A 56,958-nucleotide genomic window follows, 5' to 3' on the forward strand; every position below is an offset into this window, starting at 1 on the left:
CGAAGGCGCCGGGGGCGGTGCTGGCGTGGCGGAACGCGTGGGAGGACTTCATCCCGTTCCTGGCGTTCACGCCCGAGATTCGGAAGGTCATCTACACGACCAACCAGATCGAGTCGATCAACTACCAGCTCCGGAAGATCACCAAGACGAGGGGCTCATTCCCCTCGGACGAAGCGGCGATCAAGCTGGTCTATCTGGGGATCCGGAACATCGAGACTCACCGCGGTGGAGAGCTCGGCACCGGGACCCAGGGATGGCATCAAGCCCTCAACGCTTTCGCCGTCCAGTTCCCCAACAGACTCCCTCTCTGACCATCCGGCAGAGAGGCCGATCGACCGGTCCCTTACACAGAAAACTTGACACCTCCTCGGACGCAGGACCAGCCCCAGGATGCACCGTGAGTACAGGTCCATCGCCACCGTCAGCTCCGTATTGATCCACCGGCCCGTGACCGGCTCCATCGCGAACACGTCCAACGGAGTGGAATCGAGGACGACGAACTGGCCCGGCCGATCGGCTCGCAGTCGGCCGAGCACCCCCTGGGGCCGCTCAGCCACCGAGCGCCGCTGCTTCGCTGCGCCGAAGGTGTACCGACCCTTGTCCAACTCGCGAAGGCGTTCGTAGGCGACCGTCTGCGACGGGATAGGAGACCCGGGGTGACGCTCGAGGTAGAGCGCGTTCGTCCTGCGAAGCACGGTGCGCATGGTGGGGTTCGAACGGTTCGTGAATGAGTCGAGTATCTCACGGCAGGTCTGGTCCCATTCCGGGGCGACCGCGCGACGGGATGGCTGGAACAAGCGGGAATCGGCCAGACCAGCCAGGCCTCGCTCGGCGTACCGGCTCGCGCGACGCCTGGCGGAACGCGCCGAGATCGCCAGTTTCACCGCTGCCTCCTCGTAGCGGTGCTCCAGCGGCACGTCACTGACGGTCAGGACGAGCTCGCTGTAGACCGCGGCTTCGGACTCGATACGAGCTCGTTGAGCGCCGGTCAAACTGGCGAGGATGACCGCGTCAAGTTCGGCGTGCGGGCTGTCATCATGGAAGGGCTCGTCCAGCGGTCGAGCAACGCCCACCAGCGCCGGCGCGTGAACGCGCACGTAGCGGTCGGCCGACTGCAACAGCACTGTGGACCCATCGATCTGCACGACAGTCCAGGCCGCGCCCTCGTACCAGAGGCGTGCCCCTACCGATGTATCCAGGCTCTCCGTAGTCACACCATCACCCCAGCCGTGCGTCTAAGGATCGTCTCGGCGTTCGCGGGACGATGCAGATCGATCGCGACTTCGCCGGACCACACCAGTGCGAAAACCGCCACGCGCCACATGCTCTCGTCGCAGGTCACAGGCCAGCGGGCAAGAACCTTGCCCAGAGTGGTCTCTGCCCCATCCAGTCTTGCCCTCGCTTCCGTCAGGCACTCGTCGGGCACTCGTCTGGGCCGTCGACCGACGGCGAGAAGCTTGATGTTTCGCAGCACGATGGGGTCGCCGCCAGTGAAGACCTCGTAACGCCAACCCTTTTCGCGACAGAGTCGACGCGTCCACTCGAACTGGGCTCGGACCCGCGGCTTCTCGAGGAACGCAGCGGGCTTCACGTCGACGACCGTCGGTGTGCCGTCATCATTGATCAGCAGCAGGTCAGGCACGTGCTTACGGAGGCCACCACCGTCGCGGCCCGTGACCTGGAATGGCTGCGTACAGATGCTGGTCACGGCCGGATTGAAGTCCGCGAGCCATAGCCGATCCAGCTCCAGCAAGCTCTCGTAGACCAGCGTCTGATCGTTGGTAGCGGTCCAGAACAGGCCTGGGTAGCTTCGTTGGCCCCGGTAGGTCGGTGGCACGCGCACGGGTAGGCCCTCAACAATCAGATCGGCACGTGCTTCCTCCCACGTCGTCGCGACCTCGTCGCCGGCGACGGTGCAGTACCGGAGGAACACCTCGCGTCCGCCCACAGGTCCATCGTGCCCGTCTGACAGATGCGCCGGAAATCTGACACGCGCTGGCCAAGAAACCCGGAACTGGCCAACTTGTCCCGGAACCTACAGAAGTGTCTTGCATCACATTCCCCACTCTCGGGAATGAACCTGGCCAGGTCGAAGTTGAGTCTGATGTGCTCAAGTTCAGTGACACTCGGATTGACAACGTCGATCCGGAGTTTTCTACTTGAGTGCGTACAGCTCAAGTCTTGCCGCCGGCCCCGACGGTCGGCAGTGCACGAACCCGTTGCGGCGCATCCGTCGCAGAAAGGCAGGCACCCATGTCCCGTGTCGTCGGAATCGACCTCGGTACCACCAACTCCGCCGTTGCCGTCCTCGAGGGTGGCCAGCCCACCATCATCGCGAACGCCGAGGGCTCCCGCACCACCCCGTCGGTCGTGGCCTTCTCCAAGCAGGGTGATGTCCTCGTCGGCGAGGTCGCCAAGCGCCAGGCCGTCACCAACGTCGACCGCACCATCGCCTCCGTCAAGCGCCACATGGGCACCGACTGGAGCCAGGAGATCGACGAGAAGAAGTACACCGCGCAGGAGATCTCCGCCCGAATCCTCGGCAAGCTGAAGAAGGACGCCGAGTCCTACCTGGGCGAGGCCGTGACCGATGCGGTCATCACCGTCCCCGCCTACTTCTCGGACTCCGAGCGTCAGGCCACCAAGGACGCCGGCACCATCGCGGGCCTGAACGTCCTGCGCATCATCAACGAGCCCACCGCAGCGGCACTCGCCTACGGCCTGGAGAAGGGCAAGGACGACGAGCAGATCCTGGTCTTCGACCTCGGCGGCGGCACCTTCGACGTGTCCCTGCTCGAGGTGAGCAAGGACGAGGAGGGCTCGACCATCCAGGTCCAGGCCACCGCCGGCGACAACCGCCTCGGCGGCGACGACTGGGACCAGAAGGTCGTGGACTGGCTGGTCTCGCAGGTCAAGAACAAGGACGGGGTGGACCTGTCCAAGGACAAGATCGCCCTGCAGCGCCTGAAGGAAGCCGCTGAGCAGGCCAAGAAGGAGCTCAGCGCCTCGACCTCCACCAGCATCTCGCTGCAGTACCTGTCGATGACCGAGAACGGTCCGCTGCACCTGGACGAGAAGCTCACCCGGGCCCAGTTCGAGGACATGACCTCGGACCTGCTCGAGCGCACCAAGGCACCCTTCCACCAGGTCATCAAGGATGCGGGCGTCTCCGTCTCCGACATCGACCACGTGGTCCTCGTCGGCGGCTCCACCCGCATGCCGGCCGTCACCGAGGTCGTCAAGGCCCTCACCGGTGGCAAGGAGCCCAACAAGTCCGTGAACCCCGACGAGGTCGTCGCCGTCGGCGCCGCGCTCCAGGCCGCGGTCATCAAGGGTGAGCGCAAGGACGTCCTGCTCATGGACGTCACCCCGCTCTCCCTCGGCATCGAGACCAAGGGCGGCGTGATGACCAAGCTCATCGAGCGCAACGCGGCCATCCCCACCAAGACCTCCGAGGTCTTCTCCACCGCCGAGGACAACCAGCCCTCCGTGGCGATCCAGGTGTTCCAGGGCGAGCGTCAGTTCACCCGGGACAACAAGCTGCTCGGCACCTTCGAGCTGACCGGCATCGCCCCCGCGCCGCGCGGCATCCCGCAGGTCGAGGTCACCTTCGACATCGACTCCAACGGCATCGTGCATGTGACCGCCAAGGATCGCGGCACCGGCAATGAGCAGTCCATCCAGATCACCGGCGGCTCCGCCCTGTCCGATGAGGACATCGACCGCATGGTGAAGGACGCCGAGGAGCACGCCGCCGAGGACGAGGAGCGCCGCAAGAACGCCGACGCCCGCAACACCCTCGAGCAGCTCGTCTACCAGGGCGAGAAGCTGCTCAAGGACAACGCGGACAAGATCCAGGACGGCGACAAGACAAAGGCCGAGGACGCCATCAAGGAGTCCAAGGACGTGCTGGCCAAGGAGGACTCCTCGACCGAGGACCTCGAGGCCAAGCGCGACTCCCTCAACGAGGCGCTGCAGGCCGTCGGCACCGCGATCTACTCGCAGGCCGAGGGTGCGGAAGGTGCCGAGGGCGCTTCCGAGGACGCTGCCGGTGCTGACGATGACGACGTGGTCGACGCCGAGATCGTGGACGAGGACGAGGAGAAGAAGTGATGACCGAGGGCCAGAGCACTCCTGAGGACCGCGAGCGGCCTGAGGGCGAGCCGAGGTTCTCCTTCACCGACAAGCGCAAGGTGAACCCCGAGGACGGCTCCGTCCGTCCCTCGGGGTCCACCCCCGCGGCGGAGGGGCAGGGCGGCACCGACCCGGTCGACCCCTTCGACGCCGAGGCTGCGGCGCTGTTCGATCAGGCCGCCCAGGGCGGGGAGGACTCCTCGCTCCCGGCCGACGCCGGACGCGTCGCCGAGCTCGAGGGCAGGGTCACCGAGCTCTCCGAGCAGCTCAAGCGCGAGCAGGCGGAATACGTCAACTCGCGGCGGCGCATCGAGGGTGCGGCGGAGGTGAGCAAGGACGCGGCAGTGGCTCGCGTCCTCGGCTCGCTGATCGGCGTGCTGGACGACGTGGAGCTGGGCCGCCAGCACGGCGACATCGTCGAAGGCACCCCGTTCCACTCGATCGCGCAGAAGCTCGAGGAAGTCCTCGGTTCGCATGGCCTCACGCGCTTCGGCGCCGTGGGGGAGCCGTTCGACCCTAACCTCCACGAAGCCCTGCTGCACGAGGACGCCGACGACGTCGAGACCAACACCATCTCGATCGTCATGCAGCCCGGCTACGCGATGAACGAGCGGATCCTGCGTCCGGCCCGGGTCGGTACCCGGGGCCCCGCCTGACCCTCGTCACCCCCTGAGGCGGTGCGGTGCCCGCTGGTCGTCACGACCGGCGGGCCCGCCCCCTCTCTGCACTTCACACAGCACCAGCATCACCCACGCTCCCGGAAGGAGACGCACATGTCCCAACAGGACTGGCTCGACAAGGACTTCTACGCGGTCCTCGGCGTCTCCAAGGACGCGAGCGCCCAGGACATCAAGAAGGCCTACCGCACCCTGGCCCGCAAGTACCACCCCGACCACCACCCCGACGACGCGAAGGCCGAGGAGAAGTTCAAGAGCATCGGCGAGGCCTACTCGGTCCTCAATGATGAGGAGCAGCGCCAGCAGTACGACGCGATCCGGGCCATGGGCTCCGGTGGTGCGCGCTTCTCCGCCGGCCAGGGCGGAGCCGGCGGGGCCGGATTCGAGGACATCTTCTCCTCGATGTTCGGCGGCGGTCACCCGGGCGCTCGGCCCGCCCCCGGCGGCGGTGCCGGGAACCCCGACATCGACGACCTGCTGAAGATGTTCGGCGGCCAGGGCGGTGGCTTCGGTGGTGGCGGTTTCGGCGGCGGGGCCCCCGCTGGCTTCGCGCCGAACCGCGCCCCCGCGAAGGGCTCCGACACCTCCGCCCGCACCCGGGTCAGCTTCCGCGACGCGGCACTGGGCACCGATCTGCGCCTGACCGTCGACGGCCGCACCATCACCACCCGCATCCCCGCCGGGGTGCACGACGGGCAGAAGATCCGCCTGCGCGGCAAGGGCCGCCCCGGACCCGGCGGCGCACCCGCCGGTGACCTGCTGCTGACCCTCGACGTCGAGGAGCACCCCGTGTGGAGCGCCGACGGTGCGAACCTGCGCATCACGGTGCCGATCTCCTTCGACGAGGCGGTGCTCGGCACCACGCTGGCGGTCCCGCTGCTCGACGGGGAGTCCGTCTCCGTGAAGGTCCCGCCCGGCACGCCGTCCGGTCGTACCCTGAGGGTGCGGGGCAAGGGACTGGTCACCACCAAGAAGACCGGCGATCTCCACGTCACCGTGCAGGTCGCGGTCCCCACCCACGTCGACGGCGCGGCGAAGCAGGCGATCGAGGACCTGCGCGCGGCATTGGCCGACGAGGACCCTCGCGCCGGCCTCGCCGAGGCCGCGGCCCGCTGAGTTCCCGACCGCTCAGCAACCGCCGGCTGCGCACCCGAGCCGGTCGAGCAGCCGCTCTGAGAACGCCGACCTGAGAACGCACCCGCCCGCTGCATCGCTTCGGAAGGAGCATCCCGATGGCTTCCTCGCACCGCCTCGATGACCGCGCCCCGGTCTTCGTGATCTCGGTCGCGGCGGAGCTGTCCGGGATGCACCCGCAGACCCTGCGCCAGTACGACCGGCTGGGGCTGGTCGTGCCGCAGCGCACCCGGGGACGCGGCCGCCGCTACAGCCCCCGTGACGTCGTCCGCCTCCGGGAGGTCCAGACGCTCTCCCAGGATCAGGGCATCAACCTCGCCGGCATCAAACGCATCCTCGAGCTGCAGGACGAGGTCAGCGAGCTCGAGGGCACGCTCGAGAGCGTCCGCGAGAAGCTCGGCGCGATGACCCCCGCCCAGCGGCGCGTGTTCTCCGCCGACCGGGATGGCGAGATCAGCGCCCTGCGCCGTGGTGAGCGTCCCCGGCGGCGCAGCAGCGGCAGCGCGCTGGTGGTCTGGCGACCTACGCGTCGGTCCTGACCTCAGAAGCGCCGCGCTGCGGCAGCATGCCGGCGAGGCGGTAGATCTCCTGCAGCTGCAGCGCCACCTGCGCCAGGTCCACCCCTTCCGCGGCCTGCCGCCCGGCAGCGGTGAGATCGTCGAGCTCGCCGGCGAGCAGCGCGGAGAGCTTCCGGGCGACCCGGCCCGCGAACTCGGGCCCGTCCCCGGCGACCTGGTGCGTGAGCACCCCATCGGGCATCGCGTCGCGGTACAGCGGGATCCCGCGCACCAGGGTCGGGATCTCGGCGGCCAGCGCCTCCCAGAGCACGATCCCCTCGGTCTCCTCCTTGGTGAGGAAGACGAAGACGTCGGCCCCGGCATAGGCCTCCCGCAGCCGTTCCGCGTTCACATATCCGGGGAACAGCGCATTGGCCGGGGCGCTCGTCAGCGCCCGCTGGACCTCCGCGGTCAGCAGCCGAGGGTCCGTGCGCCCGTACCAGACGAAGCTCACCTCGGGCAGCTGCCGGGCGACCTCCACCCAGTCCAGGATCCCCTTGCGCACCAGGTGCATGCCGACGCTGATCACCACGGGAGCATCGGCGGAGAGCCCGAGCCCGTCTCGCAGCCTCGCCCGGGCCGCCGGATCCGCCCGGAAGAAGCTGGTGTCCACGCCGTTGGACAGCACCTTGATCGGTGCCGAGATCCCGTACTTCGGGGCGGAGACGAGCTCTCGCGAGTAGCCGCTGGGAGTGATCACCACGTCACCGCGCCGATACAGGTGCGCGATCCAGCGCCGGAACAGGGGAGCGAGCTGATTCGACCCCGTGAAGGAGTCCCGGAAGTCCTCCTCGGTGGAGTGGGCCCACACCAGCACCGGGCGCCGCCATAGTCGTGCCCAGTGCGCCAGCACCGGAGTGTCCGGAAAGGGGGTGTTCAGATGCACCACGTCGAAGGGACGCAGGGGAGAGGTGACCACCTGGTGCCCGAGCGAGCGCACCGCTGACTCCTGATGACGCATCGCGGCCCCGATGCCCGACTCCCGGGCCAGGCCCGTCAGGCCGCGGGGCATCAGCACCCGCAGCGGCTCGTCCGGGTGCCGGTCCCCGCGCGGCCCACCACCGGGGAGCACCGCGCGGGCGAGCTGGTCCAGGCGGCGCAGGGCACGGCCCCGGAGATGGTCAGGGCGCCGCAGGGCGCGAGATCTCATGAACATGTCGTGGCTCCGTTCACCAGTGCAGGAGGGATCACCAGGGCAGGAAGCGCATCACGAGCGCGCTGACGCCGAGTCCGTAGGCGATCAGGGCCCAGGGCTTGCACAGCAGGATGATCCAGACGTACGTGCGCCACCGCATCCTGGTGGTGCCGGCGACATAGCAGAGCAGGTCGTCAGGGGCGATGGGCAGCGCGATCGCGGTGGCGAAGGCGCGTGTGAAGTGGGGGCTGCGGGTCCAGCCCAGGAACTTCTCGACCGTGCGCGGGCGGAAGAGCCGCTCGATGAGCGACAGGCCGAGGTGCCGGGCGATCAGGAAGTTCAGCATCGAGCCGGCGGAGACCGCGAGGTAGTTGAAGAGCGTGCCGTCGACCGCGCCGAACAGCACGGGGCCGGCGAGCACCAGCAGTCCGCCGGGCACGATCGGGAACACCACCGAGGCGACGGAGACCACCAGGAAGACGATCGGGCCCCAGGCGCCCAGGGAGTCGATGAAGGCCTGCAGGTTCTCGAGCGACTGCAGCACCCCGGTCTGCAGCCCCCACCAGATCAGACCGACGCTGAGGCCCAGCCCGAGCAGCGGGGAGAACCGCGCGGCGATCCGCAGCGGATCCCGGCGTGGGCGATCCTCCAGCAGAGCTGCCTGCGCGAGCATCAGGGCCGGTGGAGAGTGCAACGCGGCCGGGACCGCCGGTGCCGTCGGGCGGACGGTCTGCGCCACGGGGATGCTGTCGGTGGCGGTGCTCATGCTGCGACCGGCTGCTGGCGGAGGACCAGCGGTGAGCGCTGCGCATGGACCTGTTCGTACACAGCCAGCACGCTGCGTGCGAAGTCCTGATCGCCGAAGGTGGCGTGGGAGTGCTCGAGCGCGGCCACGGACATCTGCTCGCGTCGCAGCGGATCATCGAGCAGCGCACTCAGGTGGGTCGAGAACTGGGCGGCGTCCTCGTACTGCCAGCCGGTGCGGCCATCGAGGATCACGTTCGTCAGCGAGGGATCGCGGCGTGCCAGCAGGGGCAGCCCGACCGCCATCGCCTCGATGAAGGTCAGTCCCTGGGTCTCGCTGAGGGAGGCGCTGACGAAGACATCCCCCACGCGGTACCAGCGCTGGACCTCGGCCGGGTCCACCACTCCGATGAACCGCACCTGGTCCGCGATGCCGAGCGAGACGGCATGGGCCTCGAGCTCGGAGCGGTAGGGCCCATCACCCACCATCACCAGCACCGTGTCGGGGCGGTCCGCTGCCGCGACCATCTCGAGCACTTCGTCGAGGTTCTTCTCCTTGGCCAGGCGGGAGATCGAGATCAGGACCTTCTGCCCCTCGGCGATGCCCAGCTCTGCTCGAAGTGCGAGGATGTCGGCGCGCTCCTGCTCGTCCTGTGCCGGACGGAACCGGCTCAGGTCCAGTCCGGTGGGGACCACGTGCAGCGGTCGGTGCACGCCGTAGCCGGTGAGCAGGTCGGCGACCTTGGCGGTGGGGACGATCACGGCGTCGGTCACCGCGAGCACGCGGCGGGAGAAGGTCTCGACGAACTTGCGGCCCATGGTGCGGCTGGGCGAGTAGTAGTGGGTGTAGTCCTCATAGATGGTGTGATACGTGTGCACCAGCGGCACCGAGAGGGTGCGCGCGATCCGACGGGCCCACACATAGGTGGAGAACTCCGCCTGCGAGTGGACCACGTCGGGGCGCCAGCGGAGGATGTCGCGCAGCACGCGGCGGCTCGAGGGCATGCCGATCCGTGCACGGTCATAGAGCATCGCCGCGGAGACCGAGCCGATGCGGTAGACGCCGGGCTCGTGATGGGGGCGGATCCCCTGGGAGAGCGTCAGCACCCGCACGTCGAGACCGAGCGCGATGAGTCCTCGGCGCAATGTCTGGACGGAGGCGACCACACCGTTGACCACAGGTTCCCACCAGTCGGTGGTGATCAGCACGCGCAGGGGACGGTGCGAATCGGACTCTGCGTGGGGGCCGGGGCGCTTCTTCCGCATGTTCACCCCTCGAGCCTCCCACTCCGGGGCGGAGCGGGCGTCCTCCGTGCGGTGGAGAGGTATCAGACCGAGGTCTGATTCCTGACCTCGAGACGCACCCTGAGCTGTCCTGCTGTTCATGATTCGAGCCTACGACCGGTCTCGAAGAGGTGAAACGGGGCGCGCCCGAGCCGTCGCGGAGAGTTTCCCCCTAGTATTTCAGCTAGTCACCTGATAGCGGGCCGTGAACGAGGCAGAGCCGAGCTGCTGGGAGAAGATCGCGAAGCGAGCACTCACGTGCGGGTCCTGCGGATCGACGCCCAGGGACTCCACCGGCAGGGCGTGCACCGAGAACTGGTAGCGGTGCGGTGCGCCGGCCGGCGGTTCGGGGCCGTCATAGCCGACGTTGCCGAAGTCGTTGCGTGCCTCTTTCAGCGAGGAGTCCTCACGGGAGGCTCCGAGCGGCAGCGAGCTCGCCGACGCCGGAAGGTCCCAGGCGACCCAGTGCCAGAAGCCGGAGCCGGTCGGGGCGTCGGGGTCGTAGCAGGTGATCGCGAAGGAACGGGTCCCCTCGGGAGCGCCGCTCCAGTGGAGGTCGGGGGAGAGGTTCTCACCGCCGAGGTTCTCCACCAGCTGCTGCGGAGCCACGTCCGATCCGTTGGGAATGGCGTTCGAGGTCAGGAGGAAAGTGGTCTCGGTCATACCGGCCAGAGTAGGCAGGCTGGGCGAGTATGTCGACCACCTGCCCGGCCGCGCCTGTCGGCCACTCAGAAACCGTGGGTCGACGGGCGCGGGTAGTGCTGCAGGAACTTCTTGACCTGGTTCGCCATCGCGGTGAGGACGTAGAGGCGACGCCTGCAGCCCTCGACCCCGTAGGCCAGGGGATGGACGGTGCCCCGCGTGCGGATCTGCTGGACCCGGTCCCGCAGATCCGGATCCACGATGTAGCGCCGCAGCAGCGGCCAGGGGACGATCGAGTAGAGGATCTCCTGGCGGGGGACCAGGCGCGTCAGCTCGCGCTCCTCGATGAGGTCCGCGACGACCGGCTCGGCGACATTGGCGCCGGCAGCGGTCATGTAGTAGTTGTTGCGACCGATGCGAGGATTCACCTCGAAGAACTTGGCGACACCATCGCGCGGATCGATCTTCACATCGAAGTTCGCGTACCCGCGGTAACCGCTGTGCTCGAGGAAGCGCACCGACTGCTCGAACACCTCGGGCAGGTCGGTGGTGAACATCGCTGCAGGGTTCCCGAGCGCACCCGGGGTGTGCTCCTCGAGCAGCACCTGAGCACCCCCCAGCAGGGTGACCGCGCCCTGGGTGTCGACATAGGCGGTGACCGACAGCATCGCGGTGTCGTCCCCCGGGATCATCTCCTGGAGCACGAAGCGATCCCGGTATCCGGCGTCGGTGAGACGGGTGATCAGGTCCTTCAGCTGGTGGACATCCTCGATCTCGAACACCTTCCGCTTCCCGGGGAAGGAGACCGCGTTGTACGCAGAGGACCGCGAGGCCTTGGCCACCAGCGGCCAGCCCAGCTCCAGCTCGGGCACCTCGGGAGCGGTTCCGGAGGCGAAGTCCAGCACCACCGTGCGCGGCGTGGGCACGTCGATCTCGGTGCACATCTCGGAGAAGGTCGCCTTGTCCGCGACCGCGTGGAGCACTTCATCGGCCAGCAGGGGCAGATGGAAGTGCTTGCCCAGCTCCTCCCGGTGGGCGGCGATCAGCGCCACCAGGAAGTCGGCGTTGGCCAGCAGCACCGGGCGGGTGCCGGAGGGGCGCGAGGCCTTGTCTGCACCGACCTTCAGCAGCGCCTGGACCATGTCCTCCTCCGACGCGGACATCCCCAGCTCGACCGTGCGCAGGATCGAGGAGTCCGCGACCGGCCCGGCGACCTTGCGGGTCACGACGGTGGCGACGGTGCCGTACTTCTCGTGGAAGGCGCGCGCGAGCGCATAGATGCCTATGTCACCACCGAGCAGCACCAGATCGACCTCAGAGCTCGGCAGAGCGGCATACGGGCGGGGCGGGGTGTCGGGCATCGGGGGAGGACCTTCCAGGGGGCTCGGACCGGAGCTCAGAATCCGGTGTCGGTGGGACGCGGGTAGACGGCGCGGTACTTGCGCACGAAGTTCAGTCCGGAGACGACCGAATAGGCACGCATCCACAGACCTTCCGGACCGTACCGGAAGGGGTTGCGCAGGCGCGTGCGCGCCACGCGGCGGACCCGCTCGGCCAGAGCGGGATCGCGCACATAGCGCAGCACCAGGCGCAGCGGCAGGATCGTGTAGAGGACCGGAGCGGTCACCACCACCTGCTCGAGATCGCGGCCATGCACACGGTCCTCCACCACATGGCGGGCCACGGATTCCCCGGCGGCGGTCACGTAATAGTTGTTGCGGCCGATGCGCGGGTTGATCTCGAAGAAGCACTCCCGGCCGGTGCGCGGGTCGATCTTCACGTCGAAGTTCGCGAAGCCGACGTAGTCCACCGCGTCGAGGAACCTCTCGGCGGCGGCGGTCAGCGTCGGGAAGTCACCGGTGATCATCGCCGCGGGTCGACCCAGCGCCTCGGGGGTGTGCTCGCCCAGGAGCACCTGCGCGGCGCACAGCAGGGTCACCTCTCCGCGACTGCTGCGATAGGCGGTGATCGAGCGCTGGGCGGTGTCATCGCCCTCGATGAGCTCCTGGAACAGGAAGCGCCCGGTGAAGCCGGACTCCCGCAGCCGCCGCACCAGGTCCTGCTGCTCGGCGGCGGTCTCCAGGAAGAACACCTTCTTCTTCCCCGGGAACTGCACGTGGTGATATTCGGCGGTGTTCGCCGCCTTGCCCACCACCGGGTAGGACCAGGGGAGCTCCTCCCCGCCGTTCCAGTCGGGCTCCGTGGTGCGGGAGAAGTCGACGATCACCGTGGGCACGGTGCCGATGCCGAGCTCCTCGCAGATCTCCGCGAACTCCGCCTTGTCAGCGAGGCGGGAGAGCAGCTGCGCATCGACCTGGGCGAGCAGGTAATGCTGCTCGAGATCCCGCCGGAAGCGATCGATGACCTCGACCAGGGAATCCGCATTGGTGAGCAGGAGCGCCGGCCGGCCGGCGGGACGCTGCGAGGCGAGATCGATGAGCGCATCGCGCATGTCCTCATCGCTCGCGTCGGCGCCGAGGACGAGCAGATCCGAGGTGACGGTGCGCTCGTTCATCGCCACCGGGATGCGCACCACCGTGGTGCAGCGCATCCCGTACTGCTGGTGGAACGCGATGGTGAGGTTCAGGGAGTTCAGACCGGCCCCGAGTACGACGACGTCGAACCCGGGGTCGGTCGGAGAAGCTGCTGGCATGCGGTCGATGGTAATCGGGAACTAGCCCTTCACCGCACCGGCGGTGGAGCCGCCCACGATGTAGCGCTGCAGGAACTGGTAGAGGACGATCACCGGGATCATCACCATCACCGAGCCGGCGGCGAAGACGCCCAGGTTGTTCGAGCGGTCCGAGGAGAACATGCCGTACATGCCCACGGCGAGGGTCTTCTTCGAATCGTCGGTGAGGAAGATCGAGCCGATCAGGAACTCGCTCATCGAGCCGACGAGCGCCAGCAGGATCGTGGTCGCCAGGATCGGTGTCATCGAGGGCACCAGGATCTTGGTGAAGGTCTGCCAGTGGCTGGCGCCATCGATGATCGCCGCCTCGTCCAGAGACTTCGGGATGGTGTCGAAGAAGCCCTTGAGCAGCCAGACCTGGCCGAAGGCGCCGCCCATCAGCACCGCGATGTAGCCGGCGAGGGTGTTCAGGCCCAGCATCGGCACGGCATCTCCGAGGTCCGAGATCATCGTGTACACGGCGATCATCGAGAGGATCGCGGGGAACATCATCACCAGCAGCACCGCGAGCATGCCGCCGCGGCGGCCGCGGAAGCGGAAGCGGCTGAAGGCATAGGCGGCCAGCAGGGACAGGAACACCTGACCGATGGCGACGACCCCGCACACGATGATCGTGTTGAGGTACCAGCGCAGGAAGTTCGCTCGCTCCCCGCTGAGCATCGCCGCGTAGTGATCGAAGGTGACGCCCTGGGTGGGGACCAGGCCGGCGGAGGTCAGCGAACCGCTCGGGTTCAGCGAGGCGGAGACGACGAACAGGATCGGGAAGACGGCGAAGACGACCGCCAGCACGCCGATGACGTGCCGCCAGCCGATCTCGGTGAACCAGCGACCGAAGGGCATGCGGTGCTTCGCGCCGACCTGCGGAGCGGCCGCGCTGAGGGGCGGAACAGTGGTGGAGCTCATGATGGACCTCTTCCGCAGGCTCAGTTGACGTCTTCGAGGACGTTGGTGAATCGGAACTGGATGGCCGCCAGGACACCGGTGAGGATGAACAGGCAGACCGAGACCGCGGAGGCGAAGCCGAAGTCGGCTCCGGAGCCGCCGAAGGCGATGCGGTAGACCATCGAGATCAGGATGTCCGTAGAACCGCGACCAGAGCCGTCGGGGAACGGACCGCCGCCGGTGAGCAGCTCGATCGCGTTGAAGTTGTTGAAGTTGAAGGCGAAGGAGGAGACCAGCAGCGGCGCCACGGCCACGAGCAGCAGCGGAAGCACGATCTTCGAGGTGGCCTGCAGCGGCGAGGCGCCATCCATCCGGGCGGCCTCCGTCAGCTCATCGGGGATCGCCTGCAGAGCGCCGGTGGAGACGATGAACATGTAGGGGAAGCCCATCCACAGGTTCGTCAGCAGCACCGCCGTCTGCGCGAGCGTCGGATCGCCGAACCAGTTCAGGTTCAACCCGAGCGTCTGGTTGATCAGACCGAACTCCTGGTTGTAGAAGTTCGACCAGACCAGCAGGGAGATGAAGCCGGGGATCGCGTACGGCATGATCAGGATGGAGCGGTAGATCCGTCGCCCCTTGAGCCGCTGATCGTTGAGGATCAGGGCGAGCGCGAAGCCCAGTGCGAAGGTCAGCAGCACCGATCCCGCCGCGAACACCAGGGTCCAGACGAAGGCGGAGAAGAACTGCCCGGCGACGGTGGGGTTGGTGAACAGCCGCTCGTAGTTCGAGATGCCCACGCTCTGCAGCCAGCTCTGGGAGAAGGCGCGCTGACCGTCGGAGTCCACGAAGTACTCCTCATCACCGATCAGCCCGACGGTGTAGACCTCTCCGGTCGCGGTGTCGGTGATGGTGTCGGCGCCCTCGTCGTACTGCAGCACCGTCGTGCCCACGAAGGCCTGGTTCACGCCGAGGGGTCGGACGGCCGAGGAGTCGTCCACGGGGACCGTCAGCTCGATCAGATCGTTGTAGACGGCGTTGACCTCGGCCGCGTTCAGCACGGTCAGCCCGTCCACGTCGGTGACCCGCCCCTCGGCGACGGTGACGTCGCCGGCGGGGACCTCCTCGAGCGCGTTCTCCGTGTCGCCTCGATAGACGGTCCCGTCGTCGGGGTCGACCAGGAAGAGCTCGAACGGCCCCTCGGCAGCGGTGCCGGTGGTCGCCACGGTCATGGCGTAGCGCGGGGCGTCAGGGCTCTGCTGCACCGAGTTCGCGACGATGGAGCCGATCGCCTGCTCCTTGGTGCCGCGGGTGCCGTCGCCGTAGTTGGTGAAGGAGTATCCGACCGTGAGGATGATCGGGAGGATCAGGAAGATCGAGAGGAAGAACGTGCCCGGGAACAGGTATTTGCCCGGGACGAAGCGCTTGGTCGAGTAGAGGGCGAAGATCCCCGCTGCGGAGAGCAGGAGCACGGTCAGCCACATCCAGGACTGCTGGGAGATCAGCACGGGGGCGATGAACACCGTCACCGCGAGGGTGATGCCGAGCACCAGGATGCGGGTGACCATTGCCGGGACCGACGTGGACCGGGTCCGGTGCACGGGAGCGTGCGTCGAGGTCATGAGGCGACTCTGCCTTTCAGAGGATCAGGGGTAGGCGGGGCTGCGAGCTGGGGTGAGGGCACCCCTCGAGCCGATCCGCCGCGCCGGCCGCAGGGGCGACGGACAGCGGCGGATCGGCTCGAGGGGATCAGCCGAGGGGTTCAGCCGATCGCGGTGGTGATCTCCTCGCCCGCGGCCTGCATCGCGGGGTGCGGGTCGTCACCGCCGACGATGTTGGCCTGAGCGATGCCCAGCGGGCCCCAGATCGCGGACATCGCCGGGATGGCGGGCATCGGATCGGCGGCCTCTGCGGCCTCGGCGAAGATAATCACGTGCTCGTCGGTGGACGCGATCTCCTCACGCAGCTCGAGGTTGACAGGGGGCAGCGGGTTCGCCTCGTACATCGCCTTGGCGACGTCCGGGGAGGACGCGACATCGGTCATGAACTGCTGGGCGAAGCCGGCGTTGGCTGCATTGGAGGCCACGTAGAAGGAGTTCACGCCGGCGAAGGGTGCGGCGTCCTCCATGCCCTCGAAGCCGGGGATCGCGGACACGGTGAACTCGAACCCTGCATTGCGCACGTCAGCCAGAGCCCACGGACCCGAGATCAGGTAGGCGGACTTGCCCTCGGTGAACAACGAGATCGAGTTGTCGCCGGTGATGGAGTTCTTCAGCACGCCCTGCTCGCCGAGCGCAGCGATCTTGTCGGCCGCTGCGAGCGAGCCCTCCTTGCCCACCCCCATGTCGGAGGGGTCGAGGTTGCCCTCGGCGTCCTTCCCGAACAGGTAGCCGCCGGCCGAGGTGTAGATCGGCTGCATGTGGTACGGGTCGCCCTCTTCGCCGATCGGGAGCGACAGGATGTTCTCGGCGCCGCCGGCCTCCGCCGCGGAGATGAGCTCCTCGAAGGTGCCCGGGGTCGGGGCATCGGTGAGGTCGTGGTTCGCGAACAGCGCGAGGGTCTCGACCGCGTAGGGCACGCCGTAGGTCTGCCCGTCGTAGGTCACGGCCTCGATGCCGATGGGGGCGATGGTGTCGCTGACGTCCGCGGGCAGCTGCACCGGGGAGATCGAGCCGTTCTGCACCAGGTTCCCGATCCAGTCATGGGCGCCCATGGTGAGGTCCGGGCCGTTGCCGGCCTGGTTGGCGGTGATGAAGTTGGTCTGGAGCTCGTCACCGGGGACGACCTCCACGACGACCTCGATGCCGTTCTCCTCGCCCCATGCCTTGGCGGAGGGCTCGAGGGCGGGGGCCTTCTCCTCGTCGGCCCAGATCACCAGGCGTCCCTCGGAGCCGCCTCCGCTGGCGGCGCCGCCGCCGTCGGAGGCGCCACCGCCGGTGTCGCCACCGGTGTCGGAGTCGCTCCCGCCGCAGGCGGCGAGGACGGTCATCGAGGCGGCGAGGCCACCCAGGGCGAGGAAACTCTTTCGACGGATCTGCACGTCTTCTCCTTTGAATCGTGGTCGTTCTCGACCGGTCCAGGACGGTGCCTGATGGCCACACTCTAGATCCCGAGACGGCGACTGTGCAAGAATACGCAAGAACTTGCAGATGACGATTTGGCCACGGCGAGGATGCCGATGCGGCTCGGAGGGAGGGCTCGATGGCACGGCTCATCGATATTGCGAAGAGCGCCCGCGTCAGTGAGGCGACCGTCTCCCGGGTGCTGAATGGCCGCGCGGGCGTGAATGAGGCGACGCGCAGGTCGGTGCTGGAAGTGGCGCGCCGGATGGGTCGTGACGCGGGACCTGATGCGGCGCGCGGCGGGCCGCTCGTCGGGGTGCTCGTCCCCGATCTCGACAACCAGGTGTTCACGGCCTGGGCGGAGCGCATCGAGGCCGAGCTGTTCGAGCGCGGAGCGTCCACCCTGGTGGCACTCAGGGCCCGGACGGTGGAGCGTGAGCGCGAGATCTTGCAGCGCTTTCTGCACAGCGGGGTGGAGGCGATCATCGTCGTCTCCGGCCATCACGCCCAGGAGCGAGGGCCGCTGGACCATTACCGGGAGGTGACGGCGGCGGGCATCCCGCTGGTCCTCATCAACGGCGTGCAGGACGATCTCGATGCCGCTTTCCTCTCGACTGATGACGAACATGCGATGCACGCCGTGCTGGTCCACCTCCAGGAGCTCGGGCATCAGCGGGCCGGGCTCGCGGTGGGGGATGAGCACACCTGGCCGGTGCGCGAGAAGCTGCGGGCCTTCGAGTCCGAGACCGCCGACTGGGCCGAGCAGCCGCAGCCCGTCGCCTTCACCGACTTCTCCTACGCGGGAGGCTATGAGGCGGCGCGCGACCTGGTCGAGCGCGGGGCGACAGCGATCGTCTGCGGTTCGGATGTGATGGCCGCCGGCGCCCTCGAAGGAGTCCGTTCCCAGGGCCTGAGCGTGCCCCGCGACGTCTCCGTGGTGGGCTACGACGACGTCTTCTGGGCCTCCCTGACCAACCCGCCGCTGACCACTGTGCGCCAGGCCGTCGGATCCATCGCCCGCGCCGCTGTGCGCACGGCGCTGAGCGGCGGCGAGGAGTCCCGCCGGCCCGCCCGGACCCAAGTCGTGGTCCAGCCCCAGCTGATCGTGCGCGGCTCCACGGCGGGGGCACCCGACGGGGCCGCTAGCATGGAGTGGTGACCGCACCGAACCACACCCGCACCAGCTATGACACCGCCCAGCAGCGCAGCGACAAGATCTGGTCCCAGATCCAGACCGACCCCTCGGGCCTGCGCATGCTCACCGGCGACCGCCCCACCGGCGCCCTGCACATCGGCCATTACTTCGGCTCGCTGCGCAATCGGGTGCGTCTACAGGACGCGGGTGTCGAGACCTGGCTGATCGTCGCGGACTACCAGGTGATCACCGACCGTGAGGTCATCGGTGACATCAAGGGATCGGTGCGCGAGCTGCTCACCGACTACCTGGCCGCGGGGATCGATCCCGAACGCTCCACGATCTTCGCCCACTCCGCGGTGCCGGCCCTGAACCAGCTGATGCTCCCGTTCCTCTCGCTGGTCACCCAGCCGGAGCTCGAGCGCAACCCCACCGTGAAGACCGAACTCTCCGCCGCCGGGAAATCCGCCATGGGCGGGCTGCTACTGACCTATCCGGTCCACCAGGCCGCCGACATCCTGTTCTGCCACGGCAACCTCGTTCCCGTGGGCCGGGACCAGCTTCCCCACATCGAGCAGACCAGGGTGATCGCCCGTCGCTTCAACGAGCGCTACGCCGGGGGCGAGGAGTTCTTCCCCGAGCCCGATGCGCTGCTCTCCGAGGCCCCGACCATCCTGGGCCTGGACGGCGAGCACAAGATGAGTAAATCGCGCGGCAACACCGTGATGCTGCGCATGAGCGCCGACGAGACCCTCAAGAAGATCAAGAAGGCCAAGACCGACTCCGATAGGCAGATCACCTTCGACCCCGAGGGTCGGCCCGAGGTCGCGAACCTGTTGACCATCGCCGCGCAGGCGACCGGCCGAGCTCCCGAGGCGATCGCCGAGGAGATCGGCGACGCAGGCTCCGGCACCTTGAAGATCTTCACCGCAGAGGCGCTCAACGATCACCTCGCCCCGCTGCGCGCCCGCCGCGCCGAGCTCGAGCAGGATCCGGGCTACCTCTTCCAGGTGCTCCGCGCAGGCAACGAGAAGGCGAATGCCGCAGCGGAGGGCACTTTGGCGAAGGTGCGGGAGTACATGGGAATGGTCTACTGAGCTGCAGCTGAGCAGCTGAGCAGCTGAGCAGCTGAGCAGCTGAGCAGCTGAGCGATCGGGGCTCACGGCCTCGGCCGTTCCGGTGCGCCTGGGCGGCCAGGCGCACCGGCCCGCTCAGAAGCGGCTCGAGCTGCCGGCTCCGGAGAAGCCTCCGGCGGAGTAGCCCGAGGTGCTGCCTCCGCTCGAGGAGGACGGATTGCGGTGCGTCTCCAGGGCCGAGGCCGACTCGTGGTGCCAGCTGGAGTACCACAGCACCGGGCTGAGGCTCCAGAACAGATCGTTGCCGGAGTCCCCGGATTCGTGTCGATGGCGGCGTGCTCGCAGCGAGGAGTATTCGTCCTCTTCGAAGAAGTCGACGTCGTCGGCGGCTTCCCGCAGCACCTCGGCCTCCCCGTCGTCTTCGGCGACCTCGGCGATGCGCATCTCCTGGAGCCGCATCACCGCCGCCGAGAGCTCCCGGGTCAGGGTGTCCAGGCGCTCGAGCGCGGAATCGGGATCGATCTGATCAGCCTTGAGCTGCGCGGTGAGGGAGTCCAACTCACGGGCGACGTCCCCACCGAGGTCGGTCAGCTCCGCGGCAGCCTGCCGCTCCGCCTCCGACATCTCCTCCCGCTTCGCGAGGACCTCCTCGAGCCCTGAGAGGGAATCCTGCAGAGGGTCCAGCTCGCGCTGCCAGGCCGTACGCCAGTCACCTATCCGATGCAGCAGATCGGCTGCGGAGATGATCGCGTCATCGGTGTCGTCGAGATAGCCGACGGTCTCCTCGAAGTCGCGCGCGAGCGCGCGGTGGCTGGAGGTGAAGCCCCAGCTCCGGCCGCGGTGCTCCGGTGCGGGCAGCTCGGCGTGGAGCCGTTCGGCCTCCGCGATCCTCTGCCCGTACTCCTCATGATCCTGCAGCACGGCCTGCGCATAGGGGGACGTGGTGGGCATGGTGCGCGCTGCGGCATCGGTGAGCGCGCGCTTGGTCAGCACGTCGTGGTAGCGGGGGAAGGACTGATCGACGCGCCGACGGGCCGCACGGCGCATCCCGAACAGGCCCAGGATGGAGAGCGCCGCGGTAGCCGCGATGACCGCTCCGGCGACGAGGAGGCCGGGATGCTGCCACCAGGGTCGCAGCAGCAGGTTTGCGTACTTCTCGGCACCGGCCTGGAGGGCAGCATGCCACTGACCATCCTGGGCGTCCTCGGTCATCGCTTCCTGCACCGCGCTGAAGTCGCCCTCGCTGAGCTTCACGTCCTCACCGGCGTAGGTGCCGAGGAAACGGCCCACCGGGTCCAGGGCGAGGATCACGGTGCCGTCGGCGAAGTGCTCACCATCCGGAGAGAGCAGCTCCGGGTCCGAGGTCCGGGCATGGTCGAGCACGGCGTCGTTCAGTGCGGTGTCCTCGGAGGCTCTGTAGCCGTGATCCGTGACGTCCAGGACCAGCACCACCAGGTCCACCTCGGTGCGGAAGTCGACCTCCGCCAGCTCGTCTTCGAGCGCCGACTTCTCGACGGAACCGGTGGTGTCCAGCACCGACACCGTGCTCGGTGGCACCGCGTGGGACGGAGCCGGGATCAGGACCGACAGTGCGAGCAGGAGCAGCGCGCAGAGAGCGAGAACCCTCGGGAAAGAGCGGACCGCGGCCAGAGCGCTCGTGTGCGGGAATGCGGAGGCGGGCGAGGAGTCCATGAGGCGAGCGTACGGACCAGATCCGTGAGAAGTCCTCCGACGTTGGTCGGCAGGGGCGGAGACCTCGGCCCAGAACCTGTGCGGGACCCGTGAATCCGAGCAGATGTCCGGGAGGGACGGTTATGATCGGGCCAAGAACATCTTGGAGCCGCCGCGTGCGGACCTTACCTCGTGAAGGAGCAGCATGCCCATCTATGAGAACGTCTCCGAACTCGTCGGCCGCACCCCGCTGGTCAAGCTGAACCGGCTGGGTGACGAGGTCAAGGCGACCATCGTCGCGAAGCTCGAGTTCTACAACCCGGCCAGCTCCGTCAAGGACCGCATCGGTGTCGCCATGATCGACGCCGCGGAGAAGTCCGGCCAGCTGCAGCCGGGCGGCACCATCGTCGAGGCGACCAGCGGCAACACCGGTATCGCGCTCGCGATGATCGGCAGCTCCCGCGGCTACAAGGTCATCCTCACGATGCCCGAGTCGATGTCCAAGGAGCGGCGCATGCTGCTGCGCGCCTACGGCGCCGAGCTGATCCTCACCGAGGCGCCCAAGGGGATGAGAGGCGCTGTCGAGAAGGCGGAGGAGATCGCCGCCGAGTCCGGCGCGGTCCAGGTGCGCCAGTTCGACAACCCCGCCAATGTCGAGGTCCACCGCCGCACCACTGCGGAGGAGATCTGGAACGACACCGACGGCACCGTCGACGTGGTGGTTGCCGGGATCGGCACCGGCGGCACCATCAGCGGTGTGGGCCAGGTGCTCAAGGAGCGCAAGCCCGGGGTGAAGATCATCGCCGTCGAGCCCGAGGAGTCCGCGATCCTCAACGGCGGCCAGCCCGGCCCCCACAAGATCCAGGGCCTCGGCGCGAACTTCGTGCCCAGCATCCTGGACCGCGAGATCTATGACGAGGTCATCGACATCGACGCGGAGACCGCCATGGACCGCGCGCGCTCCGTGGCCCGCACCGAGGGTCTGCTGGTGGGCATCTCCTCCGGCGCCGCCATCGAGGCCGCCGTGCGCGTCGGCTCCCGCGAGGAGTTCGCGGGGAAGACCATCGTCGTGGTGGTGCCCTCCTTCGGCGAGCGCTACCTCTCCACCCCGCTGTACGCCGAGCTCGCGGACTGAGCGCGGAGCACGATCATGGCGAAGAGCCCGCTGGATCGGGTGATGAGCACCGTCGCGACGGTCCGCGAGGACCTCGCGGCGGCGCATCGCCGTGACCCCGCAGCGACCGATGACCTGTCGATCCTGCTGACCTCACCGGGTCTGCATGCGATCTGGACCCATCGGATCGCCCACCGCCTCTGGACGCGTGGTGCCAAGCTGCCTGCGCTGGTCCTCGCCCAGGGAGCGCGATCGATCACCGGGGTGGAGATCCATCCCGGGGCGACGATCGGGCGCCGCTTCTTCATCGATCACGGAATGGGCGTGGTGGTGGGGGAGACCGCCGAGGTGGGCGATGACGTCATGCTGTACCACGGGGTCACCCTCGGGGGCCGCTCGATGGAGCGCATCAAGCGCCATCCCACGGTCGAGAACGGTGTGACCATCGGTGCCGGTGCGCGCGTGCTCGGCCCGGTGGTGATCGGCGAGGATGCCCAGATCGGGGCCAACGCGGTGGTCGTCAAGGACGTCCCTGCCCGGGCCACCGCCATCGGCATCCCGGCGACGGTGCGCACCGGCGCCGCCCATCCCGAGGAGCAGATGGACCCCGCGATCTGGATCTGAGCGCTCTGGCTCAGAGCAGGAAGGGGTCCAGGAAGGACGTCCCGCCCACGCGATGGATATGCCGCTCCCAGTCCGGGAGCACCTCATGGGCGTCCTCGGCGAGGACATGGTCGAAGAGCGTGCTGGAGCCGACGGGCGGATCGATGTCGATCAGCACCGTCGTCGCGCCGTGCGCCGCCGCGAGCGGTGCCAGCTGCGCGGAGGGGAACACGACCCCGCTGGTCCCGACGACCACGAACAGATCGGCGCGCTGCGCCAGCCGCATCGCGAGCTCGAGCGCGGGCTGAGGGAGCTGCTCGTCGAAGAGCACCACATCGGGGCGCGACGGAGCCCCGCACCGCGGGCACCTCGCAGGCACGCCGTGGTCCGTGGGTCGGGAGCCGTCTCCCGGCGTGAGCAGCGCCGTCCACGTGCAGTGCTCGTCCAGGCATACCGTGCGCAGGGCGCTGCCGTGCAGCTCGGCGACCACCTCGCTGCCCGCCGCCTGATGCAGCCCGTCGATGTTCTGGGTGATCACCGGGGCGCCCAGCCGGGCGATCGCGCGATGCCCAGGGGTAGGGCCGTGCTCGAGCGCGATCCGGGCCATCCGCCCCCACACCCGCCACAGCTGCGGCAGCGAGTCCGGGAGCAGCTCGGCGTGCATCGCCTGCTCGGTCTCCGGTTCGAGCGCCCAGAGACCCTCAGGCCCGCGGAAGGTGCCGAGCCCCGTGCGGGCGCTGATCCCCGAGCCGGTGAGGAAGACGATCACCTGGTGCTCGGGGCCCGGCACGAAGCGGCTGCCTGCGGTCACCACTCCTCGTGCTCGCGCGAGTCCCAGGCGGCGTCCTCCCCCAGATCGAGGGAGGCCAGCAGGGTGCGGTCCTCCTCGTCGAGCCGAATCGACTCCAGGGACGCATTGGCCCGCTGGCGCTCGGGATCCTGAGACTTCGGGATCACCACGATGTCCTGGTCGATCGCCCAGCGCAGCGAGACCTGCGAGGGCTCCACCCCATGCTTGGCCGCGACCTTCTGCAGCGCGAACTGCGCGGAGAGACCGTCGCGGCCACCCAGCGGGCCCCAGGCCTGGGTGACGATGCCGTGCTCGCGGTGGAAGGCGACCGCCTCGGTGCGTGCCAGGGCGGGGGAGAGCTGGATCTGATTCACCTCGGGGGTCACCCCGGTGGCATCGATCAGCTCCTGCAGCTGCTCCGGCCGGAAGTTCGAGACCCCGATGTGCAGGGCCTTCCCCTCCTCCTTGAGGTCGATCAGGGTGCGCCAGGTGTCCAGAGCCAGCCCGCGGGAGGGGTTCGGCCAGTGGATGAGCACCAGCGCGGCACGGTCCAGGCCCAGCCGCCGCAACGAGCTGAGATAGCCCTCGCGTGCTGCCTCGCGGCCCTGGTCACCGCCCGCGATCTTGGTGGTCACCAGCGCCTCGTCGGGGTCGACGCCGCTGTCCCGCAGCCCCTGCCCGACGGCGGCCTCATTGCCGTACTGTGCCGCGGAGTCGATGAGGCGGTATCCCGAGCGCAGCGCCGCACCGATCGCGCGGGCGCCCTCGACCCCCTTCATGCTGGAGGTGCCGAAACCGATCAGCGGGAATGCGGTGCCGTCGGCAAGAGTCGTGGTCGGGATGGACAGCGCGGAAGCGGTCACAGGGTCCTCCTGGGGCAGAACGGGTGCGGACCCCGCCAGCGTAGCCATCGCCATGCGGGATGTGCACACCGGACCGGCGGGAGCGGGTGCTGGGCACAGCGCCAGCACTGCCTGTGGGGTGCGCTCTGCTAGCGTGCACGCACCGCCGAGAGGACGTGCGCTCACCGTCGAGGGCACGCGGGTGACGAACCGAGGAGTGCAGATGGCCGTGGCAGCAGAGCACCCGATCGGGGTGCATGACGAGATCTCGCCGCTGCGCCGCGTGATCGTCCACGAACCGGGCGCCGAGCTGGAACGGCTGACCCCCGACTCCCGGGAAGGGCTGCTGTTCGACGAGGTGCTCTGGCTCGACCGGGCCCGGGCCCAGCACCGCCAGTTCAGCGATCTGCTCCGCGGCGAGGGCGTCGAGGTGCTCGAGCTGACGAGGCTGCTGACCGACCTGCTGGACGACCCCGCCCTGCGCCAGGAGCTGCTGCATCGCGCCCTGGATCCGGCGGTGCTCGGGGACATCGCTGTGCAGGACCTCCACGAAGCCCTCGCCGACCTTGCTCCCGAACTGCTGGTCACGGTGCTCATCAGGGGGATCACCGTCGGCGAGCTCGGTGCCCTGGGGGTGAGCCCGCGCTCGATCGCCCTGCACCGGGCGGGGGAGGAGCACCTGGTCCTGGACCCGCTGCCCAACCACATGTTCACCCGCGACACCTCTGCCTGGATCGGTGACGTCGTCTCCGTCAGTCCGATGCGCCATTCCGCCAGGCGCCGCGAGAGCCTGCACCTGGAGCTGATCTACCGCCACCATCCGCAGTTCGCGGGAGCCTCCGCACCCCGGCGCATCGTCGGTCGGGACGGCGCCGGGGCGGCGACCGTCGAGGGCGGTGACGTGATGATGCTGTCGCCGCGCGTGGTCGCCGTCGGCATGTCCGAGCGCACCAGCGCGGTCGGTGTCGAACGGCTCGCCGCGGATCTGCTGGCCGACGGGTCGGTGGAGCGGGTGGTCGCGATCGCCCTGCCGCACCGCCGCTCGATGATGCACCTGGATACCGTCACGACCGTCGTGGACGAGGAGTCGATGCTGCGGTTCGGGCCGCTCGAGCCGCTGGAGACCTTCGAGATCGAGCGCCCGGGGGAGCGGCTGGTCTCGAGGGCCAGGCCGGCCGACGAGATGGACCAGGTGCTCGCCCGCGGTCTCGGCGTGCCCTCGCTGCGGGTGCTCACCCCGCCGCTGGACGCCTACGCCGCGGCCCGTGAGCAGTGGGACGACGGCTGCAACGTGCTGGCCCTCGCCCCGGGGAAGGTGGTCGCCTACGAGCGTGCCGCCGCCACCAACGAGTACCTGCGCGGCCAGGGGGTCGAGGTGCTCGAGTTCGCCGGCGACGAGCTGGGGCGCGGACGCGGCGGCCCGCGCTGCATGAGCTGCCCGGTCTCCCGCGGCTGACGACCAGACTGGCTGAGGACCAGGCGGGCTGGCGGTCGGGCGGGCTGATGACCAGGCGGGCGGGCCCGCGATGTGGTTCCGCGATGCGATTCAGCGGCGGGACGGGGGCGGCGGGTCGGCTGCGGTCTGCAGCGGCTGGGCATACTCAGGGAGCGGCGCACTCAGCGAACGCTCGAGGAGCAGCTGCTGGGTGCCGAACTCCTCGAGCCCCTTGCGCACGGTGAAGCCGAGCTTGCGCAGCAGCTCCACGCTGCGCTTGTTGCGGGTCTGGCTGATGGCGATGACGTGCTCGTCCTCGAGCTCCTGGCGGGCCCAGCCCAGCAGGGCGATGCAGGACTCCGCCGCGAAGCCCTGGCCCGTCCACTCCGGCAGCAGCGCATAGGAGAGCTCGAGCTCTCCGCGGTCGTAGCTGAGGGAGATCGACCCGATCATGGAGTCCTCCTCCGCCAGAGCGAGCGCCCAGCGCCCCCAGGTCAGGCCCAGCGGTGAGAGCTCCAGTGCCTGCCGCGAGGCGTAGTCCACCGCGCCGCCGAGGTACTCCCGGGTGATGGGGTCGGTCATCAGGCGGATCAGCGCTTGGCGGTCGTCGTCGCCTGGCGGACGGATCACCAGCCGCGGGCTGTGGATCCGTACCGGCCACTCGGTCGTGCCTTCCATTGTCACGCCTCCACGGTACTAGGTACTCGGGCAGAGCCGCGGGCCGTTCGGTCCTCGGCACTGCCCCGGCCCGGCCCCGGGCGACGGAAGTGGAGGGGTCCGCGACGCGGGTGTCGCGCGGGCGGTATGGTGAGCCTGCGGCACAGCGACGTGGCGCACTGGTCGGTGCGGCCTGCGCCGTGCAAGGCAGATCTTGACGCAGACGGTGGAGAGCGTGAGACCTCCCCGAGACGAAGAAGGAGCACCATGGCTGAGCAGGACCTGCGCAGCACCGCCCTCGAGGCGGTCCACGAGTCGCTCGGTGCGACGTTCACAGATTTCGCGGGCTGGCGCATGCCGGTCCGGTATGACTCGGATCTTGCCGAGCACAAGGCCGTGCGTCAGAGCGCCGGCCTCTTCGACCTCAGCCACATGGGTGAGATCCACCTGCGCGGCCCGGAGGCCGCTGCTGCGCTGGACCACGCGCTCGCCGGGAAGATGTCGGCCATGTCGCAGGGGCGCGCGAAGTACTCGCTGCTGCTGACCGACGAGGGAGGCGTGATCGACGACGTCATCACCTACCGTCTGGCCGAGGACCACTTCCTGGTGGTCGCCAACGCCTCCAATGCCGAGGTCGACGCCGCCGAGCTGCTCGCCCGCGCGGAGGGCTTCGACGTCGAGGTCGACGATGCCTCCTCCCGCACCTCTCTGATCGCTGTCCAGGGTCCTCAGAGCGAGCAGATCCTGCTGGATGCGCTCCTCGGCGCGGACAGCGGGGTCGAAGGCCTCACGGCCGAGGACCTCACCGAGATGAAGAACTATCGCTTCGCCGAATGCACCTACCGCGGGGAGTCGATGCTGATCGCCCGTACCGGCTACACCGGCGAGGACGGCTTCGAGCTCTACCTCCCGAACGAGCACGCACCCGCCCTGTGGGAGCAGCTCACCGTCGTCGGCGGCGACCGCCTCACCCCGTGCGGACTCGCCTGCCGTGACACCCTCCGCCTCGAGGCGGGGATGCCGCTGTACGGCAACGAGCTCGGCCGGGACCTGTACCCCGCGCAGTCGGGCATGGCACGCGTCGTCGCCCTGAAGTCCAAGCAGGACTTCGTCGGCCGCGCCGGCGTCGAGGCGGCGGACCTGACCGACCGGCCGGTGCTCGTGGGCCTGGTCGCGGAGGGTCGCCGTGCCGCGCGCGCCGACGCACAGGTGCGCGATGCGGACGGGCTTGAGGTCGGAGCGGTCTCCTCCGGCGCGCTGTCGCCGACGCTGGGACACCCCATCGCGATGGCCTTCGTGCGCACCTCGGTCGCCGCTGCCGGCACCGAGCTGGTGGTCGATGTCCGCGGCAAGGACCTGCCGGTCCGGGTCGTGGAGATGCCCTTCTACCGTCGCGACTGACCTGCTGTCGGGACTCACCTCCTGGTCCGGTCCCGGCGGCTCATGACCCCACCCGAGTTTTCCCCACCCTCTCCGGAAGGACCGATCCCATGTCCGCAGAACTCCTCTACAGCAAGGACCACGAGTGGGTCCGCGTCGAGTCCGATGGCGTGGCCGTCATCGGCGTGACCGACTATGCCGCCGAGCAGCTCGGCGACGTCGTCTACGTCGATCTGCCCGAGGTGGACGGCGAGATCAACGCCGGCACCGAGATGGGGGAGATCGAGTCGACCAAGTCCGTCTCCGATCTGTTCTCCCCGATCAACGGCACCGTCACCGAGATCAACGATGCCGTCGTGGACACCCCCGAGCTGGTCAACTCCTCACCCTTCGATGAGGGCTGGCTGATCAAGGTCAGCTTCGACGCGCTGCCCGAGGATCTCCTGAGCGCCGAGGACTACAAGGCGTTCACCGAGTCCTGAGCGTCGCGGAGGCGGCTGCCACCCGGCGGCCGCCTCCCGCCGGTGCAGCGCTGCGCTGCGCGGACGGCTCCCACCCTCCAGATCCATCCAGAACCGCACGCAACATCCAGGGGCACTCCTTCATGACCGCATCGCCTGCGCATGCTCACGACTCCTTCGTCCGCCGCCACGTCGGCACCGATCCTGACGCGCAGCGTCACATGCTCGAGGTCCTGGGCTATGACTCCCTGGACGAGATGCTGATCGCCGCGGTGCCCAGCACGATCCTGCTGGACCAGTCCGAGGGCACCCGCAGCGTCGCCTCCGTGGTCCCTGCCGGCGTCACCGAGCCGGCCGCGCTGGTCGAGCTCCAGGCTCTCGCCGACCGCAACACGGTCCACCGCTCGCTGATCGGCCTGGGCTACCACGACACCCACACCCCCGCGGTGATCCAGCGCAATGTGCTGGAGAACCCCGCCTGGTACACCGCCTACACCCCGTACCAGCCCGAGATCTCCCAGGGCCGCCTCGAGGCTCTGCTGACCTTCCAGACCATGATCTGCGATCTCACCGGGATGGATCTCTCCAACGCGTCCACCCTCGATGAGGCGACCTCTGCCGCCGAGGCGATGCTGCTCGCCCGCCGCCACGTCAAGCGGGGCGGCAACGTCTTCCTGGTCGACACCGACACCCTCCCCGCCACCAAGGCGGTTCTCCAGGGCCGGGCCGACGGACTCGGCATCGAGCTGCGCGAGGTCGACTTCGCCCATGAGGGCGCCCCCGAGGGCGAGTACTTCGGCGCCTTCCTCCAGTACCCTGGAGCCTCCGGCCGAGTCTGGGACCCCCGCGATGTCATCGCCGAGGTCAAGTCCACCAAGGCCCTCGCGATCGTCTCCGCCGACCTGCTGGCCCTGACCATGCTCGCCTCCCCGGGGTCGCTCGGCGCGGATGTCACCGTCGGCACCTCCCAGCGCTTCGGGATCCCGCTCGGCTTCGGCGGCCCGCACGCAGGCTTCGTCGCGGTGCGCAAGGGCCTGGAGCGCCAGCTGCCGGGACGTCTCGTGGGCGTCTCCCAGGACGCCGATGGCAATCCCGCCTACCGGCTCTCCCTGCAGACCCGTGAGCAGCACATCCGCCGCGAGAAGGCCACCAGCGCGATCACCACCGCGCAGGTGCTGCTGGCCGTGATGGCAGCGATGTATGCCGTCTACCACGGCCCCGAAGGGCTCACCCGCATCGGCCGCACCGTCGCCGACCGCACCGCAGCCCTCGCCGACCTGCTGCGTCGCAGCGGCTTCGAGCTCGCCGGCGACAGCTTCTTCGACACCCTCGAGGTGCGCGCCACCGGACTCGCCGGCGCGATCGCCCAGTCCCTCCGCGACACGGGCTTCCTCGTCCACACCGTCGGCGATGACCTGGTGCACCTCTCGCTCGACGAGACCACCACTGCCGCGGACCTCGAATCGATCGCCGCGGCCTTCGCTCCTCACGCACCGACCCCCGGCCAGGAGCTCTCCGAGGTCGATTCCGGCAAGGGCTGGGACGGCCTGGTGCGCGAGGACCCCTTCCTCCAGCATCCGGTGTTCTCCTCGTTCCGCTCCGAGACCGCGATGATGCGCTACCTGCGCCGCCTCGCGGACCGCGACTTCGCGCTGGACCGCGGGATGATCCCGCTGGGCTCGTGCACCATGAAGCTCAACGCCGCCACCGAGATGGCCGGCATCACCTGGGCGGGCTTCAACGCCCTGCACCCCTTCGCTCCTCGCGAGGACGTGAGCGGCTATCTCGAGCTGATCACGCAGCTGGAGACCTGGCTCGCGGATCTCACCGGCTACGACACCGTCTCCCTGCAGCCCAATGCCGGTTCGCAGGGTGAGTTCGCGGGCCTGCTCGCGATCCGCGCGTACCACGCCTCCCGCGGCGAGAGCAACCGTGAGGTGTGCCTGGTGCCGTCCTCGGCGCACGGCACCAACGCCGCCTCCGCCGTCATCGCCGGTCTGCGCGTGGTGGTCGTCGCCTCCGATGCGCGCGGCAACATCGACCTCGATGACCTCAAGCAGAAGATCAAGGACCACGGCGACGAGCTCGCCGCGATCATGATCACCTACCCCTCCACCCACGGCGTCTACGAGGAGGAGGTGCGCACCGTCTGCGAGCTGGTCCACGATGCCGGCGGGCAGGTCTACGTCGACGGCGCGAACCTCAACGCCCTGCTGCAGGTGGCGCGTCCCGGTGAGTTCGGCGGCGACGTCTCCCACCTGAACCTCCACAAGACCTTCTGCATCCCGCACGGCGGCGGCGGTCCGGGGGTCGGCCCGGTCGCGGCGAAGGCGCACCTGGCGCCGTTCCTGCCCGGCCATCCCTCGATCCAGCAGGCCGAGCACCCGGTAGCAGGCCAGGGCGAGCAGCCCCACGGTGGCGCCCCGGTCTCGCAGTCCCCCTACGGCTCCGCGTCGATCCTGCCCATCACCTGGACCTACATCCGGCTGATGGGCCCGGACGGGCTGCGCCACGCGACCGCCTCCGCGGTGCTCGCGGCGAACTACATGGCACGCCGGCTCTCGGAGTCCTACGAGATCCTCTACACCGGCGAGAACGGCCTGGTGGCCCACGAGTGCATCGTGGACCTGCGACCGCTCACCGCCCGCACCGGGATCACCGTGGACGACGTCGCCAAGCGGCTCATCGACTACGGCTTCCACGCCCCGACCATGTCCTTCCCGGTCGCGGGGACGCTGATGGTGGAGCCGACGGAATCCGAGGACCTCGCCGAGATCGACCGCTTCGTCGACGCGATGCTGATGATCGCGAAGGAAGCCGACGAGGTCGTGGCCGGGACCTGGCCCGCCGAGGACAACCCACTGGTCAATGCCCCGCACACTGCGGCGTCGGTGGTCACGGGGGAGTGGACCCACCCGTACTCCCGCGAGGTGGCCGTCTACCCCGGAAGCTGGACCGCGCTCGAGGACGATTCCGTCCACGACAGCGCCCAGATGCGGATCCAGTCGAAGTACTGGCCGCCGGTGCGCCGCGTCGAGCAGGCCTACGGCGACCGCAACCTGGTGCCGACCTGGCCACGTGACTGAGCTCGGCCCGCTCGCCCGGTGAGCACCCGTTCTGTGTGAACAGCTGTGACGCCCCGGTTTCCGACCGGGGCGTCGTTGCTCCTAGGCTCTGGGCATGACCGAGATCCTCACCACCCATGCCGGTTCCCTCCCTCGCAGCCCCGAGCTGATCGAGGCCAATGCGCAGCGCCCCGTCGGCGCCGACGGGCTGACCCCCGAACCCACCGCCGAGTTCCGCGAGGTGCTGCGCCAGGCCGTGGTGGACGTGGTGGCGAAGCAGCGCGAGATCGGCATCGCGATCCCCAACGACGGGGAGTACGGGCACCTGATGGGCTCCGCCGTGAACTACGGCTCCTGGTGGTCCTACATCTTCGACCGCGTGAGCGGCCTGGAGCTCACCGGCAGCGACCACTTCTCCTCCGCACCGGTCCGCTCGAGCCCGGGCGACGTGCGCCTGACCACTTTCCCCGACCGTCGTGACTGGACGACGTTCGCCGAGGCCTACCAGGACCCGACCTCGGGCATCACCGTCGGCGCCCAGACCACCTTCCCCGCGGCGACCGGCGCGGTCGCGTTCTCCGACGTGGGTCGCGAGCTTGTCGGCCAGGACGTCACGAACATCCAGGCGGCGCTGAAGGACGCCGGCTACGAGCACGGCTTCCTCAACTCCCTCTCGCCGGGCTCCGGCAGCCGCATCGTCGATGGCCATTACGGCGACGAGGACGCCTTCCTCGACGCGTGGGTCGAGGTGATGCGCCCCGAGTACGAGGCGATCGCCGCCGCCGGGCTCACCGTGCAGATCGACGATCCCTCGATCGCCGAGAACTGGGATCAGATCAACCCCGAGCCGAGCGTCGAGGACTATCTCGCCTTCACCCGCAAGCGGGTCGACGCGGTGAACCGCGCCCTGGTGAACGTGCCCACCGAGCAGACCCGATTCCACCTCTGCTGGGGCTCCTGGCACGGTCCGCACACCACCGATATCGAGTTCCGGCACATCGCCCCGCTGCTGCTGGAGATCGACGCGAAGTACTACAGCTTCGAGGCGGCGAACGTGCGCCACGAGCACGAGTGGACCGTGTGGCAGGACCTCGAGCTGCCCGCGGACAAGGTCATCGTGCCCGGCATCGTCTCCCACGCCACGAACGTGGTCGAGCACCCCGAGCTGGTCGCCCAGCGGCTCGAGCGCTTCGCGAGGATCGTGGGCCCCGAACGCGTGATCGGCTCGACCGACTGCGGCCTCGGCGGGCGCATCCATCCCCAGATCGCCTGGGCGAAGCTCGAATCCCTCGTCGAGGGTGCGAAGCTCGCCTCGCAGCGTCTCTGACCTGGAACGCACCGGCGGCCGCACCCTGCACCCTCGGGTGGCGGCCGCTGCTGCGGACCAAGTGTTCATCCAGAAGTCACACGCTCCTTGCGCGGAAGACCTGCATCCGGAGCATGATCGGCGGCGTGAGGATTCTCTTCGTCTCCGAATCATTCCTTCCGCACATGAACGGGGTCACGAACTCGGTGCTCCGCGTCGTGGACCATTTCTCCGCCACGGGTGACGATCTCGGAATCATCGCCCCGCAGTGGCCGGGAGCTGACAAGCACCTGCGCACCGCCTGCGGTCGACGGGTGAGGGTGCGCCGTATCGCCTCGGCCCCGATGCCGGGCTATTCGGAGGTGCGAATCGCCGCCACCAGCGCCGCAGCGCTGAAGCGACGGATCGACGAGTTCCAGCCCGACGTCATCCACCTCGCCTCCCCGATGATCCTCGGCGGCCGGGCCGTGATCGCCGCCCAGAAGGCAGGAGTGCCCACCGTCGCGGTCTACCAGACCGACATCCCCGGCTACACCGCCCGCTACGGGATGCCGTTCCTGGAGAACGCCACCTGGCAGCTGCTGCGCGACGTCCACAACCGGGCCACGGTGAACCTCGCCCCTTCGACCGCGACCCGGGACCAGCTCATCCAGCACGGCATCGAACGGGTGGACCTCTGGCGGCGCGGCGTGGACACCACCCTGTTCAGCCCGGAGCTGAGCAGCCCGTCGCTGCGGGCCTCGTACGCGCGGCCGGACGAGAAGCTCGTGATCTACGTGGGTCGTCTGGCGGCCGAGAAGCAGGTCGAGGACCTCAAGGTCATCCACGACATGCCCGGCGTACGGCTGCTGATCGTGGGGGAGGGGCCCGAGAGGGAGCCGTTGCGCCGGCTGATGCCGCGTGCACGCTTCGCCGGCTTCCGCACCGGCACCGACCTCGCGGCCCACCTCGCCAGCGCCGACCTGTTCATCCACCCCGGCGAGCTCGAGACCTTCGGACAGACCCTCCAGGAGGCCATGGCCTCCGGCCTGCCGGTCATCGCACCGCGGCGTGGGGGGCCGGTGGACCTCGTCGCCCCCAGCCGCACCGGCTGGCTCTACACCCCGGGCATGCTCGATGAGCTGCGGGAGCGCGCGAGCGACCTGCTCTTCGACGATGCGAAGCGCCAGGCCTTCGGACGGGCGGCCGAGGAGTCCGTGCGCAAGCGGACCTGGCCGGTGCTCGCCGAACAGCTGCGCAGCTACTACCTGCAGGCGATCGAGCAGCACCGGCAGGTCGACGCCCTGCTCTGACCTCGCTGCCACCACCCGCAGTCACAGGCCGCTGTCAGCACCCGCAGTCATGAACCGCAGTCATGAACCGCTGTCACGAACCGCAGACACGGACCGCTGTCACAATCCGCCACATAGCTCGCCCGGCATGCCGCCGGCAGGGTGAACTGGGTCCAGTCGTCGACCGACGGCCCGGAACATCGCTCCTCTGCGGAAGGGACAACATCATGGCGCAGCGCACTCGTCGCCCGCTCATCGGCGTGACCGCGGGGACCCGCACGATGATGTCCGGCGCCTGGGCGGGCCATGACGCCGTGGCGGTCAACGAGCAGTACGTGCGCGCACTGCGCGAGGCCGGCGCCCGCCCCGTGATCATCGCCCCGCAGGACGAGTGGAGCGATGAGGAGATCGCCGAGCTGGACGGCCTCGTGCTCACCGGCGGCACCGACCTCGACCCCGCGGCCTGGGGTGAGGGTTCAGTCCCCACCGACATGACCCCCGACCCGGAGCGGGACACCTTCGAGACGGCGCTCTACCGCGCCGCCCGCCGCAACGACGTGCCCGTGCTCGGGATCTGCCGTGGCCTGCAGATCATCGTCATCGCCGAGGGCGGTGAGCTGCACCGTCATCTGCCCACGGACCTGCCCGCGCATCCCTCGACGGGTCTGGAGCCCACCCGCGTCGAGGCGCAGCTCGATGCGGCCAGCGACCTCGCCCTCGCCCTCGGCACCCGCGCCGTGGTCACCGCCTTCCACCACCAGGGGATCCGCGCCGTCCGCGGGGATCTGCGGATCGTGGCCCGCCATGAGAGCGGCCTGCCGCTCGCGGTCGAGGCCGGATCCGGCTCGAGCGTGCTCGGCGTGCAGTGGCACCCCGAGATCGATGGCCAGGCGGGAGCCGCCGTCTTCGAGAGTCTGCTCACGGCGATCCGCCACCGCGACACGGTCACGGTGGCACCCTCCCTGGTCTAAGATGGGGAGCGGTCGTCCGAGCCCCGTGCCGGACGCAGCCCTTGGTGACACAGAGGAAGAGGCAGCATGAGCAAGCAGCATGTCGCGGACGCGACCGATGCGCAGACGCATCAGGACGAGAACGTGACCTCGAAGGGCAACAGCACCGTCCTGTCGGTGGTGCTCTTCATCGTGCTCTTCGGACTGTTCGTCGCCGGGCTGTACATGATGTCGATGATCTCGATGACTGAGCCTTCCGTGGGCCTCTTCGTCGGCGGGCTCGCCCTGTGCATGGTCGCGCTGTACGGCACCTTCGATCTGGTGCCGCGCTTCCTCTCCTGAGCTCCACCCCTGAATTTCCTCGTGCCCGGCGCCTCACGGCGGCCGGGCACGAGTCATGTGCGGCCGGTAACACTGGCGTGAGTGCCCGCCCGGGAGTGCGCGCCGATCAGCCGACGGGGTGCTTCTCCTCCAGGCGGACGATCGACTCCAGCGCCACCACGATCATGTCCTCGAAGGTCTCCTGACGCTCCTGCGCACTGGTCTCCTCCCCGGTGAGCAGGTGATCCGAGACCGTGCAGAGCGCCAGCGCCCTGCGGGAGAACTGCGCGGCGAGGGTGTACAGAGCGGCGGCCTCCATCTCCACGCCGAGCACCCCGTATCCCGCCAGGGTGCGGGCGGTCTCGGGATCCGGGGAATAGAACTGGTCGGAGGAATACAGACCCCCGGCGACCAGCGGGAGCATGCGCTCCTCAGCGACGTCCGCCGCGATCCGGGCCAGCGTGAAGTCGGCGGCCGGGGCGAAGGAGACGTGACGGAAGCGCGGAACGTTCATCGCGGAATCCGTCGAGGCGGCCATCCCCAGGATCACGTCCCGCACCTTCACCGCCTCCGAGAGGGCGCCGCAGGTCCCCACCCGGATGATGGTCTGCACGTCGTAGTCGTCGAAGAGCTCCTGGGAATAGATCGCCATCGAGGGCTGACCCATGCCGGATCCCTGCGCAGAGACCCGGATCCCGCGGTAGGTGCCGGTGTAGCCCAGCATTCCGCGCACGTCGTTGTACTGCAGAGGATCCTCGAGGAAGGTCTCGGCGATCCAGCGAGCGCGATAAGGGTCGCCGGGCATCAGGACGTAGGGCGCGATCCGGTCGGGGGAGGCACCGATGTGTGTCGACATGCTGCCAGCGTACGGCGCACGCTCGACGCGGCAATTCCAGGCAGCGCCGCCCATGGTGTGTTCTGGCGCCAGATGGCGCACAATGGGTCACCGTGAACGCTCACGATCCTCACCTCGCCGCCTCTGCGCGCCCCGCTGTGCCGACGGCGGTGCGACGAGCCCGCTGGGCCGTCTCCCTGGTCTTCTTCCTCAACGGTGCGTCCTTCTGCGCGATCCTGCCGCGGTATCCGGAGCTGGTGGAGTCGATCGGGCTCAGCAACACCTCCTTCGGCCTCGCCATCGGCATCGGCCCCCTCGGCGGTCTGCTGGCCGGCCTGTTCGCCGCCCGACTGATGTCCCGCTTCGGTTCGGCCCGGGTCAGCGTGGTGATGCAGATCCTCGCCTCCACCACGCATCTGGCGGTCTACCTCTCCGGGTCCTGGCTCTGGCTGACCTGCTCGCTGCTGCTGGCGACGGCGGCCGATGCGATCACGGACATCGCGATGAACGCCCACGGCATGCGGGTCGAGCGGCGCTATCGCCGTTCGATCATGAACAGCTACCACGGCTGGTGGTCGCTCGGGGCAGTGGTCGGCGGTCTGATCGGGGCCGGCTGCGCGCAGCTCGGACTGCCGCTGTGGATCCAGGGCATCGTCGGCATGATCGTGTTCGGTGCCCTCGCCGCCGCCGCGCTGCGCCTGATGCTGCCGGGCGACGACAGCACCGAGCGCACCCCGGTCGCCGCTCCGTCGGCATCCTCCGCAGCCGGAGTCCCCGATGCGGCACCGACCGGCTTCCGGCTGGCCGGGATGAGCCTGCGAGCGCTCGGCCTGGTGAGCGCCCTGGGCATGATCCTGGTGTTCGCGGGCTCCACGGAGGACACCGGCAGCACCTGGGGTGCGCTGTTCATGCAGGACACCTTCGAGGCCACGCCCTTCCTCGCGGGCATGGCATTCGTGGCGCTGCAGGGAGCGCAGACCATCGGCCGCTTCACCGGCGACGCGGTCGTGGACCGGCTGGGAGATCGGGCCACCGCACGACTCGGAGGCGTGATCGCGATGGTGGGGATGAGCTTCGCCCTGCTGGTGCCCTCACCGGCGACTGCAGTGGTCGGCTTCGCCGCCGCCGGGTGGGGAGTGGCGACTCTCTTCCCTGCCGCCTATCGTGCTGCGGATGACCTGCCCGGTGTGCCCCACGGAGTCGGTATCACGGTGGTCGGCTGGTTCGCGCGCCTGGGCTTCTTCCTCACCCCGCCGCTGATCGGCGTGCTCGCGGATGCGATGACCCTGCGCTATGCGCTGTGGATGGTCCCGCTGTATGCCATCGGCATCCTGGTGTTCTCCCGGGTGCTGAGCTCCCGGAGCGTCAAGGCAGGGCACTGACGCAGCTCGTCAGCGCAGGACGCTGAGGCGCCCTCGACGCCGCCGGAGCCGTGAACCGACGGGAGCCTGCGCTCAGAAGCGGCTGCTGTCCCCGGCCCCCTCGCGGGCGATCACGAGGTCTCCGCTGGAGAGATCCACGACGGTGGTCGGCTCGATCCCGACCTCCCCGGAGTCGATGATCGCGTCCACCTGCTCGCCGAGCAGCTCCTGAACCACCCAGGCCTCGGACGGCGGGTCCTCCTGCCCGGGCAGCAGCAGCGTCGAGGACGCGATCGGTTCACCGAGCGCCTCGACCAGAGCGTGTGCCACCCGATGATCGGGAATCCGCACCCCGACCGTGTGCTTCTTGGGGTGCGCGAGCTTGCGCGGCACCTCCTTGGTGGCGGGGAGGATGAAGGTGTACGCCCCGGGAGTCGCGTTCTTGACCAGCCGGAAGACCGGGTTCGAGACCAGCACGAACTGCCCCAGCTGCGCGAAGTCGGCACAGATCAGCGTGAAGTGATGATCCTTGCCGACCTGGCGGATGCGACGGATCCGTTCGAGCGCCTCGACGTTGCCGAGGGTGCAGCCCAGGGCGTAGCAGGAATCGGTGGGGTAGGCGATCAGGCCACCGTCCTTCAGCACCGAGACGGCTTGCTCGATCAGCCGCGGCTGCGGATCCTCGGGGTGGATGTCGAGATACTTCGCGGGGCGACGTGACCTGGCCATGCCCGATGATACGTCGGGGCCTCGCAGATCGTCGATCAGGCGAGCAACCGGACGATCAGCACCGTCCACCGTCGGGGCACGGCCCCTGCCACGGCTCAGGCGACGACCACGAACTCACGGCCGATCCATTTGGTGCGCCGCAGCCGCACCACTGCGCTGACCGGCAGCGGCCCCTTGATATGGGGATAGCCGCGGCCCTTGCCGTCCACATCCGCCTCGATGTCCACGGCGATGCCGGCGGCCTCCACCCGGGCCACCTCGATCTCCAGGATCACGAGGTCCGAGGGACGATCGGGATAGACCCGCTTGGCGACCTTCGAGACCTGCTCCGGCCAGGACGCGTGCAGGAAGCCTTCCTCGGCCAGCTCGCGACCACGCGTCGCACGGGTGTAGGAGCCTGACCGAACGGCTGCCTCCCAGATGGGCAGTTCGGTGATGTGCCAGATCAGGGGCGGAGGCATGACCGGCAGTGTACCGTGACCGGCATGGATGAGACCTCCGCCGGACCTGGCGCGGTGCGCCTGGTCCACGATGAAGACCGTGACCGCTACGAGGCGCTCGACGGCGATGAGCTGGTCGCCGTCCTCGCCTATGGGGACGAGGATCTGCCGCCGGGCTCCGGAAACGGCGGCGCTCTCGGGGTGCGGGTGCGGGACCTGCGCTCGACCGTCGTCGCCCCCGAGCGCTCCGGTCAGGGCATCGGCTCCGCGATCGTGCGCTATGCCCTGGACGACATCCGCGGCCAGGGCTTGAAGACGCGCCCCACCTGCTGGTTCGTCAAGGGATGGATCGGCCGTCACCCCGAATACGCCGACCTGCTGGAGCACCCACCAGGTCGTCGCGAGCAGGAGGGTCGATGACCTACCGGATCCTGACCGTCTGCACCGGCAACATCTGCCGCTCGCCGATGATCGAGTACGCACTGCGCGAGGCTCTGGACCGGGCGGGGCTCGGCGAGCGCGCCGAGGTCGCCTCCGTGGGCACCACCGGCTGGGAGGCGGGCAATCCGATCGATCCGCGGGCCGGCGACCTGCTGCGCCGCCACGGGATCGATGCAGCCGGCCACCGTGCCCGCCGGCTGGACGAGCAGGAGCTGCACCGCGCTGACCTCGTGCTCGCTCTCGACCACGACCATCTCGGGCCGCTTCAGCGCGCGCTCGGCCGCGATCAGGCCGCCCGCACGGTCAGAATGGTGCGGGACTTCGCCCCGACCCCCGTCGAGGACACCGGCATCCGCGACCCCTGGTACGGAGACGAGAGCGACTTCGAGACCACCTGGCAGCAGATCCAGGAGGCGCTGGGCGGCATCGTCGACCATGTCAGCGCCCAGCTCACTGCCGATGAGCGACCGGTCGACTCCCCGGAGCAGCGATGAGCGCCCCGGAGCCGCTCGGCGCCCTGGAGACGGCCGCCGCCCTGCGCAGCGCAGAGCTCGACGTCCTCGAGCTCGCCGAGCGGACGCTCGAGTCGGCCCGCAGCATCGGCGCCGAGACCGGGGCGTTCGCCCATCTGCTCGAGGACCTCACCAGGGAGCAGGCTCGCGCCGTCTCCGAGCGGCTCGACGACGCGCGCCGCCGCGGCGCATCGCAGGACCTCGCCGCGCAGTGGCCGCTGCTCGGAGTGCCGCTGCCGATCAAGGACCTGACTCAGATCGCCGGTGCCCCCTTCGAGGCGGGGAGCGCCGCCCTCGCAGGCAACATCGCGACCGTGACCGACGGGGTGGCCCAGAGGATCCTCGATGCCGGCACCCTCACCATCGGCAAGACCACCACGCCGGAGTTCGGCATGCCCTGCTACACCGAACCCGCGACCGGCGCCCCCGCCCGCACCCCCTGGGACCTGCGCCGCACCGCCGGCGGTTCGAGCGGGGGTGCGGCCGCAGCGGTCGCCTCGGGTGTGGTCCCTCTCGCCCATGGCTCCGACGGCGGTGGATCCGTGCGGATCCCCGCAGCCTGCTGCGGCATCGTGGGCCTGAAGCCGTCCCGTGGAGTGGTCTCGCCCGGGCCCTACGGCAGCGAAGGGATGGGCCTGGTCACCGACGGCGTGCTCGCACGCAGCGTGCGCGATGCCGCCGCCGGGCTCGATCTCATCGCCGGGCCCCGCCCGGGAGACTTCACCCCCTCGCAGGCATCGGGACGCTCCTACCTCGCCCGCCTCGACGAGGAGGCCGAGGCTCCGACCTCGCTCCGGATCGCCGTGCTGCGAGAGCCGTTGGCCGCGGAGACCGAGGTGCACCCGGCCGCCCTGCGCGGGCTCGAACGCGCCCTCCAGGTGCTGCGCGGGCTCGGACATGAGACCACTGAGATCCGCGCCCCCTTCACTCCCGAGGACTGGAAGTCCTTCATGCCGCTGTGGACCGTCGGCGCGGCGACCATCCCACTGACCGAGGCGCAGGAGGGGGCGCTGCTCGAGCTGACCCGCTGGCTGCGCGAACGCGGCCGCAGCTACAGCGCAGTGGAGCTGGCCCAGGCGTTCTCCAGCGTGCAGTCCCTCGCCCGGCGCACCCTGGAGGGGTTCGCTCCGTTCGATCTGGTCATCACGCCTGCCCTGGCCGCGCCCCCTGCCTTCCCCGCGGAGCTCCAGCTCCCCGAGGGCGAGGCGGACTTCTGGGCCCAGTGCGCCTTCACCCCCTGGACCAGCACCTGGAACATGCTCGGCACCGCGGCCCTCTCGGTCCCGGTGCATCGGGAGCAGATCGACGGCAGAGAGCTGCCCTTCGGCGTGCAGCTGGGCGCCACGAGATACGGTGACGAGCCGCTCCTGCTCGCCGTCGCCGCGCGGCTCGAGGCCCACGACCCGTGGCCGCTGGTGCGCGCCCCTCAGCACGCATGAGCGCCACCGGTGACGGGGCCGGACCGCAGACCGTCCGACTCGACGTCTGGTTGTGGAGCGCCCGGCTGATGCCCACCCGCTCGGCGGCGACGGCGGCATGCCGTGGCGGTCACGTGCGGCGCAACGGCGAGCCCGCCAAAGCAGCCCAGAAGATCGTGACCGGGGATGAGCTGCGGGTGCGCTCCCCGGGCCGCGAACGGGTCGTGGTGGTCACCCGGATCCTCACCAAGCGGGTGGGAGCCCCGATCGCTCGCACCGCCTATGAGGATCACAGCCCGGAGCCTCCGCCCCAGCTCGCCGCCGCCCCGCCCCGGCGGGAGCGCGGCACCGGCAGGCCCACCAAGCGGGAACGCCGGCAGTTCGATCGACTGCGGGGGCGCGACTCCGGGGGCGGCGACGAGCAGGAGTTCCCGCTCGGCGATCCCCGGTTCTGAACCCGACCAGGGCCCCGCGTCGATGACGTGGGGCCCTGGGGGATGCGTGCCGGCCCGAGCGCCGCAGTGGGATCAGCGAGCGAAGGAGAGCAGCTCCTGGCGGTTCGTGGTCAACCGGCCGAGCAGGTTCCGCTCGATCTCGACGACCTTGGGATTCGCGCCGTCGGCGAGCAGCCGCTGACGGATCGAGGCGAGGTCGGCGCTCTCCCGGATGAAGCGCTTCATCACCGGTCTGGCGCCGATCTGCCCGGCCCACCGTTTGCCCTCGCGCCGTCCCTTCCAGGTGGCGAGCATGTCGACCTCTTCGTGGGTGAGCCAGCCCTGATTGGCGTAGTCGCCGAGGCGGACCCGGGTCAACCTGGACTCATCCCAGATCAGCACCACGATCGCGATCATCCAGAGCAGCGAGAGCAGCGCCTTGGCGCCGTACATCAGCAGCAGGACCCACAGCCCGCCGCCGAGCCCGGCGAAGAAGTTCCATGCAGCATGGACCAGCATCCCCGGGATCAGCGCAGGGATGAAGACCACGAAGCCCATGATGGTGCCCCACTTGCGCGCCACGAAGCCGACGATGACGCCGGTCAGAGAGGTGTAGATCGCGTGGCCGAAGATGTTCATCACCCCGCGCAGGATGAACAGGAACAGCACCTGACCAGCGCCGAAGCTTTCGAGCCCGCGGGTGTAATAGATGATGTTCTCGGTGAAGGCGAACCCGCCGCCGATCAGCGACCCGTAGATCAGGCCATCCAGCGGCCCGTTGAAGTAGCGGCGTGCGAGCACCATCAGCAGCAGCAGCCCGAGCCCCTTGGTGGTCTCCTCGACCAGCGGTGCGCTGACCACCGGGCCGGCAAAAGCGACGGCCGCCTCGCTGCCGGTGATCACGTAGACCAGGTACGAGTTCAGGCTGTTCAGGATGTAGCTGAGACCGGCGGCGATCGCCGCGCCCCAGAAGACCGCGATGATCAACAGGGGCAGGGGCTGGGGATCCCAGCGGTCCGCCAGCAGCATGATCCCGGCGATGACCAGCAGCGAGATCCCGGCGAGGAAGGCGGTGACCGGCCACCAGATCGGGTTCGAGCTCGCGGTCAGGACGAACTCGAGGAAGAACCAGCCGAGCACCAGCAGCACGAAGAAGCCGAGCACCACGAGCGCGAGCCATACCAGGACGCTCACGGTCGGCAGTCTGGTGGTGCTCTGTGCGACCTCCTGCACCCGGCGGGTCTGCGTGGACCACGCGGACTGCGGCTGGGCCTGGTCGGGACGCTGGATCTGCGCCGGTGCGAACCGGGCTGCCGTGAGGCCCGAGGCCGGCCGCACGGAGGTGTCATAGGCGCGCGGATTGCCGTAGTTGATGTAGCGCGGCTGGGACTGGAACGACGGTGAGCCCGGCGCGGAGTGCGAGGCACCGGGGCGCGGCCGCCCGTTGGGCATGTGCTGGCCGCCGGGCTGCTGGTAGGGGGGCTGGGACATGAGGGCCTCTGTTTTCGCGGCAGGGGTGTCAGGGAGAGCTGTGCAGCGCGTGGTCGACGCCGATTCCCCTGGACGGACGAGTCATGGCGCCAGTGCGATGCTACAGGTGTGTGATCCCATTCTCACCGAGAGACAGGGGCGCAGGAGCCGTTGTGGATGACGCCTGATGGACGCTCGGAGCGTCCGCTGCCGAAGATTCCTAGAGTTGAGCGGAATAGACTCAACTTCATCGGCGTTGACCAGAACGGATGTCACCGACCACCGAGGCGCACAGGAGAGGAGCACCGTGGAATTCCAGTTCACCACCCGCTCGCAAGAAGCGGTCGCCGCCGCAGCGGAGAAGGCTGCCGAGCTCGGCAACCCCGAGATCAGCTCGATGCACCTGCTGTGGGCCCTGGCCGACCAGGACAACGGCATCGGCCGTGCGGCGCTGGTCGCAGCCGGTGCCGATCCGCTCGAGGTGATCCGCCGCGCCGCCCAGGCGATCGACTCGTTGCCGCGAGCCAGCGGGGGCTCCTCACCCACCTTCATCGGCACCGGCTTCGATGCGCTCGAGACGGCGCGTCGCGAAGCCGACGCCGCCGGCCGCACCTATCTGTCCACCGAGCACCTGATGCTCGGCATCGCACTCGGCAAGGACGCCGCCGCCCGGCTGCTCGCCGCCTCCGGTGCGACCCCACAGGCACTTCGCGATGCCGTCACCCAGCTGACCCCAGGAGATGACCGAATGAACCAGATGGATTCGCAGAACCCCGAGGGCACCTTCAAGAGCCTCGAGAAGTTCGGGGTGGACCTCACCGAGCTCGCCCGCGAGGGTCGGCTGGACCCGGTCATCGGCCGGGACGCGGAGATCCGCCGCGTCGTGCAGGTGCTCTCCCGACGCACCAAGAACAACCCGGTGCTGATCGGCGAACCCGGCGTCGGCAAGACCGCCGTGGTCGAGGGTCTGGCCCAGCGCATGGTCGCGGGCGACGTGCCGGATTCCCTGCGCGGGAAGCGGCTGGTGTCGCTGGACCTCTCCTCGATGGTCGCGGGATCGAAGTACCGCGGCGAGTTCGAGGAGCGCATGAAGGCTGTCCTGGACGAGATCCGCACCAGCAACGGCCAGATCGTCACCTTCATCGACGAGCTCCACACCGTGGTGGGTGCCGGCGGCTCCGGGGACGGTTCGATGGATGCGGGCAACATGCTCAAGCCCATGCTGGCCCGAGGCGAGCTGCGGATGGTCGGGGCGACCACCCTGGATGAGTACCGCGAGAACATCGAGAAGGACCCCGCGCTCGAGCGGCGGTTCCAGCAGGTGTTCGTGGGGGAGCCGAGCGTCGAGGACACCGTGACGATTCTGCGCGGACTCAAGGACAAGTACGAGGCGCACCACAAGGTCACCATCACCGACTCCGCACTGGTGGCCGCTGCGACCCTCTCCTCGCGCTATATCTCGGGCAGGCAGCTGCCGGACAAGGCCATCGACCTGGTCGATGAGGCGGCCTCCCGCCAACGGATGGAGCTGGACTCCTCCCCGGAGCAGCTGGACATTCTGCGCCGTCAGGTGGATCGGCTGAAGATGGAGGAGCTCGCGCTCGCCGGCAGCGAGGACCCTGGCAGCATCGCGCGGCTCGAGTCGGTGCGCTCCCAGCTCGCCGACCGCACCGAGCAGATGGGGGAGCTCTCGGCGCGCTGGGAGCGGGAGAAGGCCGGCCTGAACCTGGTCGGAGATCTCAAGGCGCAGCTCGAGCAGCTGCGCATGCATGCCGATCGGGCACAGCGGGAAGGCGACCTCACCGCCGCCTCGAAGATCCTCTACGGCGATATCCCCGCCTTGAAGGAGCAGCTGCGAGAGGCGGAGGAGCAGGAAGCCGGCATCGCCGGCGAGCAGGAACGGCCGATGGTCGCCGACCACGTCGGCCCTGATGACATCGCCGACGTCGTCTCCGCGTGGACCGGGATCCCTGCCGGTCGCCTGCTGCAGGGGGAGACCGAGAAGCTGTTGCAGATGGAGGAGAGCATCGGGCGCCGGCTGATCGGGCAGGTGCGCGCCGTCGGCGAGGTCTCCGATGCGGTGCGTCGCGCGCGCGCCGGCATCTCCGACCCGAACCGTCCCACCGGCTCCTTCCTCTTCCTGGGGCCCACGGGTGTGGGCAAGACCGAGCTCGCCAAGGCTCTCGCGGAGTTCCTCTTCGACGATGAGCGGGCCATGATCCGCATCGATATGTCGGAGTACTCCGAGAAGCACACCGTGGCGCGGCTCATGGGTGCCCCTCCGGGCTATGTCGGCTACGACGAGGGCGGCCAGCTCACCGAGGCCGTGCGCCGCAGGCCGTACTCGGTGGTGCTGCTCGACGAGATCGAGAAGGCTCACCCCGATGTCTTCGACGTGCTGCTGCAGGTGCTCGACGACGGCCGGCTCACCGATGGTCAGGGACGGACCGTGGACTTCCGCTCCACGATCATGATCCTCACCTCGAACCTCGGCTCCCATGCGCTGCAGGATCAGACGCTCGAGGAGAAGGAGAAGCACGAGCGGGTGATGCAGGTGGTGCGGGCCTCCTTCAAGCCGGAGTTCCTCAACCGCCTCGACGACATCGTCATGTTCGATGCGCTGGACCGCGAGCAGCTCACCAGCATCGTCACGCTGCAGATCCAGGAGGTCGCCGCGCGTCTGCGCGACCGTCGCATCACCCTCGAGGTGGACGAGGCCGCGACCCGCTGGCTCGCTGCCGAGGGCTTCGACCCGATGTACGGGGCGCGACCCCTCAAGCGCCTGGTCCAGAAGGAGATCGGCGACGGGCTGGCCCGGCTGATCCTGAAGGGCGAGGTCCAGGACGGCCAGCGCGTCGAGGTCACGGTGGAGGATGGTTCCGGGCTGGAGCTGACGGTGCTCGGTGACGGTGCTGAGGAGGATGCTCCCCTGCGGGTGTGAGACGTCTCCTTTCCGAGACCCCTCGAGACAGGCGGTGCGGCCTCATCCCTGCGGGTCCCAGGGTGTGGGGAGGTACTGGCGGCGCAGGTCGTAGTAGCGCTCGGACTCGGTGATCGCGTCCACGCTGTGCTGCCATGTCTGCCCGAGCTCCAGGGTCGACCGCTCCGCGGTGCGCAGAGGAGCGGCCGCCTCCGGGCTGAGGGGTTCCACCAGATCCGCTCCGGTGCCGATCAGCTCCGAGGCCGTCCGGGACAGGGCGGGCACCGGGGTCGCGGCCAGGATGTCCGCCATCGCCCCGGCATGGCGGTACATCCCTCGTTCGCCGGCGCGCACGATGCCCGCCAGGTCCCCGTCCCCGATCGCGGAGGAGACCTCCTCGCTGGTCTGCATGGCATTGGCGAGCCCCTGGTCGATGCCGGAGATCATCTGACCCGGCACGGAGTCGCTCCCGAGGATGGCACTGGAGATGGTGTGGGGGAGCTGCACCATCGAGACTGCCGGGGTGAGCGCCCCCAGGCCGCTCTCCTCGAGATTCTGCTCCGTCCGGTCGAAGAGCTGCCCCATGCCGCTATGCACCCCCATCAGAGTCTGCACCGCGCCCACCACGGGGATCGCCCCGAGGCCGAGCTTCCGATCGAGCTGCGCCTCGGCGAGGATCTCGGGGTCCAGCGCGAACTCCTCTCCCTCGGGGAGCGGTCGAGGCGCGGGGATGGTTCGCAGCGGATCCTGGTGCATGAAGGGCCCGCCGATCATCGGCCGGAGGTCCTCCAGATCGGGCAGCCGAGGCAGACGATCCACGAACCGCAGCGGGTCCGGGTGCATGAAGGGCCCGCCGATCATCGGCCCCCACTCCGTATCGCCGGTCCCGCGCAGCAGTGGCGGGCCCACGGCCGGGTCAGGGATCCAGGGCGGGGTCATGCGCACACCGAGCGGATCCCCGGCCGGTCCCGGAGCAGTCTCGGGCTGGGAGCAGAAGTCCTGCTCCGCAGCCTCCTGCTCGAGCAGCTCGCCGAGCTTCCGGAGCCTCTCGACCAGCCGGACCACGGTGTCGACCACTTCCGCGGTGCGCCGGCGGTGATCCGTCGCGTCCGGGCCGAACCAGGCTGCGGTGTGCACCGCGCGTGCGGCAGCGGTGATCACCGCTTCCAGCTGAGCCGCGCCGGTGGCGAACTCGGCGGACAGCTCTGTCACGGCTTCGGTCTCGGATCCCCAGAAGGTGTTCATGCCCTGACCGTAGGAAATCCGCCCCGCGACCGCTGGGCATCAGGGGGAGATGTGGACTGCCGCGGGATGTGGAGGAACCGTCGCCGGCGCGGGACCGCCCGGGCGGCAGACCGCCCCGGGGACCTGCAAGGGGTCCCCGGGGCCGTCGGCCCGCGTCACTGCTCAGACCACGATGTTCACGATCTTCGGCGCGCGGATGATCAGCTTGCGGACGGTCTGGCCCTCCAGCAGCTCCTGCACGCGCGGCTCGGCCATCACCGCCGCCTCGAGATCGGCCTCCGAGATCTCCGGATCCACCTCGAGGCGGTGGCGCACCTTGCCCTTGACCTGGATCACGCAGGTGACCTGCTCGGCCTTCAGCAGTTCCGGATCCGCCACCGGGAAGGCGACACGCGAGATGCTGCTCTGATGGCCCAGTCGTGCCCACAGCTCCTCGGCCAGGTGCGGCGCGAGCGGTGAGACCATCAGCAGCAGCGGCTCGACGGCCGCACGCGGCGTGGAGCCGTGGGCGATCAGGTGCTTGGTCAGATGGTTGACCAGCTCGATCAGCTTCGCGATCGCGGTGTTGAAGTGCATCCTCCCCATGTCCCGGGTGACCCCGTCGATGGCGCGGTGCGTCGCCTGCTGGATGGCGAGCTCGGCGGGCTCGGCGGAGACGTTCAGCTCCCCGGTCTCCTCATCGACCGCGAGGCGCCAGAGACGCTGCAGGAAGCGCTGGGAGCCGACGACGGCACGGGTCTCCCAGGGGCGGGAGAGGTCCAGCGGACCCATCGACATCTCGTACACGCGCAGGGTGTCCGCGCCGTACTCCTCGTACATGTCGTCGGGCGCCACCGCGTTCTTCAGCGACTTGCCCATCTTCCCGTACTCCTGGGTGACAGGGTCACCCTGGTAGGTGAAGGTGCCGTCGGACTCGGCGACGACCTCCTCGGCCGGGACGTGGATGCCGCGGGCGTCCGTGTAGGCGAAGGCCTGGATGTAGCCCTGGTTGAACAGTCGGTGGAAGGGCTCCTGGCTGGAGACGTCCCCCCGATCGAAGAGCACCTTGTGCCAGAAGCGTGCGTACAGCAGGTGCAGCACCGCGTGCTCGACCCCGCCGACGTACAGGTCCACGCCGCCCACGCCGCCGTCCTCGCGGGCGCCGAGCCAGTACTTCTCGTTCTCCGCACGCACCAGGACGTCGTCCTCGGTCGGGTCGATGTAACGCAGGTGATACCAGGAGGAGCCCGCCCACTGCGGCATCGTGTTGGTCTCGCGGCGGTAGGTCCTGCGCCCCTCGCCCAGATCCAGCTCGACCTCCGCCCATTCGGTGGCGCGGGAGAGCGGGGTCTGCGGCTCGGTGTCCGCATCCTCGGGGTCGAAGGTCTTGGGTGAGAAGTCGGCGACCTCGGGCAGGTCCAGCGGCAGCATCGACTCCGGCAGCGGGATCGGCACCTCGGGTGCCGCCGGGTCGTAGACGATCGGGAAGGGCTCGCCCCAGTAGCGCTGGCGCGAGAACAGCCAGTCCCGCAGCCGGAAGGTGGTGCGGGCGCGTCCGAAGCCCTTCGCCTCGGCGTAGGTGGTCGCCTGCTGCTTGGCCTCGTCCTTGTCCAGGCCGTTCAGATCCAGCTCGGCGTTCGCGGAGTTGATCTTCCGGCCTTCGCCGGTCCAGGCGCCGCCCTCGAAATCGGCCGGCGGCTGCACGGTGCGGATCACCGGCAGCGAGAACTTCGAGGCGAAGGCGAAGTCGCGCTCGTCCTCGGCCGGGACCGCCATGATCGCGCCGGTGCCATAGCCGGTCAGCACATAGTCCGCGGTGAAGACGGGCAGCACGCGGCCGTCCATCGGGTTCGTCGCGGTCAGCCCGGTGAACACGCCGGTCTTCTCCCGGTCGTCCGCGGTCCGCTCGTCCTCATCGAGGGAAGCGGCACGCGCCCGATAGGCCGCCACAGCCTCGCCGGGGGTGGCCGCGCCGCCGGTCCAGGACGCTTCGGTGCCCTCCGGCCACGCCGCAGGCAGGGACGAGGGATCCGCGAGCAGCGCATGCTCGGGGGAGAGCACGCAGAAGGTCGCGCCGAACAGCGTGTCCGCGCGGGTGGTGAACACGTCGAAGGATGCGTCGGGGGCTGATGTCAGACCCATGGCGGGGAAGGTGATCTGCGCGCCGTGGCTGCGACCGATCCAGTTGCGCTGCATGGCGCGGATCGACTCGGGCCAGTCCACCCGGTCCAGATCATCGATGAGGCGGTCCGCGTAGGCGGTGATCCGCATGTTCCACTGGCGCAGGCGCCGGGTGAAGACGGGGAAGTTCCCGCGCTCGGAGCGACCCTCGGCGGTGACCTCCTCATTGGCCAGCACGGTGCCCAGGCCCGGGCACCAGTTCACCGGGGTCTCCGAGATGTAGGTCAGGCGGAAGCAGTTCGCCAGCTCGGCGATCTCCTGGTCGGAGGCGGCGGTGACGTCGGCGGGGGAGCGGCCCGCCCACTCCTGCGGCAGCTCGATGCCCTGACGGTCGGCGAGGGTGAACGGATCCACGGTCCCGCGGCGCAGCTCCTCGCGCAGCTCGGCGATCGATCGCGCTCTGCCCGTGATGCCGTCGGCGTTCTGCGCCGTCGGGTCGTACCAGGAGTCGAAGATCCGCAGGAAGATCCACTGCGTCCACTTCACGAACTCGGGATCGGTGGTCGCCAGCGAACGACGGGAGTCGTGGGAGAGCCCCAGCCGATGCAGCTGGCGGCGCATGTTGGCGACGTTCGCCTCGGTGGTGATGCGCGGATGGGTGCCGGTCTGCACGGCGTACTGCTCCGCCGGCAGGCCGAAGGCGTCGTAGCCCATCGTGTAGAGGACGTTCTTGCCCATCATCCGCTGATGGCGGGCGACCACGTCGGTCGCGATGTATCCCAGCGGATGCCCCACGTGCAGCCCCGCCCCGGAGGGGTAGGGGAACATGTCCATGATGTACATCTTCTCGGCGGCCGCGCCGCCGGAGGTGGCGGCGGCCTGTTCGATCGACTCGGCAGAGCCGCGGAGCTCGCCGACGGGGTTGTCGGCATGGAAGGTGCCGTCCTCGTCCCAGCGCTGCTGCCAGCGGCGTTCGATCTCGTCCGCCACGTCGGCGGTGTAGCGGTGCGGGGCCTCGCTCATGGGTGAATCGTCCTCCGAAGGATCAGTGCGGCTGGTGCCGCCAGGCGTCTCGTGACATGAAAAAACCCTCGCGCAGGCGAGGGGAGCCGCATCGGTGCCTCACGTGCGCACCGCCACGCTCTCAGGAGCGCGGGGTGGGCGCGGGCCTTGTCCGACGCGGCTGCATAAGCAGGAGCCGTCGAGTCACCGTCCTATCGTACCGCGCCGCGGCCCGTGCCCAGAAGGACGCCCGCGAGCGTGCCCGGGCGCGCTCAGACCCCGAGCACGGCCGAGATCAGCAGCAGCACCAGCACGGTGCCGATCGTGGTGATCAGCACCGTGTCCCGGGCGAGGTTCTCCGAGGCCCGGTAGCGGGCCGCGGCGACGTAGACGTTCTGCGCCGTGGGCAGGGCGGCCATCACCACCACCTCGTAGAGCGAGACTCCCCGCATCCCCAGCAGCAGCCCGACACCCAGCGCGATCACCGGCATCAGCAGCAGCTTCGAGCTCGAGGCCACCGCGATCAGCCCGCGATAGCCGTCATCCTTCGCCAGCGGTCGTGAGCCGTACAAGGAGAGTCCGTAGGCCAGCAGCATCGCGGGAATCGCCATATCCGCGAAGGACTGGACCGGCTCGAGCGCCACCGCCGGGATCTTCACGCCCACCAGCACCAGGAGCAGTCCGATGGCCGAGGCGATGATGGTGGGGTTCGCGACGATGCTGCGCAGCACTCCGGCGGGGCCCGACGAGTCCTTCTCAGTGATCCGATGCAGCACGAACAGGTACAGCGGCGTGTACACCGCCTGCTGGAAGAGGATCACCGGGAGCGCGTGGGAGATGTCCCCGAGCACGTAGAGGGCGATCGGGAAGCCCATGTTCGCGCCGTTGACGACCGAGCCGCTGATCGCGGTCATCACCAGATCGGCGCCCCGGCGTTCCGTCAGCAGCCTCACCACGAGGATCACGATCGCACCGGTGGTGAGCCCCGAGATCCCGGCCACGGCCATCGGCAGCGAGAGCACCTCGGTCACGTCGGACTCGAGCAGTCCCACCAGCACCAGGGCGGGGGAGGCGATGAAGAAGGTCGAGCGGTTCAGGACATAGCGGCCATGCGGGCCGAGCACGCCGGCGCGTCCGACCAACCAGCCCACGCCGATCATGGCCCAGACGATGAAGAAGCCGGCCAGAACACCGCTCACGGCGGCGGGAGGACGGAAGGGGTGATCACCGGACCGAGCCTAGACGGCCTGCGGGAAAGGGGCTTCCCTCGTTCAGCGGTCGGACGTCTCCGAGGGCGGGGACCGTGATCGGCAGCGGTCAGCGCATCCCGTGCGAGGTGCGGCCGTCGATCTGATCGCTGCTGCCGGGAACCGGCTCGGCGCCGTCGGAGCCGAGTGCCACGATGCGGTTCTCCGCATCGACATGGACCACCCGAGGATGATGGGAGGAGACCTCCGTCTCGTCCAGCTGGCCATACGCGATGATGATCACCAGGTCTCCCGTGGTGACCAGGTGCGCTGCGGCACCGTTGATGCCGATCACTCCGCTGTCGCGCTCCCCCTCGATCACATAGGTGATCAAACGGTGGCCGTTGGTGATGTCCACGATCGTGACCTGCTCGTTCTCGACCAGACCCGCGGCTTCCGTGAGGGCAGGGTCGATCGTCACCGAGCCGACGTAGTGCAGGTCTGCCTGCGTCACGGTGGCCCGGTGGATCTTTGAGGTCATCAGAGTGCGCAACATCGCTCCTATTCTCTCATCACGCCCGCATGCTGGATGATGAGAGCGTCCGTTTCGTCAGGAGGATCACCATGCCCAAGGCCCGCCGCAGTTCAGCACGCCGTTCCGAGCGGTTCGAGGACATGGCGCTGCCCGACGAGCTGCTCGGGGTCCTCGCCGAGCAGGGGCTCGAGAGCGCCTTCGAGATCCAGTCCGTGATCCTTCCCGACGCGCTCGCCGGGCGGGACGTGCTGGCCCGTGCCGAGACCGGCTCCGGCAAGACGCTCGCGTTCACGCTCGCGATGGCCTCCCGCTTCCGCGGTCGCAAGATGCATCGCAAGCGCCCGCTCGGAGTGGTGCTGGTGCCCACCCGTGAGCTGGCGGTGCAGGTCGTGGACACCATCCATCCCTTCGCCCGGGCCGTGGGCATCAAGGCGCAGCTGGTCGCCGGCGGCATGAACATCGAGAAGCAGGCCGACGCGGTGGCCCGCGGTGTCTCGATCGTGGTGGCCACTCCGGGCCGGCTGATCGATCTCGCCGAGCGGGGCGCGCTCCAGCTGGACCTGGTGGAGACCACGGTCATCGACGAGGCGGACCATATGGCCGACCTCGGCTTCCTGCCCGACGTCAGCGACATCCTCGCCGCGATCCCGATGGGCACTCAGAAGATGCTCTTCTCAGCCACCCTGGACGGGCAGGTCGAGCAGATCGTCGACAGCTTCCTGGTCGACCCCGTCAGCCACGAGACCACCCCGGTCACCGCCGCAGTGGCCACCATGGACCACCATGTGCTGGCCATCGCCCCGACCGCGAAGCGAGAGGTCACTGCCCAGCTCGGGGCCCGTGAGGGCCGCACCCTGATGTTCACGCGCACCCAGCTCGGTGCCGAGAGGGTCGCGCAGGAGCTGGTCGAGGTGGGCATCGGCGCTGCGGCCCTGCACGGCAACAAGCAGCAGGGGCTGCGCACCAACGTGCTGGCCGGATTCCGTGAGGGCGCCTATCCGGTGCTGGTCGCGACCGACGTCGCCGCCCGCGGCCTCCACATCGACGACGTCACGATGGTGGTGCATGTCGACCCCTCCGATGATGTCAAGGAGTACGTGCACCGTTCAGGCCGTACCGCACGTGCGGGAGCGACGGGAAGCGTGGTCACGCTCGCCCTGCCGCATCAGCTCGCGAAGACCCGCAATGTCCTCGCCGGTGCCAAGGTCGAACCGACCTGGATCGATGACGTCGACTCTGCGGAGGTTCCCGCTCTCGCCGAGCTCGGCGGGCGGACTCCTGCCGGCGAGCCCGCGGAGGATCCCGCGACCGTGAAGTACAAGGGCGCTCCGCGCAAGCTCGATCTGGGACGCAGAGGCCGCGGCGGGGCCGATGCCGGCAAGGCCGAGGAGCGACGTGCGAACGAGGAGCGGCGCGCCTCCTGGGAGGATCCGGAGAGCGCCGAGGACGGTGCACGATCGGGGCGGGGCGGTGCCCGCTCCGGGCAGCGGGGCGCCCGCTCGGGGCAGCACAGCGCACGTCAGGGTCAGGGTCAGGCCCAGGGCCAGGCTCGCCGCGGCGGAGGCCGGGGCCGTGATGGTGCCGCCCCCGAGGAACGGAGCCGTCAGGACGGTGCCCGCTCCGCCGGCGGCACCGGTGGCCGAGGAGGGGCAGGGGACCGTGGCCGCTCGGCAGGCACTGGCAGGGCAGAGGACCGCGGACGCTCCGCAGGCGCCGGCAAGGGCCCTGCAGGCACCGGCAAGGGGCGCGGACGCTCCGGCGCACCGACCCGTGCCCCGCGTCGCCGTGGCGGACGATGAGTGATGGAAATCCGGTTCGATGACGAGCAGGTGAAGCGCCGAGGAGGCACGCGATGAGCATCAGCACCTTCGACATGTTCAAGATCGGTATCGGGCCCTCGAGCTCGCACACCGTGGGGCCGATGCGAGCCGCCGGGATGTTCGCCCACGAGGTGCTCGGAGATCCCGAGCTCGGTCCGCGCGTCGCCGACGTCGAGGTCCATCTCTACGGCTCCCTCGCCGCCACCGCGGTGGGGCACGGCACCCTGGACGCGGTCGTGATGGGCCTGGAGGGCGCCGATCCGGAGACCGTGGACCCAGTGGCCGGGCGTGAACGGGTCGCCCGGATCGAGGCCGAGGGCGGGCTGCTGCTGGACGGCACCCTCGCGATCACCCTGCGACCCTCCTCGATCGTGCTGCACCCGCTGACCTTCCTTCCCCAGCACTCCAACGGGATGACCTTCATCGCGGTGGACGCCACGGGCCAGGAGCTCCTGCGGCGCCCGATGTTCTCCGTGGGCGGAGGCTTCGTGGTCGACGAGGCGAACATGGACCGCTCGATCGCCGAGGTCGCCGCCGAGGACGAGGGACGCACCATCTTCACCACCGGCGATGAGCTGCTGCGGGTGTGCGAGGACCGCGGGATCTCCATCTCCGAGGCGATGCTGCTGAGGGAGCGCCAATGGCGCAGCGACGAGGAGATCCGGTCCGGCCTGCTCACCATCTGGCGGGCCATGCACGACTGCATCGAGCGGGGCACCCGCACCGGCGGCATCCTGCCCGGCGGCCTCGAGGTCAAACGTCGCGCCGCCTCCTGGTACGACTCCCTCTCCGCCGAGGACCCGGTGCGCCTGCCGATGAATGCCTTCGAATGGGTCTCGCTCGCGGCCCTCGCGGTGAACGAGGAGAACGCCGCCGGGGGTCGAGTGGTCACCGCGCCCACCAACGGCGCGGCCGGCATCGTCCCGGCGGTGCTGTACTTCGCCACCACCTACATCGAGGGGGTGGACCCCGACGAGATCGCGGTGCGCTTCCTGCTCACCGCCGGGGCGATCGGTTCGCTGTACAAGGAGCACGCCTCGATCTCCGGCGCCGAGGTGGGGTGTCAGGGCGAGGTGGGCTCGGCCTGCTCGATGGCCGCCGCCGCACTCTGCGAGGCGATGGGCGGCAAGCCCGCCCAGGTGGAGAATGCCGCTGAGATCGCGATGGAGCACAACCTGGGTCTGACCTGCGACCCGATCGGGGGCCTGGTGCAGATCCCCTGCATCGAGCGCAACGCCATGGCCGCGGTCAAGGCGATCACCGCCGCCCGCTTCGCGCTGCGCGGCACCGGCGAGCACTTCGTCTCCCTGGACACGGTCATCGAGACCATGCGCCAGACCGGCAAGGACATGAACGAGCGCTACAAGGAGACCGCGATGGGCGGGCTCGCGGTCACCGCGGTCCCGGTCAGCGTCCCGGACTGCTGAGCTCTGGACCGCTGAGCTCTCCTCCGCTGAGCAGCACCTCCCGCGGCACCGAGGCCGCTCCCAGCCGGTCCCGCACCAGCGCCCGCAGCTCCTCCGCGCTCGGAGCCCTCCCAGCTTCTGGTCCTGCGACCCGCACCTCGGCGATGGTCCGCACCCCGAAGCGGTCATCGGGCACCACCCGCAGGCGCGCATCGAGCACCCCGTGCTGGGATCGCAGCAGGCGCAGAACCCGCGCCGGGTCGTGCACCATGCCGCCCGAGGAGAGCATGCCGTCGGCGCGACCGAGCACCCGGACGACGCCGTCCGCAGTGATCTCACCGCGGTCGGTGATCAGCTCCCTCCCTGCGGTGAAAGGAGTGCGGGCGTGCAGCAGGCCATCGACCTCCCGCAGCCGCACTCCGCGCAGCGGCCTGCCGTCGACGATCAGCGAGCCGGTCTCCGTGGTCCCGTAGACGTCGTGCACCCGGGCCCGGAAGTGCCGGGACAGATCTGCACGGAGCGCGGGAGAGAGCTGGTCGGAGCCGGAGACCACCCGGGGGATCCGCAGCGACTGGCCACGGTCCAGTGCTCGGTCCGCGGTCAGGAGATCCACGAGGTGCACGGGGACCCCGGTGAGCAGGTCCGGGGCGCTGCGGTGCAGCAGCGCCACCCGCTCCGGGGTCGGCAGATGACTCAGATCCACCAGCGTGGCACCCAGCGCGAGCGCGCCCAGGGAGACGAGCAGTCCGTGTCCATGGAGACCCGGCGCCGCGCAGGCGATCCTCTTCCCGGGCCGCATCCCGATCCGTCGGCCGAGATCGGCCAGGGTGGCCAGCTGGGCCACGGTGAGCGGACCGCGACGCTGGGTGCGGGGCGACCCGGTGCTGCCGCTGGACCGCAGCTCGAGCATCCCGTTCCCCGCCAGCGCGGTGACCAGCACCTGGCGCAGCGACGCGTCCGCAGGCAGCGCACCGAGCCGCGGCTGGGCCATGGACCCGCGTGATCGACGGTGCAGCTGCACCTGATCGAGCAGCTCACCGGCGGTCAGCGCACCGCGCTGGTCCAGGAGCACCACCGCGCGAGGGCGCAGGGAGAGCCGGGTGCGCAGGGCGCTCGACGGCCGCAGGAGCTTCATCGTGGCCCGATCCTGCGACCTGTGGCCCCTCGACCCGTCGGCTCGTCACCGGCAGGCCCTCCCGCCCTGGACCTCCCGATGCTGCCGGCTCCAGGGCCGGTGCGCCCATGAACGGCGACGCGCCGGACAAGGTCCCCGGCCCGGCCGGCAGCAGCGGCGGTCAGTGCGGGTGCCGCCTGCGCGATCACCGCTCCGACGCGTGCCCAGGGCGGAGAGATGAAGGTGCGGGGCGCGTCGAGGGCGTGCAGGACCCGACCGGCGGCATCCGCGGGGGAGAGCGCACCGCGCGGAGCGCTGCCGTAGGTCGGGGCCGCCATCGCCGTGGCGACCAGCGGCAGCTCCACGATCGCGATCCTCACCCCATGGCGGGCGGCCTGGGGCCGCAGCGCTCGCAACCACGCATCCAGGGCCGCCTTCGATGCCCCGTAGGCGGCCCAGCCCGGGGTGGGGATCCGGGCAGAGGCACTGGTGACGGCGATGACGCGGCCAGTGCCGGTGGCGCACATCGGCTCCAGCATCGCCAGCACCAGTGCGGCCGGGCCCAGCAGATTCGTCCCGGTCAGGCGCACCAGGTCATGGGGCCGCCCGAAGCTCTCCTCGAGGGTGCGGCGGAGGGAATGCCCGGCCAGCAAGACCACCGCCTCCGGTATCCCGTGCTCGGCCAGGACGGTCTCGGCGAGCTCGGCGACGGCCTGCTGGTCGCGCAGGTCGCAGGAGAGCACCCAGGCGTCTCCTCCGGCAGCCCGCACTTCGGCGGCCAGGGCCACCAGACGGGCTACGTCCCGGGCGGTGAGCACCAGCTGCTCGCCGCGAGCGGCCAGTGCCAGGCAGACTTCCCGGCCGACCCCGCCGCTGGCTCCGGTGACGAGGATCATCGCCGGTCGCCGGGGACGCTCACCAGGAGCCCCGCTGATACGCGCCGGGGTACAGCGCGGCATCGCGCACCCCGAG

At 69.4% G+C, this 56,958-nt stretch carries 50 protein-coding genes (1 of these 50 only partly in view); 25 read left to right on the plus strand and 25 right to left on the minus strand.

Annotated features, from left to right (window positions below; genetic code table 11):
- Window positions 1-311 (plus strand): transposase (locus Q0937_RS15420; RefSeq protein WP_299305475.1); only part of this gene is annotated, 311 nt, incomplete at its 5' end.
- Between the two features lie 899 nt (window positions 312-1,210).
- Here Q0937_RS15420 and Q0937_RS15425 read toward each other — a convergent pair.
- The gene (locus Q0937_RS15425; RefSeq protein ID WP_299305478.1) at window positions 1,211-1,948 is read right to left on the minus strand and encodes a TnsA-like heteromeric transposase endonuclease subunit; all 738 of its coding nucleotides are present in this window, start codon (window positions 1,946-1,948) and stop codon (window positions 1,211-1,213) included.
- A gap of 305 nt (window positions 1,949-2,253) precedes the next feature.
- Between Q0937_RS15425 and dnaK the strand changes: the two genes are divergently transcribed.
- The 4 genes from dnaK (at window position 2,254) to Q0937_RS15445 (ending at window position 6,484) form a co-directional block, all read left to right on the plus strand.
- On the plus strand, window positions 2,254-4,113 hold the full coding sequence (gene dnaK, locus Q0937_RS15430) for a molecular chaperone DnaK (RefSeq protein ID WP_299305481.1): 1,860 nt from the start codon (window positions 2,254-2,256) through the stop codon (window positions 4,111-4,113).
- Window positions 4,113-4,790, plus strand: a complete 678-nt coding sequence (locus Q0937_RS15435) for a nucleotide exchange factor GrpE (protein ID WP_299305484.1) — start codon at window positions 4,113-4,115, stop codon at window positions 4,788-4,790. Before dnaK ends, Q0937_RS15435 begins: the two co-directional genes overlap by 1 nt.
- 117 nt (window positions 4,791-4,907) lie before the next feature.
- Window positions 4,908-5,927 (plus strand): DnaJ C-terminal domain-containing protein, encoded by a 1,020-nt coding sequence (locus tag Q0937_RS15440; RefSeq protein WP_299305486.1) that lies wholly within the window; start codon window positions 4,908-4,910, stop codon window positions 5,925-5,927.
- Window positions 5,928-6,043: 116 nt separating this feature from the next.
- Window positions 6,044-6,484: a heat shock protein transcriptional repressor HspR gene (locus Q0937_RS15445; protein WP_299305489.1), complete on the plus strand. Its 441-nt coding sequence runs from the start codon at window positions 6,044-6,046 to the stop codon at window positions 6,482-6,484.
- Here the strand turns inward: Q0937_RS15445 and Q0937_RS15450 are convergent.
- From Q0937_RS15450 to Q0937_RS15490, 9 genes are all read right to left on the minus strand, one after another.
- The gene (locus Q0937_RS15450; RefSeq protein ID WP_299305492.1) at window positions 6,468-7,658 is read right to left on the minus strand and encodes a glycosyltransferase; all 1,191 of its coding nucleotides are present in this window, start codon (window positions 7,656-7,658) and stop codon (window positions 6,468-6,470) included. The two genes, Q0937_RS15445 and Q0937_RS15450, sit on opposite strands and share 17 nt — an antisense overlap.
- Before the next feature lie 31 nt (window positions 7,659-7,689).
- Window positions 7,690-8,403 carry a TVP38/TMEM64 family protein gene (locus Q0937_RS15455; protein ID WP_299305495.1) on the minus strand — a complete coding sequence of 238 codons (714 nt, stop codon included), beginning with the start codon at window positions 8,401-8,403 and terminating at the stop codon, window positions 7,690-7,692.
- Window positions 8,400-9,647, minus strand: a complete 1,248-nt coding sequence (locus Q0937_RS15460; RefSeq protein ID WP_299305498.1) for a glycosyltransferase family 4 protein — start codon at window positions 9,645-9,647, stop codon at window positions 8,400-8,402. The genes Q0937_RS15455 and Q0937_RS15460 overlap by 4 nt, the downstream gene beginning before the upstream one ends.
- A 198-nt stretch (window positions 9,648-9,845) precedes the next feature.
- Window positions 9,846-10,328 (minus strand): YbhB/YbcL family Raf kinase inhibitor-like protein, encoded by a 483-nt coding sequence (locus Q0937_RS15465; RefSeq protein ID WP_299305500.1) that lies wholly within the window; start codon window positions 10,326-10,328, stop codon window positions 9,846-9,848.
- A gap of 65 nt (window positions 10,329-10,393) precedes the next feature.
- Complete coding sequence (locus Q0937_RS15470) at window positions 10,394-11,668, minus strand: carboxylate--amine ligase (RefSeq protein ID WP_299305503.1); 1,275 nt, start codon at window positions 11,666-11,668, stop codon at window positions 10,394-10,396.
- A 35-nt stretch (window positions 11,669-11,703) separates the two neighbouring features.
- A complete protein-coding gene (locus Q0937_RS15475; protein ID WP_299305506.1) occupies window positions 11,704-12,960 on the minus strand; it encodes a carboxylate--amine ligase in 1,257 nt (418 codons plus the stop codon).
- 21 nt (window positions 12,961-12,981) lie between these two features.
- Window positions 12,982-13,902: a sugar ABC transporter permease gene (locus Q0937_RS15480; RefSeq protein WP_299305509.1), complete on the minus strand. Its 921-nt coding sequence runs from the start codon at window positions 13,900-13,902 to the stop codon at window positions 12,982-12,984.
- Between the two features lie 20 nt (window positions 13,903-13,922).
- Entirely contained in the window at window positions 13,923-15,500 is a 1,578-nt protein-coding gene (locus Q0937_RS15485) for an ABC transporter permease subunit (RefSeq protein WP_299305511.1), read from the minus strand.
- A 140-nt stretch (window positions 15,501-15,640) separates the two neighbouring features.
- Complete coding sequence (locus Q0937_RS15490) at window positions 15,641-16,918, minus strand: extracellular solute-binding protein (protein ID WP_299305514.1); 1,278 nt, start codon at window positions 16,916-16,918, stop codon at window positions 15,641-15,643.
- A gap of 161 nt (window positions 16,919-17,079) precedes the next feature.
- Between Q0937_RS15490 and Q0937_RS15495 the strand changes: the two genes are divergently transcribed.
- Window positions 17,080-18,099 (plus strand): LacI family DNA-binding transcriptional regulator, encoded by a 1,020-nt coding sequence (locus Q0937_RS15495; protein WP_299305517.1) that lies wholly within the window; start codon window positions 17,080-17,082, stop codon window positions 18,097-18,099.
- Window positions 18,096-19,172 carry a tryptophan--tRNA ligase gene (gene trpS / locus Q0937_RS15500; RefSeq protein WP_299305519.1) on the plus strand — a complete coding sequence of 359 codons (1,077 nt, stop codon included), beginning with the start codon at window positions 18,096-18,098 and terminating at the stop codon, window positions 19,170-19,172. The genes Q0937_RS15495 and trpS overlap by 4 nt, the downstream gene beginning before the upstream one ends.
- 114 nt (window positions 19,173-19,286) lie before the next feature.
- On the opposite strand, the gene Q0937_RS15505 is transcribed toward trpS, so the two are convergent.
- A complete protein-coding gene (locus Q0937_RS15505; protein WP_299305522.1) occupies window positions 19,287-20,843 on the minus strand; it encodes a DUF5129 domain-containing protein in 1,557 nt (518 codons plus the stop codon).
- A gap of 184 nt (window positions 20,844-21,027) precedes the next feature.
- Here Q0937_RS15505 and cysK point away from each other — a divergent pair, with 184 nt between their 5' ends.
- On the plus strand, window positions 21,028-21,957 hold the full coding sequence (gene cysK / locus Q0937_RS15510; protein WP_299305525.1) for a cysteine synthase A: 930 nt from the start codon (window positions 21,028-21,030) through the stop codon (window positions 21,955-21,957).
- Window positions 21,958-21,972: 15 nt separating this feature from the next.
- On the plus strand, window positions 21,973-22,560 hold the full coding sequence (gene epsC, locus Q0937_RS15515; RefSeq protein ID WP_299305528.1) for a serine O-acetyltransferase EpsC: 588 nt from the start codon (window positions 21,973-21,975) through the stop codon (window positions 22,558-22,560).
- Between the two features lie 10 nt (window positions 22,561-22,570).
- On the opposite strand, the gene Q0937_RS15520 is transcribed toward epsC, so the two are convergent.
- Window positions 22,571-23,350 carry a Sir2 family NAD-dependent protein deacetylase gene (locus Q0937_RS15520; RefSeq protein WP_299305530.1) on the minus strand — a complete coding sequence of 260 codons (780 nt, stop codon included), beginning with the start codon at window positions 23,348-23,350 and terminating at the stop codon, window positions 22,571-22,573.
- Entirely contained in the window at window positions 23,347-24,192 is an 846-nt protein-coding gene (locus tag Q0937_RS15525; protein WP_299305533.1) for an aldo/keto reductase, read from the minus strand. The genes Q0937_RS15520 and Q0937_RS15525 overlap by 4 nt, the downstream gene beginning before the upstream one ends.
- 202 nt (window positions 24,193-24,394) lie before the next feature.
- On the opposite strand from Q0937_RS15525, the gene Q0937_RS15530 reads away from it, so the two are divergent.
- The gene (locus Q0937_RS15530; RefSeq protein WP_299305536.1) at window positions 24,395-25,627 is read left to right on the plus strand and encodes an arginine deiminase; all 1,233 of its coding nucleotides are present in this window, start codon (window positions 24,395-24,397) and stop codon (window positions 25,625-25,627) included.
- Window positions 25,628-25,717: 90 nt separating this feature from the next.
- On the opposite strand, the gene Q0937_RS15535 is transcribed toward Q0937_RS15530, so the two are convergent.
- Window positions 25,718-26,284, minus strand: coding sequence for a GNAT family N-acetyltransferase (locus Q0937_RS15535; RefSeq protein WP_299305538.1), 567 nt, complete (start codon window positions 26,282-26,284; stop codon window positions 25,718-25,720).
- A gap of 246 nt (window positions 26,285-26,530) precedes the next feature.
- Here Q0937_RS15535 and gcvT point away from each other — a divergent pair, with 246 nt between their 5' ends.
- The 7 genes from gcvT (at window position 26,531) to Q0937_RS15570 (ending at window position 35,038) form a co-directional block, all read left to right on the plus strand.
- A complete protein-coding gene (gene gcvT / locus Q0937_RS15540; protein WP_299305540.1) occupies window positions 26,531-27,664 on the plus strand; it encodes a glycine cleavage system aminomethyltransferase GcvT in 1,134 nt (377 codons plus the stop codon).
- A gap of 89 nt (window positions 27,665-27,753) precedes the next feature.
- Complete coding sequence (gcvH, locus tag Q0937_RS15545; protein WP_299305542.1) at window positions 27,754-28,125, plus strand: glycine cleavage system protein GcvH; 372 nt, start codon at window positions 27,754-27,756, stop codon at window positions 28,123-28,125.
- Window positions 28,126-28,247: 122 nt separating this feature from the next.
- A complete protein-coding gene (gene gcvP / locus Q0937_RS15550) occupies window positions 28,248-31,190 on the plus strand; it encodes an aminomethyl-transferring glycine dehydrogenase (protein ID WP_299305544.1) in 2,943 nt (980 codons plus the stop codon).
- A 94-nt stretch (window positions 31,191-31,284) separates the two neighbouring features.
- Window positions 31,285-32,496, plus strand: coding sequence for a cobalamin-independent methionine synthase II family protein (locus tag Q0937_RS15555; RefSeq protein ID WP_299305547.1), 1,212 nt, complete (start codon window positions 31,285-31,287; stop codon window positions 32,494-32,496).
- A gap of 125 nt (window positions 32,497-32,621) precedes the next feature.
- Window positions 32,622-33,767, plus strand: coding sequence for a glycosyltransferase family 1 protein (locus tag Q0937_RS15560; RefSeq protein WP_299305550.1), 1,146 nt, complete (start codon window positions 32,622-32,624; stop codon window positions 33,765-33,767).
- A 206-nt stretch (window positions 33,768-33,973) separates the two neighbouring features.
- The gene (locus tag Q0937_RS15565) at window positions 33,974-34,717 is read left to right on the plus strand and encodes a gamma-glutamyl-gamma-aminobutyrate hydrolase family protein (protein ID WP_299305553.1); all 744 of its coding nucleotides are present in this window, start codon (window positions 33,974-33,976) and stop codon (window positions 34,715-34,717) included.
- 66 nt (window positions 34,718-34,783) lie between these two features.
- On the plus strand, window positions 34,784-35,038 hold the full coding sequence (locus Q0937_RS15570; RefSeq protein WP_299305556.1) for a hypothetical protein: 255 nt from the start codon (window positions 34,784-34,786) through the stop codon (window positions 35,036-35,038).
- Between the two features lie 106 nt (window positions 35,039-35,144).
- Here the strand turns inward: Q0937_RS15570 and deoD are convergent, their stop codons facing one another.
- Window positions 35,145-35,873, minus strand: coding sequence for a purine-nucleoside phosphorylase (gene deoD, locus Q0937_RS15575; RefSeq protein ID WP_299305559.1), 729 nt, complete (start codon window positions 35,871-35,873; stop codon window positions 35,145-35,147).
- Window positions 35,874-35,965: 92 nt separating this feature from the next.
- On the opposite strand from deoD, the gene Q0937_RS15580 reads away from it, so the two are divergent.
- On the plus strand, window positions 35,966-37,234 hold the full coding sequence (locus Q0937_RS15580; RefSeq protein ID WP_299305562.1) for an MFS transporter: 1,269 nt from the start codon (window positions 35,966-35,968) through the stop codon (window positions 37,232-37,234).
- 72 nt (window positions 37,235-37,306) lie between these two features.
- Here Q0937_RS15580 and Q0937_RS15585 read toward each other — a convergent pair whose 3' ends face one another.
- Together Q0937_RS15585 and Q0937_RS15590 are read right to left on the minus strand one after the other, a co-directional pair.
- Window positions 37,307-37,942, minus strand: a complete 636-nt coding sequence (locus Q0937_RS15585; protein ID WP_299305565.1) for an L-threonylcarbamoyladenylate synthase — start codon at window positions 37,940-37,942, stop codon at window positions 37,307-37,309.
- A gap of 95 nt (window positions 37,943-38,037) precedes the next feature.
- Window positions 38,038-38,403: a DUF952 domain-containing protein gene (locus Q0937_RS15590; RefSeq protein WP_299305568.1), complete on the minus strand. Its 366-nt coding sequence runs from the start codon at window positions 38,401-38,403 to the stop codon at window positions 38,038-38,040.
- Between the two features lie 24 nt (window positions 38,404-38,427).
- Here Q0937_RS15590 and Q0937_RS15595 point away from each other — a divergent pair, with 24 nt between their 5' ends.
- The 4 genes from Q0937_RS15595 to Q0937_RS15610 are packed head-to-tail and all read left to right on the plus strand — an operon-like array spanning window position 38,428 to window position 41,208.
- The gene (locus tag Q0937_RS15595) at window positions 38,428-38,802 is read left to right on the plus strand and encodes a GNAT family N-acetyltransferase (protein WP_299305571.1); all 375 of its coding nucleotides are present in this window, start codon (window positions 38,428-38,430) and stop codon (window positions 38,800-38,802) included.
- Window positions 38,799-39,317, plus strand: coding sequence for a low molecular weight protein-tyrosine-phosphatase (locus Q0937_RS15600; RefSeq protein WP_299305573.1), 519 nt, complete (start codon window positions 38,799-38,801; stop codon window positions 39,315-39,317). Before Q0937_RS15595 ends, Q0937_RS15600 begins: the two co-directional genes overlap by 4 nt.
- Window positions 39,314-40,774, plus strand: coding sequence for an amidase (locus Q0937_RS15605; RefSeq protein WP_299305576.1), 1,461 nt, complete (start codon window positions 39,314-39,316; stop codon window positions 40,772-40,774). Before Q0937_RS15600 ends, Q0937_RS15605 begins: the two co-directional genes overlap by 4 nt.
- On the plus strand, window positions 40,771-41,208 hold the full coding sequence (locus tag Q0937_RS15610) for an RNA-binding S4 domain-containing protein (RefSeq protein ID WP_299305579.1): 438 nt from the start codon (window positions 40,771-40,773) through the stop codon (window positions 41,206-41,208). The genes Q0937_RS15605 and Q0937_RS15610 overlap by 4 nt, the downstream gene beginning before the upstream one ends.
- Before the next feature lie 72 nt (window positions 41,209-41,280).
- Here Q0937_RS15610 and Q0937_RS15615 read toward each other — a convergent pair whose 3' ends face one another.
- Entirely contained in the window at window positions 41,281-42,678 is a 1,398-nt protein-coding gene (locus Q0937_RS15615) for a PrsW family intramembrane metalloprotease (RefSeq protein ID WP_299305581.1), read from the minus strand.
- Window positions 42,679-42,964: 286 nt separating this feature from the next.
- On the opposite strand from Q0937_RS15615, the gene clpB reads away from it, so the two are divergent.
- Window positions 42,965-45,598, plus strand: coding sequence for an ATP-dependent chaperone ClpB (gene clpB, locus Q0937_RS15620; protein WP_299305583.1), 2,634 nt, complete (start codon window positions 42,965-42,967; stop codon window positions 45,596-45,598).
- 42 nt (window positions 45,599-45,640) lie between these two features.
- Here clpB and Q0937_RS15625 read toward each other — a convergent pair whose 3' ends face one another.
- The 4 genes from Q0937_RS15625 to panD all read right to left on the minus strand — a co-directional run bounded on the left by Q0937_RS15625 (window position 45,641) and on the right by panD (window position 51,667).
- Complete coding sequence (locus Q0937_RS15625) at window positions 45,641-46,822, minus strand: hypothetical protein (RefSeq protein WP_299305586.1); 1,182 nt, start codon at window positions 46,820-46,822, stop codon at window positions 45,641-45,643.
- Between the two features lie 162 nt (window positions 46,823-46,984).
- A complete protein-coding gene (leuS, locus tag Q0937_RS15630; protein ID WP_299305589.1) occupies window positions 46,985-49,945 on the minus strand; it encodes a leucine--tRNA ligase in 2,961 nt (986 codons plus the stop codon).
- A gap of 251 nt (window positions 49,946-50,196) precedes the next feature.
- Entirely contained in the window at window positions 50,197-51,123 is a 927-nt protein-coding gene (locus tag Q0937_RS15635) for an AEC family transporter (RefSeq protein ID WP_299305592.1), read from the minus strand.
- Window positions 51,124-51,241: 118 nt separating this feature from the next.
- On the minus strand, window positions 51,242-51,667 hold the full coding sequence (gene panD / locus Q0937_RS15640; RefSeq protein WP_299305594.1) for an aspartate 1-decarboxylase: 426 nt from the start codon (window positions 51,665-51,667) through the stop codon (window positions 51,242-51,244).
- A 68-nt stretch (window positions 51,668-51,735) separates the two neighbouring features.
- On the opposite strand from panD, the gene Q0937_RS15645 reads away from it, so the two are divergent.
- Together Q0937_RS15645 and Q0937_RS15650 are read left to right on the plus strand one after the other, a co-directional pair.
- Window positions 51,736-53,445 (plus strand): DEAD/DEAH box helicase, encoded by a 1,710-nt coding sequence (locus tag Q0937_RS15645; RefSeq protein WP_299305597.1) that lies wholly within the window; start codon window positions 51,736-51,738, stop codon window positions 53,443-53,445.
- 53 nt (window positions 53,446-53,498) lie between these two features.
- Complete coding sequence (locus Q0937_RS15650; RefSeq protein ID WP_299305598.1) at window positions 53,499-54,893, plus strand: L-serine ammonia-lyase; 1,395 nt, start codon at window positions 53,499-53,501, stop codon at window positions 54,891-54,893.
- Here the strand turns inward: Q0937_RS15650 and Q0937_RS15655 are convergent.
- The 3 genes in view from Q0937_RS15655 to Q0937_RS15665 are tightly spaced (at most 19 nt apart) and all read right to left on the minus strand, a layout consistent with a single transcriptional unit that may run on beyond the window.
- Window positions 54,874-56,007: an AMP-binding protein gene (locus Q0937_RS15655; protein ID WP_299305601.1), complete on the minus strand. Its 1,134-nt coding sequence runs from the start codon at window positions 56,005-56,007 to the stop codon at window positions 54,874-54,876. The genes Q0937_RS15650 and Q0937_RS15655 overlap by 20 nt on opposite strands.
- Window positions 56,004-56,882, minus strand: a complete 879-nt coding sequence (locus Q0937_RS15660; RefSeq protein ID WP_299305604.1) for an SDR family oxidoreductase — start codon at window positions 56,880-56,882, stop codon at window positions 56,004-56,006. Before Q0937_RS15660 ends, Q0937_RS15655 begins: the two co-directional genes overlap by 4 nt.
- Window positions 56,883-56,901: 19 nt before the next feature.
- Window positions 56,902-56,958 carry the 3' portion of an NADH:flavin oxidoreductase/NADH oxidase gene (locus tag Q0937_RS15665; protein WP_299305606.1) on the minus strand. 1,050 nt of this gene lie beyond the right edge of the window, so only the last 57 of its 1,107 coding nucleotides appear in the window; its start codon lies beyond the right edge, outside the window — the gene reads right to left on this strand; it ends in the stop codon at window positions 56,902-56,904.

Origin of the sequence: uncultured Brachybacterium sp. (genome assembly GCF_947500705.1) — a bacterium.
Lineage (GTDB): Bacteria > Actinomycetota > Actinomycetes > Actinomycetales > Dermabacteraceae > Brachybacterium.

What these genes read in the sequence shown, in the direction of transcription:
- dnaK (WP_299305481.1), top strand. Translation starts at nt 2,254, where the DNA reads ATGTCCCGTGTCGTCGGAATCGACCTCGGTACCACCAACTCCGCCGTT.
- Q0937_RS15435 (WP_299305484.1), top strand. Translation starts at nt 4,113, where the DNA reads ATGACCGAGGGCCAGAGCACTCCTGAGGACCGCGAGCGGCCTGAGGGC.
- Q0937_RS15440 (WP_299305486.1), top strand. Translation starts at nt 4,908, where the DNA reads ATGTCCCAACAGGACTGGCTCGACAAGGACTTCTACGCGGTCCTCGGC.
- Q0937_RS15445 (WP_299305489.1), top strand. Translation starts at nt 6,044, where the DNA reads ATGGCTTCCTCGCACCGCCTCGATGACCGCGCCCCGGTCTTCGTGATC.
- Q0937_RS15450 (WP_299305492.1), bottom strand. Translation starts at nt 7,658, where the DNA reads ATGTTCATGAGATCTCGCGCCCTGCGGCGCCCTGACCATCTCCGGGGC.
- Q0937_RS15455 (WP_299305495.1), bottom strand. Translation starts at nt 8,403, where the DNA reads ATGAGCACCGCCACCGACAGCATCCCCGTGGCGCAGACCGTCCGCCCG.
- Q0937_RS15460 (WP_299305498.1), bottom strand. Translation starts at nt 9,647, where the DNA reads ATGCGGAAGAAGCGCCCCGGCCCCCACGCAGAGTCCGATTCGCACCGT.
- Q0937_RS15465 (WP_299305500.1), bottom strand. Translation starts at nt 10,328, where the DNA reads ATGACCGAGACCACTTTCCTCCTGACCTCGAACGCCATTCCCAACGGA.
- Q0937_RS15470 (WP_299305503.1), bottom strand. Translation starts at nt 11,668, where the DNA reads ATGCCCGACACCCCGCCCCGCCCGTATGCCGCTCTGCCGAGCTCTGAG.
- Q0937_RS15475 (WP_299305506.1), bottom strand. Translation starts at nt 12,960, where the DNA reads ATGCCAGCAGCTTCTCCGACCGACCCCGGGTTCGACGTCGTCGTACTC.
- Q0937_RS15480 (WP_299305509.1), bottom strand. Translation starts at nt 13,902, where the DNA reads ATGAGCTCCACCACTGTTCCGCCCCTCAGCGCGGCCGCTCCGCAGGTC.
- Q0937_RS15485 (WP_299305511.1), bottom strand. Translation starts at nt 15,500, where the DNA reads ATGACCTCGACGCACGCTCCCGTGCACCGGACCCGGTCCACGTCGGTC.
- Q0937_RS15495 (WP_299305517.1), top strand. Translation starts at nt 17,080, where the DNA reads ATGGCACGGCTCATCGATATTGCGAAGAGCGCCCGCGTCAGTGAGGCG.
- Q0937_RS15505 (WP_299305522.1), bottom strand. Translation starts at nt 20,843, where the DNA reads ATGGACTCCTCGCCCGCCTCCGCATTCCCGCACACGAGCGCTCTGGCC.
- cysK (WP_299305525.1), top strand. Translation starts at nt 21,028, where the DNA reads ATGCCCATCTATGAGAACGTCTCCGAACTCGTCGGCCGCACCCCGCTG.
- epsC (WP_299305528.1), top strand. Translation starts at nt 21,973, where the DNA reads ATGGCGAAGAGCCCGCTGGATCGGGTGATGAGCACCGTCGCGACGGTC.
- Q0937_RS15530 (WP_299305536.1), top strand. Translation starts at nt 24,395, where the DNA reads ATGGCCGTGGCAGCAGAGCACCCGATCGGGGTGCATGACGAGATCTCG.
- Q0937_RS15535 (WP_299305538.1), bottom strand. Translation starts at nt 26,284, where the DNA reads ATGGAAGGCACGACCGAGTGGCCGGTACGGATCCACAGCCCGCGGCTG.
- gcvT (WP_299305540.1), top strand. Translation starts at nt 26,531, where the DNA reads ATGGCTGAGCAGGACCTGCGCAGCACCGCCCTCGAGGCGGTCCACGAG.
- gcvH (WP_299305542.1), top strand. Translation starts at nt 27,754, where the DNA reads ATGTCCGCAGAACTCCTCTACAGCAAGGACCACGAGTGGGTCCGCGTC.
- gcvP (WP_299305544.1), top strand. Translation starts at nt 28,248, where the DNA reads ATGACCGCATCGCCTGCGCATGCTCACGACTCCTTCGTCCGCCGCCAC.
- Q0937_RS15555 (WP_299305547.1), top strand. Translation starts at nt 31,285, where the DNA reads ATGACCGAGATCCTCACCACCCATGCCGGTTCCCTCCCTCGCAGCCCC.
- Q0937_RS15565 (WP_299305553.1), top strand. Translation starts at nt 33,974, where the DNA reads ATGGCGCAGCGCACTCGTCGCCCGCTCATCGGCGTGACCGCGGGGACC.
- Q0937_RS15570 (WP_299305556.1), top strand. Translation starts at nt 34,784, where the DNA reads ATGAGCAAGCAGCATGTCGCGGACGCGACCGATGCGCAGACGCATCAG.
- deoD (WP_299305559.1), bottom strand. Translation starts at nt 35,873, where the DNA reads ATGTCGACACACATCGGTGCCTCCCCCGACCGGATCGCGCCCTACGTC.
- Q0937_RS15585 (WP_299305565.1), bottom strand. Translation starts at nt 37,942, where the DNA reads ATGGCCAGGTCACGTCGCCCCGCGAAGTATCTCGACATCCACCCCGAG.
- Q0937_RS15590 (WP_299305568.1), bottom strand. Translation starts at nt 38,403, where the DNA reads ATGCCTCCGCCCCTGATCTGGCACATCACCGAACTGCCCATCTGGGAG.
- Q0937_RS15595 (WP_299305571.1), top strand. Translation starts at nt 38,428, where the DNA reads ATGGATGAGACCTCCGCCGGACCTGGCGCGGTGCGCCTGGTCCACGAT.
- Q0937_RS15600 (WP_299305573.1), top strand. Translation starts at nt 38,799, where the DNA reads ATGACCTACCGGATCCTGACCGTCTGCACCGGCAACATCTGCCGCTCG.
- Q0937_RS15605 (WP_299305576.1), top strand. Translation starts at nt 39,314, where the DNA reads ATGAGCGCCCCGGAGCCGCTCGGCGCCCTGGAGACGGCCGCCGCCCTG.
- Q0937_RS15610 (WP_299305579.1), top strand. Translation starts at nt 40,771, where the DNA reads ATGAGCGCCACCGGTGACGGGGCCGGACCGCAGACCGTCCGACTCGAC.
- Q0937_RS15615 (WP_299305581.1), bottom strand. Translation starts at nt 42,678, where the DNA reads ATGTCCCAGCCCCCCTACCAGCAGCCCGGCGGCCAGCACATGCCCAAC.
- Q0937_RS15625 (WP_299305586.1), bottom strand. Translation starts at nt 46,822, where the DNA reads ATGAACACCTTCTGGGGATCCGAGACCGAAGCCGTGACAGAGCTGTCC.
- leuS (WP_299305589.1), bottom strand. Translation starts at nt 49,945, where the DNA reads ATGAGCGAGGCCCCGCACCGCTACACCGCCGACGTGGCGGACGAGATC.
- panD (WP_299305594.1), bottom strand. Translation starts at nt 51,667, where the DNA reads ATGTTGCGCACTCTGATGACCTCAAAGATCCACCGGGCCACCGTGACG.
- Q0937_RS15645 (WP_299305597.1), top strand. Translation starts at nt 51,736, where the DNA reads ATGCCCAAGGCCCGCCGCAGTTCAGCACGCCGTTCCGAGCGGTTCGAG.
- Q0937_RS15650 (WP_299305598.1), top strand. Translation starts at nt 53,499, where the DNA reads ATGAGCATCAGCACCTTCGACATGTTCAAGATCGGTATCGGGCCCTCG.
- Q0937_RS15655 (WP_299305601.1), bottom strand. Translation starts at nt 56,007, where the DNA reads ATGAAGCTCCTGCGGCCGTCGAGCGCCCTGCGCACCCGGCTCTCCCTG.
- Q0937_RS15660 (WP_299305604.1), bottom strand. Translation starts at nt 56,882, where the DNA reads ATGATCCTCGTCACCGGAGCCAGCGGCGGGGTCGGCCGGGAAGTCTGC.